The 53,834-nt window shown below is 58.8% G+C and carries 71 protein-coding genes and 2 tRNA genes (2 of these 73 running past the window's edge); 47 read left to right on the top strand and 26 right to left on the bottom strand.

Annotated elements, in window-relative coordinates:
- On the top strand, nucleotides 1–233 hold the 3' portion of the coding sequence (locus LYZ69_04330) for a threonine/serine dehydratase (protein ID MDV3277677.1). The gene continues 754 nt to the left of window position 1, outside the view; the window shows 233 of its 987 coding nt (coding positions 755–987); its start codon lies off the left edge, out of view; it ends in the stop codon at nucleotides 231–233.
- Here the strand turns inward: LYZ69_04330 and LYZ69_04325 are convergent.
- Nucleotides 205–816 carry an MBL fold metallo-hydrolase gene (locus tag LYZ69_04325; protein MDV3277676.1) on the bottom strand — a complete coding sequence of 204 codons (612 nt, stop codon included), beginning with the start codon at nucleotides 814–816 and terminating at the stop codon, nucleotides 205–207. The two genes, LYZ69_04330 and LYZ69_04325, sit on opposite strands and share 29 nt — an antisense overlap.
- 56 nt (nucleotides 817–872) lie before the next feature.
- On the opposite strand from LYZ69_04325, the gene LYZ69_04320 reads away from it, so the two are divergent.
- Both LYZ69_04320 and LYZ69_04315 read left to right on the top strand, forming a co-directional pair.
- Nucleotides 873–1,361 (top strand): acyl-CoA thioesterase, encoded by a 489-nt coding sequence (locus LYZ69_04320; GenBank protein MDV3277675.1) that lies wholly within the window; start codon nucleotides 873–875, stop codon nucleotides 1,359–1,361.
- Nucleotides 1,362–1,447: 86 nt separating this feature from the next.
- A complete protein-coding gene (locus tag LYZ69_04315) occupies nucleotides 1,448–1,807 on the top strand; it encodes a hypothetical protein (protein MDV3277674.1) in 360 nt (119 codons plus the stop codon).
- Between the two features lie 9 nt (nucleotides 1,808–1,816).
- On the opposite strand, the gene LYZ69_04310 is transcribed toward LYZ69_04315, so the two are convergent.
- The 4 genes from LYZ69_04310 to LYZ69_04295 form a co-directional block, all read right to left on the bottom strand.
- Nucleotides 1,817–1,963 (bottom strand): hypothetical protein, encoded by a 147-nt coding sequence (locus LYZ69_04310; GenBank protein ID MDV3277673.1) that lies wholly within the window; start codon nucleotides 1,961–1,963, stop codon nucleotides 1,817–1,819.
- Nucleotides 1,960–2,220 (bottom strand): hypothetical protein, encoded by a 261-nt coding sequence (locus tag LYZ69_04305; GenBank protein MDV3277672.1) that lies wholly within the window; start codon nucleotides 2,218–2,220, stop codon nucleotides 1,960–1,962. The genes LYZ69_04310 and LYZ69_04305 overlap by 4 nt, the downstream gene beginning before the upstream one ends.
- Nucleotides 2,221–2,260: 40 nt before the next feature.
- Nucleotides 2,261–2,746: a hypothetical protein gene (locus tag LYZ69_04300; protein ID MDV3277671.1), complete on the bottom strand. Its 486-nt coding sequence runs from the start codon at nucleotides 2,744–2,746 to the stop codon at nucleotides 2,261–2,263.
- A gap of 217 nt (nucleotides 2,747–2,963) precedes the next feature.
- The gene (locus LYZ69_04295; protein ID MDV3277670.1) at nucleotides 2,964–3,875 is read right to left on the bottom strand and encodes a DMT family transporter; all 912 of its coding nucleotides are present in this window, start codon (nucleotides 3,873–3,875) and stop codon (nucleotides 2,964–2,966) included.
- 57 nt (nucleotides 3,876–3,932) lie between these two features.
- Here LYZ69_04295 and LYZ69_04290 point away from each other — a divergent pair, with 57 nt between their 5' ends.
- Nucleotides 3,933–4,586 (top strand): RNA-binding protein, encoded by a 654-nt coding sequence (locus LYZ69_04290; protein MDV3277669.1) that lies wholly within the window; start codon nucleotides 3,933–3,935, stop codon nucleotides 4,584–4,586.
- On the opposite strand, the gene LYZ69_04285 is transcribed toward LYZ69_04290, so the two are convergent.
- Nucleotides 4,583–5,185, bottom strand: a complete 603-nt coding sequence (locus LYZ69_04285) for an FAD synthase (protein MDV3277668.1) — start codon at nucleotides 5,183–5,185, stop codon at nucleotides 4,583–4,585. The genes LYZ69_04290 and LYZ69_04285 overlap by 4 nt on opposite strands.
- Nucleotides 5,186–5,188: 3 nt before the next feature.
- The gene (dph5, locus tag LYZ69_04280; GenBank protein MDV3277667.1) at nucleotides 5,189–6,229 is read right to left on the bottom strand and encodes a diphthine synthase; all 1,041 of its coding nucleotides are present in this window, start codon (nucleotides 6,227–6,229) and stop codon (nucleotides 5,189–5,191) included.
- Between the two features lie 87 nt (nucleotides 6,230–6,316).
- Here dph5 and LYZ69_04275 point away from each other — a divergent pair.
- Nucleotides 6,317–6,421 (top strand) — tRNA-Lys (locus LYZ69_04275).
- Between the two features lie 14 nt (nucleotides 6,422–6,435).
- Here LYZ69_04275 and LYZ69_04270 read toward each other — a convergent pair.
- A complete protein-coding gene (locus LYZ69_04270; protein ID MDV3277666.1) occupies nucleotides 6,436–7,383 on the bottom strand; it encodes a hypothetical protein in 948 nt (315 codons plus the stop codon).
- A 285-nt stretch (nucleotides 7,384–7,668) separates the two neighbouring features.
- Here LYZ69_04270 and LYZ69_04265 point away from each other — a divergent pair.
- The 8 genes from LYZ69_04265 to LYZ69_04230 all read left to right on the top strand — a co-directional run bounded on the left by LYZ69_04265 (nucleotide 7,669) and on the right by LYZ69_04230 (nucleotide 13,514).
- Nucleotides 7,669–7,770, top strand: a tRNA-Lys gene (locus tag LYZ69_04265).
- A 499-nt stretch (nucleotides 7,771–8,269) separates the two neighbouring features.
- Nucleotides 8,270–8,425 carry a hypothetical protein gene (locus LYZ69_04260; protein ID MDV3277665.1) on the top strand — a complete coding sequence of 52 codons (156 nt, stop codon included), beginning with the start codon at nucleotides 8,270–8,272 and terminating at the stop codon, nucleotides 8,423–8,425.
- Nucleotides 8,403–8,771: a hypothetical protein gene (locus tag LYZ69_04255; GenBank protein MDV3277664.1), complete on the top strand. Its 369-nt coding sequence runs from the start codon at nucleotides 8,403–8,405 to the stop codon at nucleotides 8,769–8,771. Before LYZ69_04260 ends, LYZ69_04255 begins: the two co-directional genes overlap by 23 nt.
- A 383-nt stretch (nucleotides 8,772–9,154) precedes the next feature.
- The gene (locus LYZ69_04250; protein MDV3277663.1) at nucleotides 9,155–9,553 is read left to right on the top strand and encodes a nuclear transport factor 2 family protein; all 399 of its coding nucleotides are present in this window, start codon (nucleotides 9,155–9,157) and stop codon (nucleotides 9,551–9,553) included.
- Nucleotides 9,554–9,624: 71 nt separating this feature from the next.
- Nucleotides 9,625–10,284 (top strand): hypothetical protein, encoded by a 660-nt coding sequence (locus LYZ69_04245; protein MDV3277662.1) that lies wholly within the window; start codon nucleotides 9,625–9,627, stop codon nucleotides 10,282–10,284.
- Nucleotides 10,285–10,434: 150 nt separating this feature from the next.
- On the top strand, nucleotides 10,435–11,808 hold the full coding sequence (locus LYZ69_04240) for a cystathionine beta-synthase (protein ID MDV3277661.1): 1,374 nt from the start codon (nucleotides 10,435–10,437) through the stop codon (nucleotides 11,806–11,808).
- Nucleotides 11,795–12,958, top strand: coding sequence for a PLP-dependent aspartate aminotransferase family protein (locus LYZ69_04235; protein MDV3277660.1), 1,164 nt, complete (start codon nucleotides 11,795–11,797; stop codon nucleotides 12,956–12,958). Before LYZ69_04240 ends, LYZ69_04235 begins: the two co-directional genes overlap by 14 nt.
- Before the next feature lie 46 nt (nucleotides 12,959–13,004).
- Complete coding sequence (locus LYZ69_04230; GenBank protein ID MDV3277659.1) at nucleotides 13,005–13,514, top strand: HEAT repeat domain-containing protein; 510 nt, start codon at nucleotides 13,005–13,007, stop codon at nucleotides 13,512–13,514.
- A gap of 2 nt (nucleotides 13,515–13,516) precedes the next feature.
- Here LYZ69_04230 and LYZ69_04225 read toward each other — a convergent pair whose 3' ends face one another.
- Nucleotides 13,517–14,095 carry a class I SAM-dependent methyltransferase gene (locus tag LYZ69_04225; protein MDV3277658.1) on the bottom strand — a complete coding sequence of 193 codons (579 nt, stop codon included), beginning with the start codon at nucleotides 14,093–14,095 and terminating at the stop codon, nucleotides 13,517–13,519.
- A gap of 43 nt (nucleotides 14,096–14,138) precedes the next feature.
- On the opposite strand from LYZ69_04225, the gene LYZ69_04220 reads away from it, so the two are divergent.
- Nucleotides 14,139–14,888 carry a 3-oxoacyl-ACP reductase FabG gene (locus LYZ69_04220; GenBank protein ID MDV3277657.1) on the top strand — a complete coding sequence of 250 codons (750 nt, stop codon included), beginning with the start codon at nucleotides 14,139–14,141 and terminating at the stop codon, nucleotides 14,886–14,888.
- Here the strand turns inward: LYZ69_04220 and LYZ69_04215 are convergent.
- From LYZ69_04215 to LYZ69_04200, 4 genes are read right to left on the bottom strand one after another with little or no spacing between them, the layout of a single operon-like run.
- Entirely contained in the window at nucleotides 14,885–15,100 is a 216-nt protein-coding gene (locus tag LYZ69_04215) for a hypothetical protein (GenBank protein ID MDV3277656.1), read from the bottom strand. The genes LYZ69_04220 and LYZ69_04215 overlap by 4 nt on opposite strands.
- A gap of 42 nt (nucleotides 15,101–15,142) precedes the next feature.
- Entirely contained in the window at nucleotides 15,143–16,087 is a 945-nt protein-coding gene (locus LYZ69_04210; GenBank protein MDV3277655.1) for a hypothetical protein, read from the bottom strand.
- Nucleotide 16,088: 1 nt separating this feature from the next.
- A complete protein-coding gene (locus LYZ69_04205; protein MDV3277654.1) occupies nucleotides 16,089–16,577 on the bottom strand; it encodes a DUF371 domain-containing protein in 489 nt (162 codons plus the stop codon).
- Nucleotides 16,549–16,821 carry a hypothetical protein gene (locus tag LYZ69_04200; GenBank protein MDV3277653.1) on the bottom strand — a complete coding sequence of 91 codons (273 nt, stop codon included), beginning with the start codon at nucleotides 16,819–16,821 and terminating at the stop codon, nucleotides 16,549–16,551. The genes LYZ69_04205 and LYZ69_04200 overlap by 29 nt, the downstream gene beginning before the upstream one ends.
- 64 nt (nucleotides 16,822–16,885) lie before the next feature.
- Here LYZ69_04200 and LYZ69_04195 point away from each other — a divergent pair, with 64 nt between their 5' ends.
- Nucleotides 16,886–17,128 (top strand): hypothetical protein, encoded by a 243-nt coding sequence (locus tag LYZ69_04195; protein MDV3277652.1) that lies wholly within the window; start codon nucleotides 16,886–16,888, stop codon nucleotides 17,126–17,128.
- 5 nt (nucleotides 17,129–17,133) lie between these two features.
- The gene (locus tag LYZ69_04190; GenBank protein MDV3277651.1) at nucleotides 17,134–18,087 is read left to right on the top strand and encodes an ornithine cyclodeaminase family protein; all 954 of its coding nucleotides are present in this window, start codon (nucleotides 17,134–17,136) and stop codon (nucleotides 18,085–18,087) included.
- An 11-nt stretch (nucleotides 18,088–18,098) separates the two neighbouring features.
- Here the strand turns inward: LYZ69_04190 and LYZ69_04185 are convergent, their stop codons facing one another.
- Both LYZ69_04185 and LYZ69_04180 read right to left on the bottom strand, forming a co-directional pair.
- Nucleotides 18,099–19,745, bottom strand: a complete 1,647-nt coding sequence (locus LYZ69_04185) for a TCP-1/cpn60 chaperonin family protein (protein MDV3277650.1) — start codon at nucleotides 19,743–19,745, stop codon at nucleotides 18,099–18,101.
- 49 nt (nucleotides 19,746–19,794) lie between these two features.
- Nucleotides 19,795–20,262, bottom strand: coding sequence for a hypothetical protein (locus tag LYZ69_04180; GenBank protein ID MDV3277649.1), 468 nt, complete (start codon nucleotides 20,260–20,262; stop codon nucleotides 19,795–19,797).
- Nucleotides 20,263–20,372: 110 nt separating this feature from the next.
- Here LYZ69_04180 and LYZ69_04175 point away from each other — a divergent pair, with 110 nt between their 5' ends.
- From LYZ69_04175 to LYZ69_04140, 8 genes are all read left to right on the top strand, one after another.
- On the top strand, nucleotides 20,373–21,080 hold the full coding sequence (locus LYZ69_04175; protein ID MDV3277648.1) for an aquaporin: 708 nt from the start codon (nucleotides 20,373–20,375) through the stop codon (nucleotides 21,078–21,080).
- 33 nt (nucleotides 21,081–21,113) lie between these two features.
- Nucleotides 21,114–21,596 carry a GAF domain-containing protein gene (locus LYZ69_04170; protein MDV3277647.1) on the top strand — a complete coding sequence of 161 codons (483 nt, stop codon included), beginning with the start codon at nucleotides 21,114–21,116 and terminating at the stop codon, nucleotides 21,594–21,596.
- Between the two features lie 61 nt (nucleotides 21,597–21,657).
- Nucleotides 21,658–22,437, top strand: a complete 780-nt coding sequence (gene sufC / locus LYZ69_04165) for a Fe-S cluster assembly ATPase SufC (GenBank protein MDV3277646.1) — start codon at nucleotides 21,658–21,660, stop codon at nucleotides 22,435–22,437.
- A gap of 45 nt (nucleotides 22,438–22,482) precedes the next feature.
- Nucleotides 22,483–24,969 carry a SufD family Fe-S cluster assembly protein gene (locus LYZ69_04160; protein ID MDV3277645.1) on the top strand — a complete coding sequence of 829 codons (2,487 nt, stop codon included), beginning with the start codon at nucleotides 22,483–22,485 and terminating at the stop codon, nucleotides 24,967–24,969.
- Between the two features lie 30 nt (nucleotides 24,970–24,999).
- Nucleotides 25,000–26,412 carry a Fe-S cluster assembly protein SufD gene (sufD, locus tag LYZ69_04155; protein MDV3277644.1) on the top strand — a complete coding sequence of 471 codons (1,413 nt, stop codon included), beginning with the start codon at nucleotides 25,000–25,002 and terminating at the stop codon, nucleotides 26,410–26,412.
- Between the two features lie 4 nt (nucleotides 26,413–26,416).
- Nucleotides 26,417–26,725, top strand: coding sequence for a non-heme iron oxygenase ferredoxin subunit (locus LYZ69_04150; protein MDV3277643.1), 309 nt, complete (start codon nucleotides 26,417–26,419; stop codon nucleotides 26,723–26,725).
- Between the two features lie 18 nt (nucleotides 26,726–26,743).
- On the top strand, nucleotides 26,744–29,431 hold the full coding sequence (locus tag LYZ69_04145) for an aminotransferase class V-fold PLP-dependent enzyme (protein MDV3277642.1): 2,688 nt from the start codon (nucleotides 26,744–26,746) through the stop codon (nucleotides 29,429–29,431).
- Complete coding sequence (locus tag LYZ69_04140; protein ID MDV3277641.1) at nucleotides 29,428–29,835, top strand: SUF system NifU family Fe-S cluster assembly protein; 408 nt, start codon at nucleotides 29,428–29,430, stop codon at nucleotides 29,833–29,835. Before LYZ69_04145 ends, LYZ69_04140 begins: the two co-directional genes overlap by 4 nt.
- Here the strand turns inward: LYZ69_04140 and sdhB are convergent, their stop codons facing one another.
- Genes sdhB through LYZ69_04120 form a run of 4 tightly spaced genes read right to left on the bottom strand, consistent with a single transcriptional unit; the run spans nucleotide 29,836 to nucleotide 33,179 of the window.
- Nucleotides 29,836–30,588, bottom strand: coding sequence for a succinate dehydrogenase iron-sulfur subunit (gene sdhB, locus LYZ69_04135; protein ID MDV3277640.1), 753 nt, complete (start codon nucleotides 30,586–30,588; stop codon nucleotides 29,836–29,838).
- 25 nt (nucleotides 30,589–30,613) lie between these two features.
- Nucleotides 30,614–30,973, bottom strand: a complete 360-nt coding sequence (locus LYZ69_04130; protein ID MDV3277639.1) for a hypothetical protein — start codon at nucleotides 30,971–30,973, stop codon at nucleotides 30,614–30,616.
- Nucleotides 30,970–31,428 (bottom strand): succinate dehydrogenase, encoded by a 459-nt coding sequence (locus tag LYZ69_04125; protein MDV3277638.1) that lies wholly within the window; start codon nucleotides 31,426–31,428, stop codon nucleotides 30,970–30,972. Before LYZ69_04125 ends, LYZ69_04130 begins: the two co-directional genes overlap by 4 nt.
- Before the next feature lie 35 nt (nucleotides 31,429–31,463).
- Nucleotides 31,464–33,179, bottom strand: a complete 1,716-nt coding sequence (locus tag LYZ69_04120; GenBank protein ID MDV3277637.1) for a succinate dehydrogenase/fumarate reductase flavoprotein subunit — start codon at nucleotides 33,177–33,179, stop codon at nucleotides 31,464–31,466.
- A 170-nt stretch (nucleotides 33,180–33,349) separates the two neighbouring features.
- On the opposite strand from LYZ69_04120, the gene LYZ69_04115 reads away from it, so the two are divergent.
- From LYZ69_04115 to LYZ69_04005, 23 genes are read left to right on the top strand one after another with little or no spacing between them, the layout of a single operon-like run.
- Nucleotides 33,350–33,811, top strand: coding sequence for a 50S ribosomal protein L22 (locus LYZ69_04115; protein ID MDV3277636.1), 462 nt, complete (start codon nucleotides 33,350–33,352; stop codon nucleotides 33,809–33,811).
- Nucleotides 33,812–33,813: 2 nt separating this feature from the next.
- Nucleotides 33,814–34,482 (top strand): 30S ribosomal protein S3, encoded by a 669-nt coding sequence (locus LYZ69_04110; GenBank protein ID MDV3277635.1) that lies wholly within the window; start codon nucleotides 33,814–33,816, stop codon nucleotides 34,480–34,482.
- A complete protein-coding gene (rpmC, locus tag LYZ69_04105; GenBank protein ID MDV3277634.1) occupies nucleotides 34,439–34,645 on the top strand; it encodes a 50S ribosomal protein L29 in 207 nt (68 codons plus the stop codon). The genes LYZ69_04110 and rpmC overlap by 44 nt, the downstream gene beginning before the upstream one ends.
- Nucleotides 34,642–34,878 carry a ribonuclease P protein subunit gene (locus LYZ69_04100; protein ID MDV3277633.1) on the top strand — a complete coding sequence of 79 codons (237 nt, stop codon included), beginning with the start codon at nucleotides 34,642–34,644 and terminating at the stop codon, nucleotides 34,876–34,878. Before rpmC ends, LYZ69_04100 begins: the two co-directional genes overlap by 4 nt.
- On the top strand, nucleotides 34,875–35,201 hold the full coding sequence (locus tag LYZ69_04095) for a 30S ribosomal protein S17 (GenBank protein MDV3277632.1): 327 nt from the start codon (nucleotides 34,875–34,877) through the stop codon (nucleotides 35,199–35,201). The genes LYZ69_04100 and LYZ69_04095 overlap by 4 nt, the downstream gene beginning before the upstream one ends.
- The gene (locus LYZ69_04090; protein ID MDV3277631.1) at nucleotides 35,201–35,635 is read left to right on the top strand and encodes a 50S ribosomal protein L14; all 435 of its coding nucleotides are present in this window, start codon (nucleotides 35,201–35,203) and stop codon (nucleotides 35,633–35,635) included. The genes LYZ69_04095 and LYZ69_04090 overlap by 1 nt, the downstream gene beginning before the upstream one ends.
- Nucleotides 35,636–35,645: 10 nt before the next feature.
- On the top strand, nucleotides 35,646–35,936 hold the full coding sequence (rplX, locus tag LYZ69_04085; protein MDV3277630.1) for a 50S ribosomal protein L24: 291 nt from the start codon (nucleotides 35,646–35,648) through the stop codon (nucleotides 35,934–35,936).
- The gene (locus tag LYZ69_04080) at nucleotides 35,936–36,661 is read left to right on the top strand and encodes a 30S ribosomal protein S4e (GenBank protein ID MDV3277629.1); all 726 of its coding nucleotides are present in this window, start codon (nucleotides 35,936–35,938) and stop codon (nucleotides 36,659–36,661) included. The genes rplX and LYZ69_04080 overlap by 1 nt, the downstream gene beginning before the upstream one ends.
- The gene (locus LYZ69_04075) at nucleotides 36,658–37,185 is read left to right on the top strand and encodes a 50S ribosomal protein L5 (GenBank protein MDV3277628.1); all 528 of its coding nucleotides are present in this window, start codon (nucleotides 36,658–36,660) and stop codon (nucleotides 37,183–37,185) included. Before LYZ69_04080 ends, LYZ69_04075 begins: the two co-directional genes overlap by 4 nt.
- Complete coding sequence (locus LYZ69_04070) at nucleotides 37,182–37,343, top strand: 30S ribosomal protein S14 (GenBank protein MDV3277627.1); 162 nt, start codon at nucleotides 37,182–37,184, stop codon at nucleotides 37,341–37,343. Before LYZ69_04075 ends, LYZ69_04070 begins: the two co-directional genes overlap by 4 nt.
- 12 nt (nucleotides 37,344–37,355) lie before the next feature.
- A complete protein-coding gene (locus tag LYZ69_04065; protein ID MDV3277626.1) occupies nucleotides 37,356–37,748 on the top strand; it encodes a 30S ribosomal protein S8 in 393 nt (130 codons plus the stop codon).
- Nucleotides 37,738–38,283: a 50S ribosomal protein L6 gene (locus LYZ69_04060; protein ID MDV3277625.1), complete on the top strand. Its 546-nt coding sequence runs from the start codon at nucleotides 37,738–37,740 to the stop codon at nucleotides 38,281–38,283. Before LYZ69_04065 ends, LYZ69_04060 begins: the two co-directional genes overlap by 11 nt.
- A 3-nt stretch (nucleotides 38,284–38,286) precedes the next feature.
- Entirely contained in the window at nucleotides 38,287–38,715 is a 429-nt protein-coding gene (locus LYZ69_04055; protein MDV3277624.1) for a 50S ribosomal protein L32e, read from the top strand.
- Entirely contained in the window at nucleotides 38,699–39,133 is a 435-nt protein-coding gene (locus tag LYZ69_04050) for a 50S ribosomal protein L19e (GenBank protein ID MDV3277623.1), read from the top strand. Before LYZ69_04055 ends, LYZ69_04050 begins: the two co-directional genes overlap by 17 nt.
- On the top strand, nucleotides 39,134–39,718 hold the full coding sequence (locus LYZ69_04045) for a 50S ribosomal protein L18 (GenBank protein MDV3277622.1): 585 nt from the start codon (nucleotides 39,134–39,136) through the stop codon (nucleotides 39,716–39,718).
- A 2-nt stretch (nucleotides 39,719–39,720) separates the two neighbouring features.
- Entirely contained in the window at nucleotides 39,721–40,344 is a 624-nt protein-coding gene (locus LYZ69_04040) for a 30S ribosomal protein S5 (GenBank protein ID MDV3277621.1), read from the top strand.
- 20 nt (nucleotides 40,345–40,364) lie between these two features.
- Nucleotides 40,365–40,823 (top strand): hypothetical protein, encoded by a 459-nt coding sequence (locus tag LYZ69_04035; protein ID MDV3277620.1) that lies wholly within the window; start codon nucleotides 40,365–40,367, stop codon nucleotides 40,821–40,823.
- A complete protein-coding gene (locus tag LYZ69_04030; GenBank protein MDV3277619.1) occupies nucleotides 40,824–41,228 on the top strand; it encodes a 50S ribosomal protein L15 in 405 nt (134 codons plus the stop codon).
- A gap of 10 nt (nucleotides 41,229–41,238) precedes the next feature.
- A complete protein-coding gene (gene secY / locus LYZ69_04025) occupies nucleotides 41,239–42,675 on the top strand; it encodes a preprotein translocase subunit SecY (protein ID MDV3277618.1) in 1,437 nt (478 codons plus the stop codon).
- A 2-nt stretch (nucleotides 42,676–42,677) separates the two neighbouring features.
- Nucleotides 42,678–43,250 carry an adenylate kinase gene (locus LYZ69_04020; protein ID MDV3277617.1) on the top strand — a complete coding sequence of 191 codons (573 nt, stop codon included), beginning with the start codon at nucleotides 42,678–42,680 and terminating at the stop codon, nucleotides 43,248–43,250.
- On the top strand, nucleotides 43,247–43,744 hold the full coding sequence (locus tag LYZ69_04015; protein MDV3277616.1) for an EMC3/TMCO1 family protein: 498 nt from the start codon (nucleotides 43,247–43,249) through the stop codon (nucleotides 43,742–43,744). Before LYZ69_04020 ends, LYZ69_04015 begins: the two co-directional genes overlap by 4 nt.
- Nucleotides 43,745–43,754: 10 nt before the next feature.
- Complete coding sequence (locus LYZ69_04010; GenBank protein MDV3277615.1) at nucleotides 43,755–44,312, top strand: AAA family ATPase; 558 nt, start codon at nucleotides 43,755–43,757, stop codon at nucleotides 44,310–44,312.
- Nucleotides 44,313–45,305 carry an RNA-guided pseudouridylation complex pseudouridine synthase subunit Cbf5 gene (locus LYZ69_04005; protein MDV3277614.1) on the top strand — a complete coding sequence of 331 codons (993 nt, stop codon included), beginning with the start codon at nucleotides 44,313–44,315 and terminating at the stop codon, nucleotides 45,303–45,305.
- A 25-nt stretch (nucleotides 45,306–45,330) separates the two neighbouring features.
- Here LYZ69_04005 and LYZ69_04000 read toward each other — a convergent pair whose 3' ends face one another.
- From LYZ69_04000 to LYZ69_03970, 7 genes are all read right to left on the bottom strand, one after another.
- A complete protein-coding gene (locus LYZ69_04000; protein ID MDV3277613.1) occupies nucleotides 45,331–47,997 on the bottom strand; it encodes a thermopsin in 2,667 nt (888 codons plus the stop codon).
- Nucleotides 47,998–48,238: 241 nt separating this feature from the next.
- Nucleotides 48,239–49,531: an MFS transporter gene (locus LYZ69_03995; protein MDV3277612.1), complete on the bottom strand. Its 1,293-nt coding sequence runs from the start codon at nucleotides 49,529–49,531 to the stop codon at nucleotides 48,239–48,241.
- 57 nt (nucleotides 49,532–49,588) lie between these two features.
- Nucleotides 49,589–50,305, bottom strand: coding sequence for an ABC transporter ATP-binding protein (locus LYZ69_03990; protein ID MDV3277611.1), 717 nt, complete (start codon nucleotides 50,303–50,305; stop codon nucleotides 49,589–49,591).
- On the bottom strand, nucleotides 50,302–51,030 hold the full coding sequence (locus tag LYZ69_03985; protein MDV3277610.1) for an ABC transporter ATP-binding protein: 729 nt from the start codon (nucleotides 51,028–51,030) through the stop codon (nucleotides 50,302–50,304). Before LYZ69_03985 ends, LYZ69_03990 begins: the two co-directional genes overlap by 4 nt.
- Complete coding sequence (locus LYZ69_03980; protein MDV3277609.1) at nucleotides 51,023–51,985, bottom strand: branched-chain amino acid ABC transporter permease; 963 nt, start codon at nucleotides 51,983–51,985, stop codon at nucleotides 51,023–51,025. Before LYZ69_03980 ends, LYZ69_03985 begins: the two co-directional genes overlap by 8 nt.
- A 5-nt stretch (nucleotides 51,986–51,990) precedes the next feature.
- A complete protein-coding gene (locus LYZ69_03975) occupies nucleotides 51,991–52,848 on the bottom strand; it encodes a branched-chain amino acid ABC transporter permease (GenBank protein MDV3277608.1) in 858 nt (285 codons plus the stop codon).
- A 52-nt stretch (nucleotides 52,849–52,900) separates the two neighbouring features.
- Nucleotides 52,901–53,834, bottom strand: the 3' portion of a protein-coding gene (locus LYZ69_03970) for an amino acid ABC transporter substrate-binding protein (protein MDV3277607.1). The gene runs 305 nt beyond the window's last position; only the last 934 of its 1,239 coding nucleotides appear in the window; its start codon lies beyond the right edge, outside the window — the gene reads right to left on this strand; the stop codon is at nucleotides 52,901–52,903.

Here is a 53,834-nt window from a genome sequence, read left to right as displayed (position 1 = left end):
ACGTCAACAGGATTGGCCTAGTCGACGACAGGCAGATAGAAAATGCGGTCTACGACATGCTGACAAGAGCACGCGTCCTCGCCGAGCCGGCAGGGGCGTCGCCTCTAGCGGCGCTCAGAGGTCCGCTCAAGGACGAGAAGGGCGAGAAGACGGTGCTCGTTGTTAGCGGCGGCAACATCTCGGTCTCCCTTTTAGAGCGCATCATCAGTCGGAGACTGAGAGGAAGCTCCTGACGTCCTTCGACCTGAGGAATGGGTTCCTCAGTCTCTCTTCACCGAGACTCCTGCTTGAGACCTCCCCGTAGTCGTGGCCGGGGTAGACCACCGTCGCCTCGGGCAGCTTCAGAATGACGTTGTAGAGGCTGTTGTACATGGCCCCCGCGCTTTTCGCATCGAACCTCCCTATCGTCCCGACGAAGAGCGTGTCGCCTGTGAACACCTCTGTGCCGTCGTAAAGGCAGATGCTGTCTTGAGTGTGGCCGGGAGTGTGGAGCACCTTTACCCTCCTGCCCCCGAGCATGAGCTCCTCGCCGTCTTCAACCGAGACGTCGTGGTCCACAGGCGAGGCAGAGTGCGCGACCACCTTGGCACCGATCTCCGTTGCGAGCTCGCGAAGAGTCGAAGTGTGGTCGAAGTGCTCGTGCGTCGCGACGGCGTACTTCACGCGCGCCCGTTCTGCCTTGACTGCCTGGACGATCGGGCGCGTCTCCCATCCCGAGTCGACGACGAGCGCCTCCCTGCTCTCCTCGTCCACGAGAAGATAGACGAAGTTCGCCATCGTCCCGACCCTCAGCTGAAGCGGTTTCAGTCCGCCCATGCGTCGACCGACGGGGTATCATGTTTATGAACCTCTGACTTCACGTCTGATTCAAGATGGCGAAGCCGAAAGCCAAGAAGGTTTCCGAGTCAGCCCTGACAACCGTGAGGCTCATGATGCCGACGGACGCGAACGTGCTCGGAAACGTGTTCGGAGGCGCGATTATGCGGTACATGGATGAAGTCGCAGCCATAGTTGCTTGGAGACACGCCGGAACCAACTGCGTCACTGCGTCGATTGACAGGATGAACTTCTACGCCCCGGTCTACGTCGGGAACGTCCTCGTACTGAAGGCCTCGGTCAACTACGTCGGCCACACCTCGATGGAGATTGGCGTCAGGATAGAGACCCAGGATCCTGTGACGGGCAGGACCGCGCACACAGGGTCGTGCTACCTCACCTACGTGGCCATCGACGCCAAGGGGAGGCCGACGACGATACCGAAGCTCGTCCCCGTCACGCCAGACGAGAAGAAGCGCTTCAAGCGAGCGGTCGCAAGAAAGAAACTGAGGGAGGCCGAGATCGCTGCACTCAAAGAGGAATAGGCGGTTTCGCGGTTTCATGGTTTCATCACGAGCTCAAGAAGTGTAGAGTCTCCCGTTCTTACGGCGCAGCCGGTTCTAACCTGCGATTGGCCAGCTTTTCAGACAGGTTCAAGTTGGATAAGATGAGGAGCGGGAACCCGGCTGTCTACTTGCTCAAGGAACAGTTCGAGAGGTTCTTGACTTCTCCCCACAGAGTCGACGCGTGCGAATGGGTCGCTAGCTGCCTCTACCAGCTCGAGCAGTATGGCGACGCGGGTGACTGGTACGAGGTCGCCGGGCGGCTGATAATGGCCGAACCCGGCTCACCTCCCGAAATTCGGGCTCTCTCCGCGCTTGATGACTACCAAAAGGCGCTCGAGTGCTACCGGAAGGACGAGAACGACGAGGCCTTCGAGGAGATCTCTGGCATGATCCGCCAGCTCAGAAGAACCTGCGCTTCCGCATGACTCTAGCTACTACCCCTTCTCTTCTTCCTCGGCCTTCTGCCGGTTCATCGTCTTGGCCTGACACTCTTCGCAAACAGGTTCGTCCTTTGGGCCAACCCTGAACGTGTGGACCACAGTGATTAGCTCAGTGTCGCAGAAGTAGCATTTCGCCTTCATTTAGTGGTCACCTTCGCAGCGTAGACCCTCCTGCGCTCGAACTTCCCCCCGTCCCTGAAGTGCCACACTTCGGCATCGCCGCTCGACTGTCTCCCCCACTCCACGAGCGCCTCCAGCTCCTCCTTCTTCACCCTCGCCTTGCCGCTCTTCACCTGAATCAGCAGCATCTTGCCGTCCTTTGCAGCAAAAACATCGACCGCGCCGTGCGACGCGGCGCTTCGAGAAACCAACCAGCCGTCCTTCCTGAGTATCTCCATGCTCCGATACTCTTTCGCGCGGCCCCTAGTGTAACGACGGTTAACCAACTGGAATCAATTCCTTGGGTGAACACGTGGGGCCAGGGTGGCGCATGCCTAGCTTAAGAGCATAGGCAGCCAAGTCAGGCTTGATGAATAGGATGTAAAGTCTCATCCTTAGAGCATCGGCCAGGGACAAAGCAGATCGGTGGTATTGATTGCTCTTCGATATCGCCGTTGTCACATCAATCAAGACCCTTTCCCCTTCGTATGTTGCGGCGAAGTCGAATGGGATGAATCTCCTGACTCGGGTCGCATCATAGATCTCTGCAAATCCAATCTTCGGCAAGACTGTATTAAAAGCAAGAACCTCCGCTTTTCTCGCTTTCTCCGGGCTCGAAGCGCCCCACAGGCGGAGCCTCCGCGATTTCTCGTACTCCCTCATGTGCTCTCTGTTGGCTTCAGTATATTTTCTGTGCCGTTCTGTCGCCTTCTTCCTCCGACAAGAATCGGAGCAGAACCTTTCTCTGTAATCGAGCTTTCTCAAGAAGAACTTACCACACGCAGAGCACTTGATCTCTAGCGTCCTCCAGCCAGATCGGGGTCGCGTCATTAGCTGACGTCACTGTCTTCGTGATTCTCAGCCATGCAGGGGTACGCCTTCACTTGTTTCATGAGGGGATAAACTATCGACTGACCTTCAAGTGGTTGAGCAGGGAGGAGATTGAAATTGAATTGCCCCCGAGAGCATTGTAAGTTGACCGTTACCTACGTTGATAGACCGATAGGCTCTTTCCGCTGATTTCGAACCCCGAAACCAGCAGCACTGAAACTAAGACAAGGACAGCGCCAGTCCAGGAGGCCACACCCAGCACCTCGCCGAGAAAGAGAGTTGAGATTGCGACAGCCGTGACAATCTCGAGCATCAGCACAATCGCCGACGAAGTTGCTGTCAGGTACCTGAGGCCCGCTTGATACAGAGCGAACGGGATAGCGGTGTTGAAAACAGCTGTGTAGAGTACAGCCTCCCATGACGCGGTAGAGAGTGCGAAGCTCAGCCCAGCGGTCAACGCCACAGGGAAGACGAGGAAGGCGGTGACCGCCACGATGCAGGCGGACACAGCGAGAGGGTCCCAGTCTTTCTCGTCCGTCTTCTTCTTCGCATACACTATGTATCCCGCCCAAGCGACGGCTGCGAGCAGGTAAAGCGCGTCACCGAGCAACTGCCCGCCAGTCAAACCAGAGAGGTCCCCGTTGGTGGTAAGAAGGGCGGTCCCGGCGAAGGCGAACGCAACACCCGACGCTCTTACCGTGGTCATCTTCTCGCGCAGGAACAGCATGCTCCCGAGCGCAGCCAGGACGACGGACAGGTTGACCAGCAGGGCCGCCACGGACGCAGTCGTGAGGGCCTGGCCGAGGAACTGGCAAACGAATCCGGTCGCGTTGAAAAGCCCAATCACCCAGACTGCCCTCGAACGAAGGAGCCTCCTCGTCCCCTTGCCGTAGAGTCCGGCGACTGCCAGCATCACTGGCGCGGCTATAGCAAACCTCAGGAAGACGAACGTCCTCGGGTCGAGTCCAGAGCTTATCGCCACGGAAATGACAGGGAAGGAGGTGCCCCAGAGCACTGCGGTGACCGTCGTCTGGGCAAGTGCTACAGTCCTGTCCCTTCGCACTCTCTCCGGCAGCCCAACCTTCCTCTGATAAGCGTTTGAGGGGTGAAGGGTAAGCTTATGACAGCATGGGCAGCGGAGCAGTACGACATGGAAGGACTCCGTGAATCGATGAGGGAGGTCGAGAAGCACTTGCTCGACCAGTCAGGCCGAAGGGACAGGCTGCTGAAGGAGAGCCGCGACGTGATATCCTCTTGCTCAAGGGCAATCGTCAACGTCCACAACGGTAAGCTGGCGGAAGCGGAGAAGGAACTGGGCAGAGCCCGCTCCCTCCTCAAAGCGCTGAAGAAGGCGGGGTCGGGGCAACTCGCTCGGTACCTCGTATCACCGGAGGCGGAGTTCGTCGAGGCCTCTTCCGTCTGTGCGCTGGCTAGGGGAAAACGTCTGCCGTCTAGGAGCTCCCTTGACTCTTCGCACGAGGCATACGTCCTGGGACTCCTAGACACAGTGGGCGAGCTGAAGCGGCTCGTCCTCGACTCGATCATGGACGGGAAGATCGTGAAGGCGAAGGAGTATTTCGGCCACATGGAGACGCTCTACTCCACATGCTCTCCTTTGGCTGTCTACGACCACGTCCTTGGTGGCAGCAGAAGGAAGATTGACGTCGCGAGGATGCTCGTCGAAGACACGAGGGGTCTCCTTACTGAAGAGGCGAGAAGGGAGACGCTCATCTCCTCAATGGACAGGGTCTACAAGAAGCTCAGAAGGCGCTAGCTCAGCGCTTCGATGATTTTGGACGTCTTGATTATTGTCGTCGCGGGCCGAAGCCTGAATACCCTCAGCCGCATCCCCCTCCTCGCCGCCTCCTTCGCTATCTCCTCTTCGGCATGGTACTGGTCGTAGCCGAGCGCTACCACGTCTGGCTTCACCTTCTCGAGAGTCACGTAGATGTCCCCCTCGACGCCGAGCATCGCGGCGTCGACGGCCCGCAGGGAGGAGAGGAGGTTCAGCCTTTCGTTCTCGGTGGTGATGGGCTCCCTGTGCTTCCTCCTCCTGATTGTAGTGTCCCTAGCCACTACAGCAACCAGAACGTCTCCAAGATTCTTCGCCTGCAGGATCGTGTGAAGATGGCCGGGATGAATCAACTCGAAGCTGCCCCCGATGAAGACAACCTTGACCTTGGCCCTCCCCTTGTCGGTCAGTCTCAGGCCTCTGGGGCTCCCTTCAACCAGCCGCCGAGCGCGCAGGGCTGAGACAGCCTTCTCTACCTGGCCTGCGTCCTCGCCCAGCCTGGCGCAGAGCGCCTTCTGCGTTGCCCTTCCGTCCGCCACCTTGAGCGCAAAGATTTCCCCCAGGATTCGCTTCTCGTTCAATTTCTACCAGTCTATCTTGACTACGCCAGCGAAGTTCAGCGAGTCTAAAAGTCCTTCTGCGTAGCCAACACTGAGCATCGCAAGTTCGTCGTCTCCCTTTAACAGGAAGCTCTCCGCGTCCTTGATGTAGAGTTCTGCGTTCTCCACGACCGAGTCGTATTCTGGTCCGAGCTTGCTCCTGACGGATGCCAGCGCCTTCTTCGTCTTCTCGACGTATCGCGGGACGAGCGTCTCAGCCGTGCGCTTGACTGATTCAGAATTCCCGTGTATCTTCGCAGCGTCCAAGGAGAAGATTGCGGCTATCGATTCGACCTCCGTGAAGTGCAGCTTCCCTGGGATTATCACTGAGTGGGGAGGCTGAAGATAGTCGAAACCTTCCAACTCCGCAAGGGTCCCTGCCCTGGACGAGGCATCGACCCTCCCCACCCGGCTAAGCACGAGCGCGAAGCAGCTGGTGCTGACAACAGCTCGCTTGAAGTCCGCCTCGGCAGCGAGGAGCCCCCGAATCGCCTCGTTCGGTGTGACTCCTTCGCCCCTCTCCACATCGAACTCCAGGAGGAGCAGGGTGTGCGCCCCCTCGAGAAGGTTCTCGTGCAGAATCTGATATGCCTGAGAGAGCCTCTTGACCGATTCTCGCGTGATGGTCACAGTCCTCGAGAACTTGTAAGAATGGAGCCCCGATGCGCTCGCCGCTGCCGAGGCGATGGTGACGCCGTGCACGACCCTCGCTTCTATGCCCGCCCTGATTGCCCTGACCCTCAGCTCGGCGTGCGTCGTGGCTATCATCGGATCGCCAGGGACAGCGAGCACGACCTTCCTTGACTTCGCAGCCGCCAGCAGCGACCTCCCGTCCTCCACGAACGCCCTGTCGACGATTGTGAGGTGCCTGCCGCTCTGCCTTTCGAGCTCACCCACGAGCGCAGGGTCGTGGGGCGTGGTGTAATACTCCAGAAACACCTCGTCGGCCGTCCTCAGCTCCACAAGACCTTCCAGGCTCACGCCTTTGGGGCCCAGGCCGAGGCCGACAAATGTCAGAGAGCCCATTGGTTCTCGAAGGTCTCCTCATCTCTATTAAATGCATGAATCTGTCGAGAAAGTAAATATCTACCTTACCGGGTGCTCTGAAGCTGCGGGCCTGTGGCTCAGAGCGATGCGCGAGAAGCCAGGTTAGAGGAAATCGACCAAAGCGGCTGGCTCTTAACCAGCATGTCGTGGGTTCGAATCCCACCAGGCCCGTGCGCTTCAACCTTCTAGTTTGGACCGAATCTGCTCCGTTTAATCACAATTGATTTGAGGTCTCGATTCGAATCCACGTAGGAAAGGATTGCATATCCCTCGGCCATGCTTGCGTTGTAGGCGAAGTCCTGGGAAAGCTTTCGGAGAAGTAGACCAGTCTGGGTGGATAAGGCCTCTTTCATACTGAGCGGACGAAATTGCGTGAAGTCAAAGATGAGCCTGGCTTGCATGGCTATGCGCGAATCAATCGTGTAGAGGTCTTTGCCGCCGATGGACGGTTCTGCGATAATGACTTCCTCCAGCTTAAGCAATCGTCTTGCTATGGTGTACGCTATCTCCGCTCCCAATCTGCCATGATCGTAGGCAGTACCGCCGACAAGCATTTTGTGCTCGAGTTTGCGGCTCAGTTTTACGTCAACGGCGAACGCAGTACTCTCCTTTCTCAGATGAGGGATGAAGGAAGAACCGATGTTAACGGAATAGAGTTGAGAGGAATCTCCGGTGTAGATAGTAGACCTATTGAACTCTCTGAATTTCTTGTAGACAACTCTTAGCCTTATCCCATCGTGGAAAATCAGTTTGACCTTCCTGAATTCTCTCCCGTCCTTGATACCAAGAAGGGGGGGACTTGCGCCGTCGTGATATACCGCGAACTCTCTCGCTTGATTGAACCTGTCTGTAAGTCTGAACGCTAGCCTGGGTTTGCCGTTGTATACTGCGAAATCTTCGGATAACAGGCCCCTAATTCCAAATTGGCTCGTTCCCTCAACGGCGGGCTGCTGGAGAACTCTAGCTCGAAATTCTCCGTTATCGGCAATAAAATCATTCATTTCCGCCGACAGGGGCGCGAGTCTCGCTCCCACTTCATTGTTGAAACGAAGCTTTGTTAGATTTCTGACGAATTCTCGGGGAACAAGCTCCGAGATACCCACCTTGACAAGCTCTCCAGGCTCTCCAATCAACTGAGGGACTGAAGGTCTCCAGTGGACGGCTCCTTTGCAAAGCCTGTATACAGTTTGAGAATTGGCGTCACTCCGGATCGATAGGAATCTAGAAGAGTTAGAAGCTCTGACCTTTGCGTCGGTCCCAATATGCGACAACGTGTTCGTTGGTATGCGTAGCCTTCCTTCATGGTTGATTCGAAGAAGCATTAAGCATCCGCCGATGGCACCTCGCGCCGCGCTTCCCTGGATCATCCCCCACCACGCCAAGACTAAGATGTCGACGACGGATATAATCACCTTGCTGGGAGCTCAGCCAGGTTAGAGCGCAAGCGGCCTAAGCGGCTGGCTCTTAGCTAGCTTCTGGGAGTGACCAGCATGTCGTGGGTTCGAATCCCACCGGGCCCGCTGAAGAGCGAGCCTGATTCGGACCCTCTTATCAAAGGAGGCCCAGATTCAGACGATTACTGGGTTTCACCTCGCACAACTGGACCACCATGGTCGTTGGAAGGCTTTAGTGCCTCGTGTTCTCATACGGTGGAGCCAGGCGCATTTGTTAGATACTCGTCGGTCTTGGAGATGCCGCGACTTTCTCAGCAACTCCATCGTGCCACCGCCAGTGATCATCAGCGAGAAAGACTTCTTGATTTCAATCGGGACGCTTTTGGCGGCAAGAGGCGTACCATGTGCGATCATCAATGGTGGAAAAGGCAAGTTCGAATCGATTTATGGTTATCAGTTAGTGAATCTCATTTTGGAATCGAAACTGGAGGAATTGTACAGTCAGCTTTGGATACAAGTAGGGCGAGCGGCAAGACTTAGCCCACCGTCACCGCTTCCTACGATTCGGTTCGATGACGAATGCACGAAGGCCCTCAGTCTCATAGTCGCCAACAGGTTTGGGAACTTGCTGTTCCTGGACGACAAGAACAAGCCCGTGGGCCTGCTTTCTCTCCTCGACATGATCAAGTCCCTTGCAGGAAAGACGAAGTCAATTGGAATCAGCCTGAAGGAAGTCTCATCGAAGCTGAAGCAAGTGAATGGAGGAGAACCTCCTGATTGAAGTGTTCAGGTTCATGATGCGACACAGAGTGAGGAGGCTAGTAATCCAGAGAAGGAAGAGGTTCTACTGCTGCACTGAAAGAGAAATCATGCGTGCCCTCTTCTCACCAGATGGTTTTCAATTGCTCAGAGACGATCCTAATGCGTTGCTAGAAATGCCTATTGAGCATTTCGTCTCTCCTTTCCTGAGCCCCGTCACGAATCTGAGTGGCGACCATGATGTGGCAGAGGGATGGGTTCACGCAGCAAACAGCCCTAGCTGTACCGTAATTGTGGATGAAGAAAGGATAGCGTCCCCTTGGGATCTAGTCATAAGACCATTTCTTGCTGGAAAGTTGCCATTTTAGGAAACAAAGAATGAGTTGTAATGGTTCACTTCGCCCTCGGCGGGACGCCCCTGGAGGCGTCATTGGATTCTCACGGACTTTACCTCGGTCCAACGATGATGTCGGGGCTGTGCTGGGCAAGTAGTCTCGGAATCCATTTTCTGGACCTGTTTGGGGGCGGACCCCACCGGGCCAGCTATCACTTGGGGGCGATAGTCGGTAGAAGCTAGGCCGTCTTGAGCAAGTCAATACGTCTGGACAACTGCAGATCTAGGATACAAGACGGGTGCGACAATGGCAACTAAGGGAAGAACAGAGCAAGACGACGCGGAACTGCTTAGGGCTAAATACGGTTCCATTCGGAAGAACATGACGAGAGCGACGAGCGAGGAAGTAGAATCGAAGTGAGCGAGACAGCTCTGCGGAAGTTCATCCGACTTATCAATGATCACAATGTGGACGGAATGGTTGATCTCATGACAGAGAATCACAAGTTCACGGACGCCGTCGGTGGGGTCGTCTCGGGCAGAGAACCCATGAGAAGTGGGTGGATTGGATACTTCAAGTGGTTTCCAGACTACAAGATCGAAATCAAAGAAACATACAGTCTTGGAAACACTTTCGTAGTCCTAGGCTTTGCGAGCGGAACATACGCTGGCCGTAAACCAAGAAGCCACTGGCGGATCCCGGCTGCATGGAGAGCAGTGACGCACCGGGGTCGGATAAAGGAATGGAGCGTGTACTGCGATACAAGAATACCTCAGGAGATCATGGAGAAAAATGAATCCAGGGTCGGGGCTTGACAGGCAGCTCGCTCGATCCACTTTCGGACCCATTCTAGGGTGAGTCTCACAAGGCCCGCTTTTCACAAAGAGTGGGGGTCTTTAGGCTCGCACTCGTGCAGAGGTTCACGCCAAGCCCTTATCCTTCGGTCACGCAGGCATGGATTGCCGTGAATGCAGGTCCGAAGGAAGGCCAACTCGTCTTCGTCGTTCAGAAGCACAAAGCAACGTCGCTCCACTACGATTTCCGGCTCGAGATAGGAGGCGTGATGCCATCATGGTCCATACCCAAAGGTCCGACACTCGACAGCGGCGTGAAGAGGCTAGCGATGCCGACCGGCGACCACGCACTGGAGTACAGTCGCTTCGAAGGAGTCATCTCGAAAGGTGGGTACGGGGCAGGGCCTGTCATGATCTGGGACGAGGGGACCTACAACCCTGAAGTTGAGCTGGGCAAAGGCGTGAGGAAAGAAATCACAGACCGGAAAGAAGCGGACAGGGTCGCCCGCAAGAGCATGGAAGAGGGGAACATGAAATTCCGTCTCTACGGGAAGAAGCTGCAAGGGTCCTTCGCGTTGATCCGTACGAAGGGATTTGGAGGAAATAAGGAGACTTGGCTGTTGATCAAACACAGCGATGAGTATTCCAAGGGGGGATACAATGCGAATGATTACGATTTCTCCGCGGTGACCAACCGTTCGCTTGCCCAGATTGCTGTTCAGAGCGAGTCCGACATGACTATGCTCGGATGAGAGACCGATTCTGACATTCAGTTCGCGGAAGTCTCCTCGGTCCATTCAGACACCTCCCTCGCATCCGACACTTCACCACCGTATCCCACGAAGTCACCGATTGACCACCCAGTTTATCTCTCACTGCACCTGGAGGTTGCACGGTTTAGCTTGAGGTCTGGTGTGGCGGACGACGTTGTCCAACTCATCGGCGACACTCCCCTCGTGAAGCTCAACAGGGTGACGAAGGGAATCAAGGCGAAGGTGTACGCCAAGCTCGAGTTCTTCAACCCTGGAGGCAGCGTGAAGGACCGGATCGGGATTGCGATGATCCGCGAGGCGGAGGCGGACGGCGTTATCAGACCTGGGTACACGATTGTGGAGCCCACTTCTGGCAACACAGGGATGGGCCTCGCGCTCGCAGCGATCTTGAGGGGTTACAAGATCGTTTTCACTGTGCCCGACAAGATGAGCCGGGACAAGATTGACCTCCTTAGGGCTCTTGGAGCGAAGGTCAGGGTGACTCCTTCGAACGTCCCCTTCGACCACCCTGCCAGCCACGTCAAGGTGGCTGAGAGGCTCGCGAAGGAGATTCCACATGCTTTCATGCCGAACCAGTACGAGAACATGGCCAACCCGAAGGCCCACTACGCGACGACAGGTCCCGAGATCTGGCAGCAGACTGGTGGCAGCGTTGACGTCCTAGTCGCCGGGGTTGGAACAGGAGGAACAATCACCGGGACGGGCAGGTTCCTGAAAGAGAAGAAGCCGGGACTGAAGGTCGTGGCGGCCGACCCGGAGGGCTCCCTCATCGCTGCCCGATTCTACGGCAGAGAGGCCGCCCCGCGTCGCTACAAGACCGAAGGGATAGGCGAGGACTTCATCCCTTCGACTCTCGACATGAGCGTGATCGACGAGGTCGTGACGGTCTCCGACAAGGAGGCGTTCCTGACCGCCAGGCGCCTGGCCCGCGAGGAGGGCATCCTAGCCGGCGGGTCCTCGGGGGCCGCGGTCTACGCCGCGCTGAAGGTCGCGAGGGGCCTCGACGAGTCGAAGACGGTTGTCGTCATCCTCCCAGATACAGGGAGGAGCTACCTGAACAAGCTCTACAACGACGACTGGATGAAGGAGCACGGATACCTGAGGGCAAGAGAGAGCAGGGTCCCCGTTGACGCTGTGCTCAGGTCGAAGCCGGTGAAACTCCGCGGCGTCGTGGGAGTGGGACCTCGCGACAGCCTGATGACGGCGATAGGGCTGATGACCAGGCACGACATCTCGCAGCTACCCGTCTTGGTGAACGGCGTCCAAGTGGGGAGCATTTCTGGGGCATCCGTAGTGGGGAAGGCCGCGTCCAAGCGAGCTCTGGGGAGTGTGCGAGTCGAGGAGATAATGGACGAACCTCTCCCGACAGTGGAGAAAGGAGGGACCATGCTCAACCTTGGCAGCCTGCTCAAGGATAAGAATGCGGTTGCAGTCATCGACGGCCCGAAGGTCGTAGGCATAATAACGACCATAGACGTGATAAACTATCTTGCCAAGAGATAGGCCGTTGAGGTTCGGTACGAGGACTGTCCACGATGGCGAGGAGCCTGACTTTGGAGCTGCGGGCGATGTTGTTGCGCCGATTCACCTCTCGTCCACTTTCGCTAGGAGATCGATTGGCAAACCCCCTAAGGGTCTGGAGTACTCGAGAACAGGAAACCCGACGAGACACGCCCTCGAGAGGAGGCTCGCCTCACTCGAGAACGCGAGGTACGCCTTGGCTTTCTCCTCTGGGATGGCTGCAGAATCCACCATCCTGCTCTCGCTCCTGAAGAAGGGGGACCACGTGGTCGCCTGCGACGACCTCTACGGTGGAACGAGGAGAATCTTCAACAAGACGTTCGCGAAGTTCGGCGTCGAGTTCTCGTACGTCGACGCAAGGTCGCCCAGGAGGGTCGGGGCAGCGCTGCGGCCCAACACGAGGCTTGTCTGGCTCGAGAGCCCGACGAACCCTCTGATGAGAATCTGCGACATACGAGTGATTTCAAGGTTGGCGAGGAAGCGACATGCCTATGCGGTCGTGGACAACACTTTCGCCAGTCCTTACCTCCAGAACCCGCTCGACCTCGGCGCGACCATCGTCGTCCACAGCACTACGAAGTACATAGGCGGGCACAGCGACGTAGTCGGCGGAGCAGTGATGCTGTCCGACAGGAGAATCTTCGAGGAGATCAAGTTCAACCAGAACGCAGTAGGAGCGGTCCCCTCGCCCTTCGACTGCTTCCTCACCCTCAGGGGTTCAAAGACACTCCACCTCCGCATGGAGAGGCACAGTTCGAACGCGGAGCGCGTGGCTCGATTCCTGGAGGGGCACAGGAGGGTCGCCCGAGTCTACTACCCGGGCCTGGGCAGCCACCCCCAGCACGCTCTCGCCGCAAGGCAGATGAGGTCGGGAGGAGGCATGCTGTCCTTCGAGCTGCGCGGCGGCCTGCCGAGCGTCAGGAGGTTCTCGCGAAGGCTGAAGGTCTTTTCACTCGCAGAAAGCCTAGGCGGCGTCGAGTCACTCGTCGACCACCCGGCGCTGATGACGCACGCAAGCGTCCCTCTAGAGGAGCGGAGAAGGCTCGGCATCGGAGACGGCCTGTTGAGGCTTTCTGTGGGCGTGGAAGACCCAGAGGACCTGGTGGCGGACCTCCGGAATGCCCTGGCCTAGCCGGCAGCCGTGCTGTTTATAGACAGAAGCGCCATGGCCGTTCCGAATGTACACGCGCACAATAGTAGACGATGAGGCGCACTGCATGGCAGTCATGCGAGGGATGGAGGATGCTTTTTCGCACAAGGACGAGTCGTACTTCGTCAAGGTCCTGAGGGAGGAGCCGAGCCTTGTGCTGCGCGTGCACGCCGTCTGCATCCTTGCGGACGTCGGGTCCGAGAAGTCGATACCCACACTTTCAGACGTACTATTCCACGACCCTGACCCGCTCGTGAGGCACGAGGCAGCCTTCTCGCTCGGTCAGATGGGACTCTCCGCTGCAATCGAGGCGCTCGAGAAGGCAACGCTGACCGACAGCAATCCGATAGTGAGGCATGAGGCCGCCGCAGCCCTTGGCTCGATAGGGAACGCCTCGGCGGAGAAGGCCCTCCGGAAGGCGCTCTCGGACAAGGAGGCAATCGTCAGCAACTCGGCTCGTGCGTCATTGTTCAACATCGAGTTCCTGAAGAAGTACTCCGTGGGTGCCTCAGCGAAGGACAGGGCTCCCAGGCCCTGAGACTACTTCGTGAACGTTATCTCTACTTTCCTTGCAGTCAGGTTGACCTTGACGTTGGTGAACACGCCCGCAGCAATAGATCCTACATCTTCTTTTCGAGTCCCGTGCCTGAACCACATGTTCCAAACCATGTCCCTGACGTAGAGCCTCCCGTCTTTCTTGAGAATCCTCTTTGCCTCCGAGAGCGCAGCGTCCCTGTCCTCGAAGTGGTGAAGCGCGTTGAGCGAGAAGGCGAAGTCGACGCCCGAGTCGGGGATTCCAGACATGTCCTCCGCGCGTGTCTTCAAGACAGTGATGTTAGCGAACCCCCCGCCCGCTGCCCTCCTACCAATCAGCGCGGACCTGGCGGTATCAGGTTCGACCGCGTAGACCCAGCCCACGCCACCGACGAGCTCTGCGGCCACAAGCGTGTACAGACCCTTTCCCGCTCCTAAATCCGCCACGCGCATCCCCTTCGCAATCCCAATCCTGCCCAGCAGGGCGTACGGGTCCTCCCGAGCTGTCCTCAACCTCTCTACGAAGGAGAGTTTCACGTCCGTGCCTAGACAGTCCCAGCCTAATACCTTCCCGACGTGACTCATCACTTCAAAAACTTAAGACTGGCCCAGCAGTCTGCCAGACCTCTTGAGGCTTTCAGGAAGGCGCGCTCTGGTCACAGGCTCGTCTAGGGGCATTGGCGCGGAGATCGCGAAGCTCTTCGCGAGGGAGGGCGCCACCGTCGTCGTCAACTACAGGTCGTCGAAGTTGGACGCAGAGAAGGTCGTGAAGTCCGTCCGGAAGGCCGGAGGGAAGGCTGTTGCAATCGGGGCGGATGTCTCAGACCCGGCGAGCGTCAGACGGATGTTCGAGGAGATTCGGGGTCGGTTCGGCGGGCTGGACATCCTCGTCAACAACGCGGGTCTCGCCGACCCATCCGTGTGGAACCCCAAGCTTGAGAACACGACCCTGAAGATGTGGGAACGCGTCTTCGCGGTCGACGCGTTCGGAACATTCCTGTGCACGAAGGCTGCAGTCAGGCTGATGAAGAAGGGCGGCTCCGTCGTCAACATCGCATCGACGCCGGCGCTGGTCGGTGACATAGAGGGGCTTGTGTACGCATCTGCCAAGGGGGCGGTCGTCTCGATGACGAAGATGCTCTCCAAGATGCTCGCTCCAAGGATTAGGGTCAACTGCATGCTCTTCGGGTCCTTCGAGACTACTTGGGTTGACTGGCTCAGCAAGAAGCAGAAGGAGTACTACTTGTCTGGCATACCTCTCAAGAGGTTCGGCAGGCCCCGCGACGCTGCGAACCTGGCTCTCTTCTTGGCGAGCGACGAGTCTTCGTACATCAGTGGGCAGTCAATCGTCATAGACGGCGGCGAAGTCGCGCACTAGTCCTCAGCTGCCTTGTACAGGCCGCCACTCTCCTCGATCTTCGAAAGCGCCCTTTCGATCTCGTCGGCCGGTAGGACTATCCCCTTGGCAATGGCGCGCTTCCAGAGGTCCAGATAGATTTCGAGGGCTTCCTTCACCTGCTCTGGCTTCTCCTTCTTTGTCTTTTCGAGTTCGTGCAAGTAATCTGCCAGGCTCCTGACCCTCGCAGGCATCGCACGCGAAAGGCTGCCGCGGGCGTATTAACCGTTCCCGGATTAGAGAAGCCTTGCCTCGCCGCCAACCTTCGACAGGTACGCCTTGTAACCGAGCTTCGTCACTGCCGAGAACACCTTCCTCTCGTCCCTCTCCGAGGTGTTGACGAAGACCGACGGTCCGGTCTGAAGCGAGAAGTACGCCTGCACTCCGTCGTTCCTCAGCTGCCTCACCCTCCGTATGATGCGAAGCGAATCCTCTGTCATGATTATCATCCTGTTCTCTCCGGTCATTGTGAGGCTGTGCAGCTCAAGGGTGTCCCTCTCTGCGAGAACTCCCAAGGCATCGAGGTCGTTCCCAAGGATTGACTTCTCCATGTCGTCGCACCTCTTCTGGGCGGAGGCAATCCTCGCTTCGAAGAACGGCGATGTCAGCACCTCCGTATGGGCGTCCTCCGTCCTGACGCTAGAGGGCAGAGGGACGATTACCATCCTCAGGTCCATGTCCCTCGCATCGGCGAACCTTTCTGCATACGTGTCATCGTCTCCCTTGCCCGCGTAGAGCCTCGAGAAACCTCCGACCAAGGACCTGGACGCCGAGGCGGCGAAGAGCCTAGCCGCCCTCGACATCTCCCTCATATCAGGTTCGCCGCCCACAAGCAACCTCTGGCACAGGACCGTGAGCGCCGCTCCGGCGGACGAAGAGTAGCCGATTCCCTTCGCTCTGCCCACAGGCAGGTTCCTGCTGTCCACCCTGAATTCCTTCACGTGCCTGCCGGGCGCTAGCCTCTGGACCACAGCCTCCAGACGCACGTTGGCCGATTCGTTCTGCACGCCTCCGAGGTACACGCCGCCTCTCTTCTCATCTGTGATCGTCGCCTCTGTCTTCATGCACGTTGTGTTCGCCGATATGCTATCATGGTAAGGAAGTCTGAGCTTCCAGTCCTTCAGCCCGTGGTATTTCACCAGCGCCTGCATCGTGAATGCCTCGGCACGGTATCTCGTCAACTCAGACCACACCGATTTCGAGATACCCGGTCGTCCCTTCTCCCCTGAGCGCCTCCACCATCCTGCGCGGCATATCCTTTGCGGCTGCGCTCGCCCTCACGGCCAGAGTCCTGTCGCTGATGAAGTCGCTCTTTCGTATCACCATGTCGTGCGGGTGCGTGAACGTCAGCCTGCTGTCGCCCTCCGCATTGACGACGAATGACTCTCCAGCCACCACGAACCTGAGTACGACCCTTGCGCCGTCCCTCCTGAGCGCCTCCTTGGTCCCTTCGCTCAGGCCCGCGCACCCTGCGTCCGAGCCAACTCCTACGATGCAGTCCCCCTTCCTAGTCAGGTGCGATTCAGTCGTGACCTCGATTGTCGTCGGGTGGAGCGCAAGCACCATCGGGTGACCGCGGAATCCTATCCTCTCCGCCAGCTTTGGTGTCTGCCCTGCCTCCCTTCTGCGGCTCGACTTCATGTCACCGTCCCCCTCTTGGCTGGAGACCATTGCAGCGGGGACACCTGTCGGAGGCGAGGGGGACTGGCGTCGAGCAGAATGCGCAGAACCTGTAGCCCTCTGGAGGCTCGATTGGGCCAGCCCGCTCGGGGAGGAAGGGGCTGGCTGCTGCCATCAGACCTCCGCCTACCAGGAAGGGCAGGCTCCAGAAGTATACGAGCGGTACCTCGAGCAGATAGAAAGCAGCACCCATCAACGCGACCATGATACCGGCCACGAGCAACTGGGAGCGCATGCCACCCCGCTCTCTTGGAATCCTTTTTTAGCTTAGGCCGAACGACCGTGGCGAGGTTACGGGAATGACGACCGAGTACGAACAGCTTCTCTCGGGCATGGTCGAGGAGAAGAAGGCCAAGGCCGCAGAGTTGAGGGGGAAGAGGGGGAAGGAAAAGGAGCTGGCCGGCGTCATGTCCGACATCAGGTTTCTCGAGGTAGAGCTCCAGCGGTACCAGCAGGGCATGTCCCTGTTCAGGAGCAAGGGCCTTCCGAAGGTGGGCCGGTGGGGCAAGCCCGAGACTGAAGGGCACAAGGAAGAGCACTAGACCAGTTGACGCTGATTCTGTCCGAGAAGGACGTCCAGGACCACATCGGGATGAAGGACGTCGTCCCGGCTGTTGAGGAGTGCTTCAGGCAGCAGGCGGGCGTTCGGGCAGTAAACTCGCCCCGGACTCGGTCGGTTGCCCAGGGGGCCGTCCTGAACGTTATGCACGCTTCGCTGCCTTATCTCGGAAGGGCAGGTGTGAAGAGCTACCTAAGCTCTAGGAAGGGCGTGAGGTTCCTCTTCATCCTCTTCTCGCTGGACGACGGGCAGCCCTTGGCCGTGATGGGTGCCGACATCCTAGGTAGATACAGGACGGGTGCTGCCTCGGCAGTAGCGACCAAGTTCCTCTTCGGCTCGAAGCGTTTCCGGCTCGCTGTCTTCGGCTCCGGTAAGCAGGCGCTGACCCAGGTCCTCGCGATGGCTGAGGTCGCCTCCCTGGAGGCCGTAAGAGTCTGGAGCCCGACGCGCGAGCACAGGGAGTCCTTCGCCCGTGACCTCGGCAGGCTCGGCTTTCGGGCGACCTCAGCGGATGCGGTCGAAGGAGCGGCCAGCTCCTCGGATGTCGCCACGGCGATTACAACGTCGGGCGGGCCATTCCTCACGAGAAAGGTCGTCCGCGATCTGGCTCATGTTAACTTGTGCGGTTCGAATACGTCAGGAAGAGCCGAGGCTGCACCCGACGCGGTGTCTTGGTTCAAGACAGTGGCCGTCGACGACCTTGCCCAGTCGAGGGTCGAAGCCGGCGACTTGATCCTCGCAGAACAGAGCGGTCTCCTCACTTGGGACAGGGTCGTGGAGCTGAAGGACATTGTGGCAGGAGGAGTAAGACAGGAGAGACCCACCCTCTTCAAGTCGAACGGTGTCGCCATCGAGGACGTGGCGGTCGCGAGTCTCATCTACGACAAGGCTGTCAAAGCGGGTCTAGGCCCAGACCACAAGTTCGAGTTCGGAAGCGTATAGGTCGCGACGCTCTAGCCCATCGGCGGCATTCCGCCCATGCCACCCATCCCGCCTCCGCCTGGAGGCATTGGCGGTGCCCTCGTCTTGCCAGCCGCTATCACGTCGTCGATTCTGAGGAGCATCGACGCGGCTTCAGTTGCGGCGCGCAGAATCTGGAGCTTGACTGCCAGAGGCTCGACAACCGACTTCGCGTACATGTCAGCGACCCTGCCGCTGAGCGCGTCAACCCCGAACCACTTGCCCTCCTTGGCATGCCTGGCTCTCAGGTCAACCTGCGTGTCAATGGGGTCCATCCCCGCGTTCTCGGCGAGTGTCATTGGTATCGACTCCATCGCGTCGGCGAACTTCAGGGCAGCGAGCTGCTCCCTACCAGAGAGCTTCTGGGCCCACGTCCGTATCTGGCACGCCACCTCCTCCTCGGGGGCTCCACCGCCTGCAACTATGGCTGGGTTCTCAACAACGTCCTTCGTGACCATCAGGGCATCGTGGAGCGCCCTCTCGGCCTCGTCGACTATGCGCTGTGTGCCTCCCCTTACGAGGATTGTCACCGCCTTCGGGTTCTTGCATCCCTCGATGAAGACCCACTTGTCCTCCTCGAGCTTCCGCTCCTCGACGAGTTTTGCATAACCGAGGTCCCTGGACGTAAGGTCTTCGAGGTTGGTCACCATCCTGGCCCCGGTCGCCTTCGCCAGCTTGCCCATGTCGCTCTCCTTCACGCGTCTGACCGCGAGGACACCGGCCTTCGCCAGGAAGTGCTGAGCCAGGTCGTCGATGCCCTTCTGGCAGATGAGCACGTTCGCGCCTGCCGAGATGACCCTTTCAGCCATGCCCTTCAGCATGCTGGTCTCTTCGTCCATGAACTTTTGCATCTGTTCCGGGTCGTTGATCCTGATCTCCGCAGAGAACTCTGTCTTCTCTATCTCAAGTGGCGAGTTGACCAGGGCAATCTTCGCCTCCTCGACCTTCTTCGGCATTCCCGAATGGACGACCTCCTTGTCCATCACCATTCCCTTTATCAGCTGCGAGTCGGTGATTGATCCACCGGCCTTCTTCTCGACCTTGACGTTGTCTATGTCTGCCCTGAAGCCCTTGCCGGCTTCCTCCAAGATCATCAGGATTGAGTCCACGACAACACCTGCGAGGTGAGGCGCGTCCTCGTTCACTAGCTTGGTCATCATGCTCGTCGTGGCTATCTTGAGCAGGTCCTGTCTGCTCTTCGGGTCGACCCTCTCGGCGATCTTCTCGAGTATCTCCAGGGCCTTCTCCACAGCCCTCGAGTAGCCTTCCACGATCACCACTGGGTGGACCTCCTTGTCTATCAGCTCCTCTGCCTTCTCGAGCAGGGCTCCGGCCACGACAACTGCGGAGGTCGTGCCGTCTCCCACCTCGTTGTCCGTCGATTTGCTGATCTCGACCATCATCTTGGCGGCCGGGTGCTGCACGTCTATCTCCTTCAGCATCGTCGCCCCGTCGTTCGTTATCGTCACGTCGCCCATCGAGTCGACGAGCATCTTGTCCATCCCCCTCGGTCCCAGGGATGTCCTCACGAGCTCGGCGATGAGCTTCGCTGCGGCAATGTTGTTCCTCTGTGCCTCTCTTCCTCGAGTCTCGCCCGCGCCCTCCTTCAGTATGATTACTTGCTGTCCTGTTGCTGACATCTAGATTACTGAGGGTCTACAACCCTGCGTTGTATATAAGAATTGTTCGCTATCCCGTTGCCACTACGACCGACTGCCAGTATTCACCCGAGACGGCGCCCGTGGCGGCGTTGACGTAGATTCCCTCCACCACCACCTCGTATCTCTGGCCAGGGTTTAGGACAATAGTGGTGGGCACCGCTACGCCGACGACCTTGGCGACCCCGGGCTCGAACGGGCCGGCGACACTGCCGAGCGACACGTTTGCGATGAACACCTTGATTCTGTCCATCGAGGTATTCCCTGTCGCCTTGATTCCAAGGGTCAGCTCCTGGCTGTTCACGTCGGCCTCCGTGATGGTCTTCACAGAGAGACTTGCTGAGGTGATCTCGTACCCGGGGCAGGCTCCAGACCCGGCAGAGCAGGTGGTCGCGGCCGTGAACGTCGTCGTTAGGGGGTTTGGATTGAATCTGCTCTGCGCGAGGTAAGAGTACGAAGCCAAGGCAGCGATGAAGGCGACCGAGAGGACGACGGCCAAAACTCTGCTCCCGTGCAAGATTCAGCATTGCTCGGCGCGGTTGGGAAAAGCCTTTCGAGGAGCGGCCACACGCAAGTTTAAAGAGACTTCCAGGACGCTCGGAATCGGCAATGTCCGGAGCAGGGCTTCGAACGAAAGTTGCAGCCGAGTTCCTCGGCACCTTCGTGTTCGTGCTGGTGGGCGTGGGTTCGGCCGTCGCAACTAGTGCCCTCGGGATAACCGATTCAGCGGCGTCCCTCCTTATCGCTGCGCTCGCAAACGGCCTCGGTCTCGCGATGGCCGTCTCCGCCACAATGGCTGTTTCGGGCGGCTCGCTCAACCCCGCGGTGACGCTGTGCCTTTTCGTCGCAAGAAAGCTGCAAGCAAGAGAAGTCCTTCCATATGTCATCGCGGAGCTGGCCGGCGCCATCCTGGCCGGGCTGGCCCTGACGGCCTCGTTTCCCGCGGCCTTTGGGAACGCTGCCCACTGGGGCGCGCCGACGCTCGCGGGGTCGGTCACGGTTGCTCAGGGAACTCTCATTGAACTGATAATGACTTTCGTCCTCGTCTTCGCAATCTTCGGCACAGCTGTCGATTCGCGTGCTCCCAAGATTGGCGGTCTCGGAATCGGCTTGGCCGTCCTGGTAGACGTTCTGACAGGAGGCCCGTTCACTGGGGCAGCAATGAACCCGGCAAGAGCGATGGGGCCCATGATCGCTGGTTTGTTCCTGCCAGGCTACTGGTACATCTACTGGGTTGGGCCGATCGCCGGTGCCATCTTAGCCGCCCTCGCATACAGATACGCTGTTGAGGGCAAAGGCTGGACCTCGGCAGCGTAGATAAATACGACTGGGGTAGGGCGCAAAGATTCGATGAAGGCGACCACCATGAAACTGGGCAGGGAGCAGGCCAAGGAGGTTCTGGCCCGTCTGGACTCGAATCTGGGTTCCAGCAATGGTCGAACGGTGCGCGACCAGATCGTCAAGCTGCTCAACAGCGCAGTTCCCGCATACTCCTGGGTGGGCATCTACCTCGTCGATGGTCAGGACTTGGTCTTGGACGCTTGGTCCGGTCCGGCCGCGACAGAACATGTGCGGATACCAATTGGCAAGGGCGTCTGCGGCTATGCCGCGAAGGCGGGGCACACTGAGATCGTCTCCGACGTCAGCAAGGATGCGAGGTACCTCAAGTGCTTCCTCTCGACGAAGGCGGAGATCGTCGTCCCCATCTTCAATTCTGGCAAGGTTATCGGGGAGATTGACATCGACAGCGAGTATCTCGACGCGTTCTCCAGCATTGACAGAGAGTTCCTCGAGGCAGTCGCGAAGAAGATCAGCGAACGCGCCCTCGGTTGACCCTTCTTCCATAACCTATGTTATAAATTTAAATACACTGGGGCGGTGTTCGAGCTAGCCAATGAAACTGGAGATCAAGGACCTCCACGCGTCCGTGGAGGGCAAGGAGATTCTGAAGGGAGTCGACCTGACCGTTCAGCAGGGCGAGACCCACGCACTCATGGGGCCGAACGGCTCCGGCAAGAGCACGCTCGCGTACACACTACTCGGCCACCCGAAGTACCACGTGACGTCGGGCCAAGTCCTGATTGACGGCGAAAACGTTCTGGCCCTCAGCACGGACAAGAGGGTCAAGAGGGGGCTCTTCCTTGCGTTCCAGTACCCCGTCTCCGTCCAAGGCGTAAGCATGTTCTCTTTCCTGAGGGCGGCCTTCAACGCCTCTCACACAACAAACCCGAAGGAGCCGCCCACCATCTTCGACTTCAGGGAAGCAGTGGCGGAGAAGCTGAAGATGCTCGACATGGACAATTCGTTCCTCACTAGGTATCTGAACGAAGGTTTCTCAGGAGGCGAGAAGAAGAGGGCGGAAATCCTCCAGATGGCCCTGATGCAGCCGAAGTTCGCGGTCCTCGACGAGACAGATTCGGGCCTAGACATCGACGCGCTCAGGATCGTCGCCGAAGGAATCAACAAGGTCGCGGGCCCGGAAACCGGAATCCTGCTGATTACGCACTACCAGAGGATCCTGAAGTACGTGAAGCCCCAGTTCGTTCACGTCATGTACCAGGGGAGGATAATCCAGTCAGGGAGCGAAGACCTGTCAAGGCTTCTGGAGGAGAGGGGATACAACTGGATCACTGGGTACAAGGAAGAGGAGGAGGTACAGCATCCAATCCCATAACGCTTTTATCATGCTAATAACCTATGTTATATCGACAGTGAGAGCATGGCATCTACCAAAGTCAATCTAGCCACAGAAGATTACAAGGAGAAGTACGGCTTCAGCGACCCGGTTGACGCCTACGCCGTGAAGGGCGTCAAGGGCCTGAGCGAGAGGGTTGTGCAGGAGATCTCAAGGCTGCACGACGAGCCTGCCTGGATGGAACAGATCAGGCTGAAGGCGCTCAAGTACTTCCTTGACATGAAGGTGCCTGCTTGGGCTCCAGAGCTCGGCGACATCGACTATCAGAACTTCTACTACTACGCCAGCCCGACGAAGAGCGCAGCGGCTTCTTGGGACCAGCTGCCAGACTACATCAGGAACACGTACGACAAGCTGGGTATCCCGGAAGCGGAGAAGAAGTTCCTCGCCGGCGTCGGAGCGATCTACGAGAGCGAGGCCGTCTACCACAGCATCCAGGGCGAGCTTTCCAAGCAGGGAGTGGTCTTCACAGACACAGTCACGGCGCTGAAGGAGTATCCGGAGATCATGAAGAAGTACTTCGGGACTGTGGTTCCGTACCAGGACAACTACATCGCTGCGCTGCAGACCGCAGTCTGGAGCGCCGGCAGCTTCGTCCACGTGCCCGAGGGCGTGAAGGTCAACATGCCGCTCCAAGCGTACTTCAGGATCAACGAGAAGAACATGGGCCAGTTCGAGAGGACCCTGATAATCGGGGAGCCATACAGCGAGGTTAACTACATCGAGGGATGCCTGCCGGCCGACGAACTCGTGAGCAAGGGCTACACCCTCGAGCCCATTCTTGCAGTGGAGACCAACGAGAGTGTCGTCGCGGAGTCGGGACGAATGGCCACAGTGACCAAGAAATTCATTCATCCTCACGAGGGCGTCATGCTGACAATCGTGCCCCTGTCACGCGGAAATGAGTTCAGGTTGACACCCGAACACCCTGTGCTCGCTGTGAAGGAGAGCGAGGTCGCGACCAGAAGGGGGAGGAACGGATGGCTGCCTGAGGCTTCTACGGAGAAACTGACCAAGGCATCGCCAAAGTACATCGAGGCCGGGCAACTTGAAGCCGGCGACTTCATAGTGTACGTTGCCCCAACCGAGGCAAAGGACGACCCCACGTTTACAGACACACATCTCAAGATTCTGGGACTCTATCTCGCTGAGGGTTCAGTGTCGTTCAATAGCGCGCTCAATCTCGACGTTGCGCAATTCAGCTTCGGCAAGTCCGAATCCGAGAAGAATCTCGCAACCGAGTTGGTAGCTCTCATCAGGTCTCTCGGGGAGAAGGCCAGCATGCACAAGGCCAGAGGCCAGTACTTCTGTGTCATCACATACTCAAAGATGCTGATTGACTTGTTCAATGCCCATTGCGGCACCGGTGCTGCGAACAAGGTGCTCTCCGAAGCAATCATGCGATTGCCGAACGAGAGACAGAAGCTCCTCCTGAACTACTACCTCAAGGGTGACGGTAACAGGTACAAGAAGAAGCACGACTCGCTCATGGTTAGAGCGTCGACCGCGAGTCGGACTCTTGCGTTCCAGCTCCAGGAGCTCCTCGCTAGGGATGGGCTGTTCGCGAACATCGCAGTCCGCAAGGGTTCGAAGGACAAGATTGGTGGCAGGGACATCGAGAGGCGCGACCAGTATGTCGTCCAGTACACCGAGAACACCAAGTGGAGTGAAGTGCGCAGGGTGGGTAATCGTTTCTTCGTGCCGATAAAGCGGGTACTCAAGGAGCCCTACAGAGACCTGGTATACAACTTGGAAGTGGAACGGGAAAACTCGTACCTGGTCAAAGGGTTCGCAGTGCACAACTGCACAGCGCCCGTATACTCGTCGCAGTCCCTCCATTCGGCCATAGTCGAGATAGTGGCGAAGAAGGGTTCGCTGGTCAAGTATGCGACGCTGCAGAACTGGTCAAGGGACGTGCTCAACCTTGTCACCAAGAGAGCGCACGCCTACGAAGATGCGACGGTCTCTTGGGTCGACTTCAACGGAGGCTCGAGGCTGACGAGGAAGTACCCTTCGATCTACCTTCTTGGCCCGAGGGCCAAGGCAGACATAATCTCCGTGGCCTACGCAGGCGCCGGCCAGGTCCAGGACACCGGAGGAAAGGCAATCCATCTCGCGAGGGACACGACGTCGAAGATAATCTCGAGGTCGGTATCAAAGGACGGCGGCCACACGGCTTACAGGGGCCTGCTGCACATAGCGAAGGGCGCGACGAACGTGAAGTCGAGCGTAAGGTGCGACGCCCTACTCATCGACGAGAAGAGTACGACAGCAACGTATCCTTACATGGAGATAAATGAGGACGACGCAACCGTCACGCACGAGGCGAGCGTTGGGAAGGTCGGGGAGGAACAGCTCTTCTACCTGATGAGCAGAGGAATTTCCGACAACGACGCCCTCAGCATGGTCGTCAACGGGTTCCTCGAGCCGTTCACGAAGGAGCTTCCGATGGCCTACGCGGTGGAATTCAACAGGCTGATGCAGCTCGAAATGACGAACACAGTGGGTTAATCAAAGGTAGGACGCGGGGGGAGAACGCAGATGGCTCAGCAACTGATGGGCGAATTCAACGAGGAAGCCGTGAGGGCGCTGTCCGCCTACCTCAAGGAGCCGTCTTGGCTGACGGAGTTCAGGCTAAAGTCGTTCCAATCGTTCGCCTCCCTGCCCCCGGAGAAGAACCCGCTCTACACGAAGTACGCCAACATCTCCAGCTTCGACGGTTCCGGGTTCGGGGCAAAACCGCAAAAGTCGGAGGTCGACCTCAGGACGTTCTTCAAGGACTATCTCACTGGCAAGGAGAACAACATCCTGCTCCAGGGCAACGAGACGGAGGTACACGCAGAACTGGCGGAGTCCCTCTCGGCCACGGGCGTCAAGCTCCTCCCCCTCCACGAAGCTCTTGTGCTTGACGAGGCCTTGGTGAGGCGCGTCTTTTCGCTCAAGATGGTGAAGTCAGAGGATGATAGGTTCGCGGCCCTGGTCAACGCGTTCTTCAACTCCGGAACCTTTGTCTATGTCCCGAAAGGCGTCGAGGTCTCGCACCCGCTGAGAAAGATGCTCGTCACCAACGACCCTTCGACGAGCGTACTCGAGCAGACGATCATCTACGCGGAGGAGGGATCCAAGGTTGGATTCCTCGAGGAGCTCTACTCGGCCCACGCGTCGGGGCCGTCGCTCGTCGCCTCCACTGTGGAGGTCCACGCCGGGCCTGGCGCACACGTGGACTTCAGCTCCATCCAGCTACTTGACGACCAAGCCGTCCACCTGTCGAACAGGGCGATAGAGGTGATGAACGATGCGAAGGCCACGGTCAGCGCACTCTCGCTCGGGTCTGCGGTGGTCCGGTCGAGGATGAACTTCTTCCTCGACGGCAGGGGGTCGCAAGCCGAGGGATTCGAGATATTCTTCACTGACGGGAAACAGCGGTACGACTTCGAGTCCAACCTGGTCCACAACTCCCCGGACTCAAGCGGCTCGACGCAGGCGAGGGGCGTCCTGAAGGGCGAGTCGCAGTCGATATTCAAGGGAATGATAAGGATCGGGCCTTCGGCGAAGAACTCCCGCGCGTACTTGGCCCACCACGCGATGATACTCGAAAGGACGGCGAGGTCCGACGCAGTGCCGGGGTTGGAGATACTCACGAACGAGGTGAAGGCGACCCACTCCGCGTCCGTGGCGCAGGTTGACGAGGAGCAGCTCTTCTACCTGATGGCGCGGGGTCTTCCTCTCGACGAGGCTAGGAGGATGGTGGTCCTCGGCTTCTTCGAGCCCGTCCTGTCCCGCGTCCCAGTCGAGCAGACTCGGGAGGGGGCGAGGTTCATGATAGAAGGAAAGTGGAACGGTGAGAAGAAGAGGCTGGTGGACAGGGAGACGCTGATAGCTCTCACGGGCGAGGCCATCCCTGAGGTAAAGCAGTCAGAGGACATCTTCGAGCGCCACTACAAATACCGGTGATCGTTTGGCGGAGTTCGTCCCAGCGATGAGGTTCGACGACCTGTCCGAAGGTTCCATGGCAACGGTGGACGTGAACGGGACCCACGTCCTGCTCTCGAAGATAGGCGGAGAGGTGCACGCACTCAGCGGAACCTGCACGCACGAGGAGGCAGACCTCGGCCTGGGAATGATGCTTGAAGGCAGCGTCGTCTGCCCGCTGCACTTGTCGCAGTTCGACCTGAGGTCTGGCCAGGTCATGAACCCTCCCGCGACCGTCCCCCTTCAGGTCTTCAATGTTAAAATACAGGACGGGACGATTTTCCTCGAGGTCTAGTCAGGCGGCTTCATAATCTTGCTCGAATCAGGCACACTTGAACTGGAGAAAGTCCGTTCCGATTTCCCGATCCTGAAGCGGAAGGTCCACGGGAAGCGCCTCGTCTACCTCGACAACGCAGCCACAACCCAGAAGCCGAAGCAGGTGATCGACGCACTCGTCGATTACTACTCCCGATACAACTCGAACGTCCACCGCTCGGTTCACACGCTAGGAGAGGAGGCCACAGAGGCGTACGAGGGGGCGCGAGGGAAGACAGCAGCGTTCGTCGGATGCAAGCCAGCAGAGGTCGTCTTCACGCGCGGCACCACAGAGTCGATCAATCTCGTCAGGTTCGCGTGGGGGGAGAGTGGCGTGGGGCGCGGCGACACAATAGTCACAACACTCATGGAGCACCACAGTAACATCGTTCCTTGGCAGCTCCTAGCTAAGAAGAAGGGAGCCAACCTGAAGTTCGTCGGCCTGAACTCAGACGGCACGTTGAACATCGAGGAGTTCGAGAAGCTGATGGGGTCCTCACCAGCGGTAGTCGCGCTGACGCAGTGTTCGAACGTCCTGGGAACGATAAACGACGTTGCCGCGCTCTGCTCCAAGGCGAGGAAGGCGGGCGCAGTCACGGTCGTCGACGCTGCGCAGTCCGTCCCCCACATGCCTGTCGACGTCTCGGTGCTTGGTTGCGACTTCCTAGCTTTCTCGGTTACTGGAGACACCCCTGTACTAATCGAGTCCGCCGGAAAAATTCAACTAGTTCCCATCGAAGAAGCAGTCGAACTCTACAATCGCGGCAAAGACTTGTCCATTCTGACCCTGGGCACCGATGCGAAGGCGAAATTTGAGCGCGTCAACGGCGCACTGACTCATCTTGATCGTATCTACGAGGTAAGCTACGAGAACAGTGCCTTGCCGGTTCGTGCTACCGGGTATCATTCGGTCTACGTGTGGCGCGACGGTGACATCGTGGACGAGCAGGTCTCCAAGCTGCGGAAGGGGGACTTTCTGGTTACGCTCAACAGACAAAGCAGAACCGGACTCGGAGATTCCCGAGAATTTCCACTGGAGTTCACACATCATGGCAACTTGACAAGAGAAAATGTGGAGATTACAGGAGAACTGATGCGGCTCGTCGGTTATTATCTTGCGGAGGGTTCGGTCGACCCCAGAGACAACAGGGTCTCTCTCACCTTCGGCGAGGACGAAACCACATTCGTAAACGATGCGCGCGTGTTGATAGAAAGTCTAGAACCAATCCATTACTACTCGAACGCATTCGAAAAAGTGAAGGTCGCGCACGGTGCTTCGATGATGCAAATTGCCACGACCGCCGGAATCAGTCGCAAGACTGCTACGAAGTACTCTGGCCGGACCCAACCAGTGGGTGTCGCAGGTTCCGAGAAGATAGCTTCTCACCTCTGGTACAACCACAACAATCACACTACCAACATTTCATTCAACAACAAGAAATGGTTCGAATTCTTCAAATCATCATGTGGAACGAGCATCAACAAGCACCTCCCTGACTTCGTGTGGAGGGTTCGTGCTGAACTTGTGGCCGAACTCCTGAAAGGATATCTCAGAGGTGATGGTTCTAAGAACGAGGACTACAGGATAGTAGCAAAATCCGTGTCAAAGAGGCTCATCAGCGAGCTGTCCTGGCTTCTTAAGCTGCACGGAATCTCCAATACTCTAGGATTCGCAAAATCACGTCGTCGAACATGGAATAGTCAGTACTCGCTGGTGATTCAGAGAAGCGAATTGGTGCAACTTCGGGAATTCTATCGACCCCTCCTGAAGCGAGATGCGTCCCGGGACAAGTCGCTCTGCGTCGATGCTCTGAAGGAGGCATACAGGCTAACGAAGCCAAGGCACAACTCGGAGGTTTCATCGACCCTGCGGAGTGTCCGCAAGCGCGCCTCGCGAAAGGCAATACTTGAAGTCGTGCGATGGATTGAATCTACCCACAAGGGACTGATCGAAGACCGAGCGCAGACCATACTAGCGAGATACAAACAGTTCGCCAACGGAGACTTCGGCGTCGTCAAGGTGCGCGATGTAAGGGCCGTGGGAGAACACACTGTTTACGACGTCTCTGTTCCTGGCAGCGAGCGATTCTTCGGAGGCTTCTATCCGATTCTACTTCATAACTCAGGCCACAAGATGCTCGGCCCGACTGGCATAGGAGTGCTCTTCGGCAGAAAGGAGTTGCTCCAGGCGATGGAGCCGTTCCACGGAGGCGGGGAGATGATTAGAGAAGTGTTCCTGGACCACGCCACCTGGAACGACGTCCCGTACAAGTTCGAGGCCGGGACAGTCAACATCGCTGACGCGATCGGACTGGGCGCAGCGATCGACTACCTCTCGTCCATAGGGATGAAGAACGTGAGGGAGCACGAGGTCAAGCTTCTGAAGTACGCTCTGGATGTGCTGGGGAAGGTCAAGGGGTTCGAACCGTACGGACCGAGTGATGTCAGGCAGAGAGGCGGCGTAGTCTCGTTCAACCTTGCGGACGTCCACCCTCACGACCTGGCGACCATCTTGGACGAAGAGGGCATTGCAATCAGGTCGGGGCACCACTGCGCCCAGCCGCTGATGCGTTGGCTCAATGTCGCAGCCACGAGCAGGGCGAGCTTCTACATCTACAATTCGTACGACGACGTGGACTCCCTCAGGGACGGGCTGGAGAAGGCGAGGAAGGTCTTCAAGCTTTGAGCAGCGCCGACATCTACAAGGAGATCATCCTGGACTACTACAGGAATCCCAGGAACTTCGGCAGCCTCGAGCCGCACGACATCGAGGCGCACGACACCAACCCGCTCTGCGGAGACGAGGTGACGATGCAGATCAAGGTCGGTGAGGGGAACAAGATAGAACAGATCAGGTTCACTGGCAAGGGGTGCGCAATCAGCCTGGCCTCGTCCTCGATGCTGACAGAACTCGCGAAGGGCAAGCCTCTGGAATGGGTCAAGCAGCTCTCGAAGGAAAACGTACTCGAGATGCTCGGGAACCCGGAGCTGGGCCCGTCGAGGATAAAATGCGCGCTCCTGGGAATGAAGGTGCTGAAAACAGGGGCCTACGGCTACCTCGGCGCGAAGTTCGAAGACGCTAGTGAATAGTTACTGGGGCCTTGCCTCTGGTTTGGTCGCGAGCTTCGCCCCCTCCCCCTTCCTCCGCGGGGGCTTGGCTGCCATCACGTGCCTCTTGAGCAGCTGGATTCCGAGCGCAGGGTCCACCCCTTTCGGGCAGACTGCAGAGCACGACCCGGCGTAGTGACACCTGAAGACGCCGTGTTCAGAGTCGAGCATCTTCAGCCTCTCCTCCCCTCCCTCGTCCCTGACGTCCATCAGGTACCTGTAGGCCTGCGCGAGCGCCTGAGGGCCAGGGTAGAGTGTGTCCGTGGCGACCGTGGGGCAGGACGAAGTGCAGAGACCGCACTTTATGCAGTAAGTGAACTGCAGAATCGAATCCAGTTCTTTCGGGGTCATCACGTAGTCCGACGTGGCGTTGTCGAGCTCCTGCACGTCCCCCCTCACTATGTGGGGGATCACCTCGCGGTGCTTCTGGAAGAAGCCGGTGAGGTCCGTGGCCAAGTCCTTGATTATGGGGAAGTTGTCCATCGGCTGCACAGTTACAGCTTTGGTCCTCAGCTCACTGATCGGTGTGTAGCAGGCCAGCCTTGGGACACCGTTGATCTTCATCCCACAGGAGCCGCACGAGGCCATCCTGCACGAGAACCTCACTCCGATCGAGTGGTCTTCGTAGTCCCTGGCGTGGAGGATTGCGTCCAGCACGGTCATTCCGTCCCTCTTCGGGACAAGGAATTCCTCGAAGCGCGGTTTCGAGTCCACGAAAGGGTTGAACCTCTGCACCCTCAGCCTCAGCTCTGGCGACGTCTCAGCTCACTCCCCCTACCACAGCCAGTATCACCGTCCTCGTTCCGTACGCCATGACCAGAAGGGCTGCCACCAGTGTTCCTCTGTTCACCCACCTGGTCCAACCCCTCGTCTGCTTCCACTCCACGAGGACGACCCTCATGCCGTTGAAGCCGTGGGCAAGGACGACGATGAGTAGTATCTCCAGGAGGCTCCCGTTTATCCAGTCCCTGTAGAGCGAGAGAACCCTCTGGAAGGAGAGAGCAGTGCCGTACGGGACCAGCACTCCCTGCATCAAGAGGTGGAGCCCGACAAGGAAGAGGGCCACGACGGCTGTCGCGTACTGGAGCTGCATCAGTCTTGATTCCCTCGTGCAAATCACCCGAACAGGATCGTCCCCGACCACAGACCTGCGACAATCGCTAGCACGATTGCAAGCCAGATGAGATGCTTCTGCATTGTCCTCAACCCCTTGGGCTTGTAGGGGTACTCGATCGGCGACGGCTTCTGGAATATTATGCCGTACTCGGCCAAGATGAGCCTGATCCCGTTGAGACCGTGGAAGACGACTACGGTCGCTGTCGCAGCGAGAATGAAGTGCCCGACCACGTTCTCAGTGACAGAGAGGTCGAGGGCCCAGGTCGACTGGTTTGGCCCCGCCCCCAATGGGCCGCCGACGAAGAAGCTCGTGTCTCCGATATGGCCGATGACGTACAGGAAGATCACTATGCCAGTGAGGCGCTGGAAGACGTAGGCCCACCTCTCCAGGTTGTAGTGATACGGGTTGAGCCAGCCTACCAGCCCGCGCCTGTTGGTAGCGCGCCCCTCTCCCCTCAACTCTCTACCACCAATCCCACCACGTTAATACAGATTCAGTAGTGCCTCTCCGCAGGCTGGTACTTCGTTATTGTAACAGGGGAGTATTCGAGCCTGGGGCCGTCAGGGGTCCAAGAGGCGAGCGTGTGCTTCAGCCAGTTCTCGTCGTCTCTCTTGGGATAGTCCCTCCGGGCGTGCGCCCCCCTCGACTCAGTCCGTGCGAGCGCTCCAGCGAGGACCACCTCAGCGACTTCTAGCATCGACTCAACCTCCAAGACATCGCTCAGGTTTGTGTTGTACACTCTGCTCTTGTCGTCGCAGTGTCTAAAGTCCGTCTTCTTCAGCTCTCTTATCGCCCTCAGCGCCTCCGAGAGCCCCTCGCCGGTCCTGTAGACGAAGGCCCCTTTGTCCATCGCCTTCTGGACTTTGTCCCTTATCTCGTACGGGTTGGCGCCTCCTTTCCCGTGGAAGATGTCGTCAAAGACCCTCCGCTCCTCGAGCATCACCTGTTCGCCCGGTGAGCTCCGGCTCTGAACCCGCGCTGCGTAGCTAGCAGCCTCGGCGCCCGTTATCTTTCCCCACACGAGGCACTCCGCTGTCGAGTTTGCGCCCAACCTGTTGGCGCCGTTGATGCTGACGCACGCAGCCTCTCCGGCCGACCACAGACCCTTCACCTTGGTCGCTCCGTTCACGTCCGTGTCTATCCCACCCATCACGTAGTGGCAGACGGGGCTGATTGGTGCAGGGGTGTCGACGATGTCTATACCCCTGAACTTTATCGCAATCTCCCTGATTCCTGACAGCCTCTGCTTTACCTTCTCGGCCCCCAGATGCGTCACGTCAAGGTGAACGTAGTCAAGCCCGCTCGCCTCGTCCTTGAATCCCCTGCCTTCCTCCACCTCCGTGATGATTGCCCTCGAGACGACGTCCCTCGATGCCAGTTCGACCTTCTCTGGCGCATACTTCTTCATGAACCGCTCGCCGTCCTTGTTTAGGAGTATGCCCCCTTCCCCCCTGGCCGCTTCGGTAAGCAGTATGCCAGAAGGTACGAGCCCGGTCGGATGGAACTGTATGAACTCCATGTCCTTGAGCGGCACTCCGCCCCTAAGTGCGATGTACATCCCGTCTGGTGTCGAGCTGTAGCCGTAGGTCGCGAAGCTGTACAGCCTCCCGGAACCTCCGGTGGCGATTATCCCAGCCTTGCCCAGTATGGCCGCGAAGTCGCCCGTCTTCTTCTCGATCGCTGTGAAACCCCTGAACTCGCCGTTCTCAGCGATGAGGGATGTGGCGAACCATTCCTGGTAGAACGTGATGTTGTCGTACTTGGTCGCGGTGTCGTAGAGGGTCTGCATCTCGAAGAAGCCGACCTTGTCTTCTGCGAAGGTCGCCCTTGGGTAGCTGTACCCACCGAACCACCTCTGAGCTATCCTGCCGTCCTCCCTCCTCGACCAAGGCATACCCCAGTGTTCGAGCTGGTAGATTTCATGCGGCATCTCGTCGACGAACCTCTCGACTGCGTCCTGGTCGGCCAGGTAGTCGGAGCCCTTCACGGTGTCGAAGGCGTGCGACTCGAGGGAATCTCCTAGCTCAGGGTAGAGCACTGCTGCAGTCCCGCCCTCGGCGCTCACGGAGTGGGAACGCATGGCCTGGACCTTCGTGACCACGGCGACGTCCAGCTTCCCTCCCCCGGTCCGTGCCGCCTCTATCGCAGCTCGAAGGCCGGCGATCCCGGAGCCAACGATTACGACGTCGTGCTTGAGGCTCTCGACCATCGTTCTCGCGCTTCATTCGGTCTCCTTCATGCTCTCTTAGGCTTTGCCTTCGCGAAATGAAAAAGAGAGCCGTCCGAATGAAAACGAGAATTTTCGCGCGTCTTGTCCGTTTAGTATGGATAACCTTTTAACCGCATCACTAAGCGCCAAAGGCTCACGAGAGGTATTAGTTGCCCCAGTACGGCTACAGTTTCGAGGGCTTCGACCCAGCGGTACATGTAAGGGCTAGCGGAAGAGAGGTAAACGTATCACCGAAAGCTGCAAGGGAGATTGCACTTACGATCAAGGGGATGACTGTTACAAAGGCGATAGACCATCTGGAGCTTGTCAGGGAGAAGAAGATGGCTGTGGCCTTCAGACGGCACAAGCTCAAGGTAGGCCACAGAAGCGAGCTCCAAGGCTTCCCGACTGGCTCCTACCCGGTGAAGGCGGCGGGCGCCTTTGTCGACGTATTGAAGAATCTCCAGAGTAATTCAGAGTTCAAGGGTTACGACCCGGAACACGTCCAGATAATCCACGCAGCTGCTTACGCCGGAAGGACTGTGAAGGATTTCGTCCCCAGGGCCTTCGGGCGCAGCTCGCCTAACTTCCACCAGCTCGTCCACATCGAGTTAGTCGGGAAGGAGGTCTAGGGTTGTCGGTCCAGCAGCGAAGTTCTGCAAAGTCGATTCTCCTCCAGAGCAGGGCCTTCGCAGAGCTGGACGAGTTCTTCGAGAAGGAGCTGCGCGACGCCGGCTACGGTGGCCTCGAGGTCCAAAAGTCGCCTGTCGGGACGACGCTCAAGGTGTACGTCGCCAGGCCGGGCCTCGCCATCGGAAGGAGGGGCACGGGGATCAAGGAGCTGACAGACAGGGTGGCCGCACAGTTCGGTCTCCCCAACCCGCAGATAGCGGTCTCGGAGGTGGCCAACCCCGAGCTCAACGCAAGGATCATGGCCGGCAGGATAGCTCAGATCGTCTCGAGGGGGACAGCCTTCAGGAGGGCTGCGATGTGGACTGTAAACAACATAATGAGCGCTGGGGCTGCAGGCGTCGAAGTCTCCATCGCGGGGAAGCTCAGGAGCGACAGGTCCCACGGTGAGAAGTACAGGGCCGGGGTCGTCCCAAAGAGCGGGGACACGGCCGCAAGGTCAGTCAACCAGGCGACTACGGACGTGCTTCTGAAGCTCGGACTCTACGGCATCCAGGTGAAGATTGCTCTGAAGGACGCGCTGCCTCCCGACTTCATGTTCAGGGAGGACATCAAGGAGGAAAAAGAGGATGGCAAAGCTCAAACCGAAGGACCTGAGGCAGCAGGAAGCTGAGAAGCTTAGGCAGACGCTCTTCGACTTGCGGTCGGAGCTCTCCAAGCTCAAGGGGAACGCAGAAAGGGGTCTCGGCCAGAAGCAGGCAGGGAAGGTCAGGAGAATCAGGAGGGACGTGGCGAGGGTCCTGACAGTGATGAGGGAGAAGGGAGTATCCGAATGAGCGTCGTGGGGCAGGAGGTCACAGTCATGGATTCGTCCGACAATTCGATGAGGGGCAGAAGGGGCGAGGTGGTGCTGGAGACAGCGAACACGCTTCTCTTGCGGTCGTCTGGCAAGACAGTCAAGTTGGCGAAGGCAGGCTCAGTCCTCCTCCTCGAGAAGACCGGGCAGCTGGTCACAGGCGACGACTTGGCGGGGAGACTGGAGGACAGGCTGAGGGTGGGGAAGAGATGAGCGCGGCGGGTCTTGAGGTGGTCGCTCCGAGGAAGAAGTGCGAGGACGACAGGTGTCCTTTCCACGGTGGCCTCAAGGTCAGGGGCAAGTTGCTCTCCGGGAAGGTGGTCTCGACCGCAGGCAAGAGCTTCGTGGTCGTCGAGATGGAGTACCTCAACAAGGTCGCAAAGTACAACAGGGGAGAGAGAAGGAGGAGCAGGCTCAGCGCGCACCTCCCTCCTTGCCTCGACCTAAAGGAGGGGGACGTCGTCACCATCGGCGAGTGCAGGCCTCTCTCGAAGACAATCTCTTTCGTCGTCGTTGAGTCCAGGAGGCAAGCGTAGTGTCAACGAAATCTCGTGCGGTCTCTGCGAAGGGAGTCGAGGAGTTCAAGACCTACATCACAAGGTCGATACCTCTCAACGCAGTCATCATTTGCGCAGACAACACGGGGGCCAAGACCCTGAGGGTCGTCCAAGTCACGAAGGCGAAGACGAGACTGAGCAGGCTGCCTGCGGCCTCAGTCGGCGACAGCATCGTTTGCGTCGTGAAGCGAGGGCCGCCTGAACTGAGGAAGCAGGTCTTCGGCGCAGTCATCATCAGGCAGAAGTACCCTGTCAGGAGGGTCAGCGGGCAGAGGATAGCCTTCGAGGACAACGCCGCAGTCATAGTAACTCCGGAGGGCGACCTGAAGGGCACGGACATCAAGGGTCCCGTCGCCAGCGAGGCTGCCGAGAAGTGGCCGAGGATTGCCAACCTCGCGTCAATCATCATTTGAGGAGATTGGTATGAAATTCGCCTCCAACCTGTCAACCGAACTCCGCGAGAGATACAAGCGCCGCTCCCTGAGGCCGAGAGTCGGGGACTCCGTCAAGATAGTCCGGGGAGAATACAAGAACATAGAGGGCAAGATCACGAAGGTCATCGCAAAGGACGGGAGAATCAACGTGGAAGGGGTGGCGAAGGAGAAGCTCGCGGGCGGGAACGCACCGGTGCCTGTGCACGCGTCTAATGTCGTAATCACTTCGTTGAACCTTGGCGACAAACTGAGGAAGAACAAGCTGGAGGTGTCAGGCTAGTGGGCAAGAAGGGCGGAAGGAACAAGCTGAAACGACTCGCAGCGCCCCGCTCTTGGGACATCTCCCGCAAGGGGAAGAGGTTCGTCTTCAAACCCCTCGCCGCCTCTCACCCGATCTCCTCCTCGTATCCGCTCGGCGTCGTTATCCGGGACCTCGCATCCATGGCCACCACCTTCAGGGAGGTGAAGTCCGCGACCAAGACGGGCAAGGTCTTGGTTGACGGGAGGAGCAGACAGTCGCCCAGCTTCCCTGTCGGACTCTTCGACGTGGTAAGCGTGCCTGCGGAGGGGGCCATGTTCAGGCTTGTCCCGACACCCAAGGGCCTAGCACTTTCGAAGGTCGGCGAACAGGAAGCTGGCAGGAAGCTCTGCAGCATCAGGTCGAAGGTCAAATCGAAGGGAGGCCACATGCAGTTCGGCCTTCACGACGGCAGGTCGTTGCTCAGCGACAGCTTGAAGCTCTCCCCAGGGGACGCTGTCCTGCTCGAGGTGCCATCGCAGAAGGTCATCGACCAGGTCAAGCTGGCGAAAGGTTCGCTCGGCTTGATCCTCTCGGGCGACAGGGCCGGGCAGGTCGGCAAGATACTTGATGTGAAGAACGGAACGATAACAAGGGAGAGAATGGTTAAGATGTCCCTGCAAGGCGGGGACGCAGAACTCCCGTCAAGGCTTGTCTTCCCTGTGGGGACGGACAGGCCCGTGATTACCGTGGGTGTCGCAGCTTGAGTCAGAAGACAGTGCAGGAGAACCCGATGAGGGGAATAAGGGTCGGCAAGGTAGTGGTAAACATAGGCCTCGGAAAGTCGGGCGAGGCGATTGAGAGGGGCAAGAAGGTCTTGGAGCAGGTCACCGGCCAGAAGCCGAGCCAGAGGCGGGCGAAGAAGTCAGTCAGGGACTTTGGGATCCACGAGGGGGAGCCGATTGGAGTGCTAGTCACTGCGAGGGGCGCGAAGACTACGGAGCTGATCACAAAGCTGCTCGCGGCCAGGGACAAGAAGCTCCCCGGGTCGTGCTTCGACGCGAGAGGGTCGGTCTCGTTCGGAATCAAGGAGCACATAGAGATACCAGGCATCAGGTACGACCCTGCCATAGGCATCCTTGGGATGAACGTCTCTATTCTCCTCGAAAGGCCGGGCTACAGGGTGGCAAGGAGACGCAGGAGGACGTCGAGCGTCGGCAAGAACCACTTCGTGTCGAAAGAGGAAGCGATGGAGTACTTCAGGAAGAACTTCGGGGTAACGGTAGAATGAAAGAGAGGCATCCAAAGAAGAGAGGCTACGGTAAGTCTACCCGTTACTGCCGAAGATGCGGGCAGTACGGCGCCGTGATAAGGTCGTATGACCTAGTCCTCTGCAGGCAGTGCTTCAGGGAAGTCGCCGAGAAGCTTGGCTTCAGGAAGTACGACTAGGGGGAGAATGGGTTGCCAGCAACGAGCGTACTCGCAAACCTATTCGCGAGCCTCCAGAACGCGGAGATGAGGAACAAGAAGGAGTGCATGGTAATCCCCGCATCCAGCCTGGCGAGCGAGGTACTGAAGGTGCTCCAGAAGAGGCGCTACGTTGGAGAGTTCGAGTTCATCGACGACGGCGTCGGCGGCAAGCTGAGGGTCCAGCTCCTCGGCCGGATCAACAAGTGCGGCGTCATCTCGCCAAGATTCCCCGTGAAGTCTGCGAGGCTCGTTGACTGGGAGCACAGGTACCTGCCCGCAGTCGGTGTCGGGACGCTGATTCTGTCGACGTCGAAGGGAGTAATGTCGCATTCGGAGGCCCAGGAGAAGGGTCTGGGCGGGAGGCTCGTTGGCTATGTCTACTAAGCAGCTCCAGCAACAGACGATCCAGATGCCAGAGGGTGTGACAGCGTCTCTTCAAGGAAGGAGGCTTACCGTGAAGGGAAAGCTCGGCGAGGCCAAGAAGGACTTCGACAAGGTCAGCGTGAACCTGTCGGCGGAAGGGAACAAGGTCACGATATCTCCATTCTCAGAGAAGAAGAAGGACAACGTGGTGATCAACACCGTCCTGAGCCTAGTCAACAACATGGTGACGGGCGTCACCAAGGGCTACACCTACAGGCTGAAGATAGTCTACGCCCACTTCCCAATTTCAGTGAAGACGAAGGGAGACCAAATCCTCGTGGAGAACTTCGTCGGCGAGAGGTCGCCCAGAGTTGCGAAGATTGTCGGCAACTGCAAGGTCACGGTCGAGGGAGACGACATCATTGTCAAAGGAGTCTCAGTGGAAGAGGTAGGGCAGACTGCGGCCAACGTAGAGCTGGCAACCAAGATCAAGAGGAAGGATCAGAGAATCTTCTTGGACGGCGTGTACATCTATCAGAAGGAGGAGGGCTGGTGAAATTTGGCGAAGCCAAAAGTCTCAGAGGAGAACAGGTTGAAGGCCCTCGTGGAGAAGAGGGCGGAGGTGGCGAAGCGGAGGCCGAGTTTCGTCCGCCAGGAGAGCTGGAGGTACGTCAGGATCAAGCCGATGTGGCGGAAGCCGAAGGGCGTCGACAGCAAGATGAGGAGGCAGGACAAGGGCTGGCCTGCTCTGGTCCGGGTGGGCTACAGGGGCCCTTCAGCCGCCAGAGGCCTCCACCCGAGCGGGCACTTCGAGAGGCTGGTCCACAGGCCGGGGGACCTCGAGGGGATGGTCCCGGGAAGGGACGTCGCGAGGATGGGCTCGACCGTCGGGGCGAAGAAGAGGGCGCTGATCATAACACGGGCGAGCGAGCTGGGCATCAGGGTGGTCAATCCCACAGGGTTGAGGATAATTGAATCTAAGAAGTAAGAGAAGGCTGGCTGCCTCTGTCATGAAGGTCGGGGTGGACAGGGTCATCTTCGACGACGAGTACTCCGACCTCATACAGGACGCGATCACGAGGAGCACGATCAGGGGCCTGATCGGTTTCGGGGCGATCAGGGCGGCGCCCGAGAAGGGGGTCTCGAGGGGCCGGTTCAGAGAGCGAGCACGCAGGTTGAAGCGCGGTCGGGGTCCGGGTTCCACTGAAGGCACCAAGCACGCAAGGAACCCGCGGAAGGACATGTGGATCACGAAGGTGCGCGCCCTCCGATGGAGGCTGAAGGTGGCGAAGGACAGGAAGGAGATCAGCAAAGAGGCCTACAAGAAGCTCTACAAGCAGGTGAAGGGAGGCCAAGTGAGGGGTGTCAAGCACCTCCTAGACCTGATGAAGGAGGCGAAGAAGTAGGTGTCTCACTACGTCAGGCTTCAAAGGAGGAGACGCGAAGGGGTCACGGACTTTCGGGCAAGGAAGAAGGCGATTATCTCGCGGTCCACTCTACTCGTCGTCAGGGTCTCCGACAAGAACGTCTCTGCCCAATTCGTGAAGCCGAAGGTGGAGGGAGACACAGTCCTCTCCTCAGCTCACTCAAGGCAGCTCCGGAAGCTTGGCTGGCAGGGGTCGCTGAAATCGACGCCAGCGTGTTACCTGCTAGGCATGCTCGCAGGGAAGAAGGCACTCCAAAGCGGAGTCAAAGAGGCAGTGCTGTACAACGGGATGGTCCCGTTCATCAAGGGCTCGAGGGTTGCAGCATTCGTCAAGGGCGTGCTCGATTCGGGGATCTCGATCCCATTCGGTGAGGGTGTGGCTCCCTCCGAGGAGAGGCTGACGGGCAAGACGATAGCCGACTACGCCTCGAAGCTTGCGAAAGAGGACAAAAAGCTCTACCAGAGCAGGTTCTCGGCGCTCCTGAAGAGGGGCTTCAGGCCTGAGGAATACCCGTCTCAGTTCGAGAAGGCGAAGGCAGCGATAAGGGGAGGTGGACCCAAGTGAGCATGATGGGAAGGCACGACAGGCGAGAGGAGGAAGAGGTCTGGGTGCCACGGACGAAGCTTGGAAAGCTGGTGAACGAGGGCAAGGTGACCTCTCTCGAGGAACTCTTCAAGACCGGCCAGAGGGTGCGCGAGGCTGAGATAGTCAAGAAGCTGCTCCCTGAGCTGCGGAACGAGGTCGTGGGCGTGAGCGTCGTCCAGAAGCAGACCGACGCAGGCGAACTGACGCGCTTCGCAGCCGTTGTGGCCGTGGGGAATGGGGCGGGCTGGTTCGGCGTCGGCAGGGGAAAGGCGATGCAGACGAGGGAGGCGATAGACAAAGCGACCAACAACGCTCTTCTGAACATCATCCCTGTGAAGCTCGGCTGCGGCAGCTGGGAATGCAGGTGCGGAAGGCCCCACTCCGTGCCTTACAAGATCAAGGGCAAGGCCGGAAGCGTCACGATTGAGATCATACCTGGTCCGAGAGCCTTGGGGCTCGTGGCTGGGCCTGCCCTCAAGAACCTGCTACAGCTCGCGGGTGTGAAGGACGCCTGGATCAGGACCTTTGGCTCGACCAGCACCATGTCATCGCTCGCGAACGCGGCTTACGACGCGTTCAGGATGTCGCACGGACTCAACGTATGAGGGATGGTGGGGAAACCAGCGTGTTTGTCGTCGTGAACGTTCACGGGAAGATCAACTCGTCCGATCCTGTGAGAAAGGCGCTGGGCGAGTTGAAGGTGGAGAGGAAGTTCACCGCCTCTGTCGTGCCAGACGACGCCGCGACTGTGGGCACGCTCAAGCTCTGCAAGGAGTTCGTGGCCTGGGCACCTCTCGACTCTGACCTCCTCACCACTCTGCTCGAGAAGAGGGGGATGGTCAGCGAGAGCAGGAGGCTCGACAGCGCGGCACTCTCGAAACTCGGCTTCAAGAAGTACAAAGACCTGGCAGAGAAGATCCTGAAGGAGAACAAGAGGCTCTCGGCCATCGGAGGCATAAGGCCGTTCTTCAGACTCAGCCCGCCGAAGGGAGGCTTCAAGTCATCGCTGCGGAGGCAGTACACGGACCGGGGGACCCTCGGCAGCAACCCGAAGCTCCCGGACATCGTCAGGAGGATGCTCTAGGTGCCGACGAGGACGAGGAAGGCGAGGAGGTATAGAGGAATGAGGACGCACGGCTACGGTCAGATAGGGCAGCACAGGCACTCGGGTAAGCAAGGTGGCCACGGCCAGGCGGGCCTGCACAAGCACAAGTGGTCTTGGATGGTCAAGTACGACCCAGACCACTTCGGGCGGGACCCGTTTAGGCCGCCCGGATACTACGCGAAGCCTTCCAAGTGGGCGAACGTCGGCGACCTGGACTCGCTCGCGGCCGGCAGCCCAAGGGTCGACCTGTCCTCGATGGGGGTGCAGAAGCTCCTAGGCTCGGGTGACGTGAAGGGTGCCTACCAAGTCAGGGTCGGGTCTTTCACAAAGAAGGCTCAGGCTAAAATAGAGGCGGCCGGGGGAAAGGTCGTAGCCCCGGAGTAGGACCAGCCCCATGGCCTCAATGCGTGATTTCATCAAGAGCGTAGCGACCGTCCTCCCAGAGATTCCGAAGCCAGAGAAGAAGCCGACCCTCAACGAGCGCTTCATCTGGACAGCCTTCGCACTCATCGCCTACCTGATCATGGCTGTCACGCCGCTCTACGGCTTCGGCGGCTCGGCCAGCCAGGCGGACCAGCTTGCATTCCTCAGGGTCGTCTTCGCCTCGACGCAGGGGACACTCATGGAGCTGGGCATCGGTCCGATAGTCACTGCGGGGCTGATACTCCAGCTGCTCGTGGGTAGCGACATCATCAAGCTGGACATGAGCAACCCAGAGGACAGGTCGATCTTCGGGTCGGCGACCAAGATGTTGACTATGATAGTGATTGTAGGCGAGTCCGTGGCCTACATAGTGGGAGGTGCGCTCGGCCAGCTGTCGCCCAACCAGTCGATCGTCGTGTTCGTACAGCTCTTCATAGCGAGCATCATAGTCCTCCTGCTCGACGAGATGATCCAGAAGGGCTGGGGCATCGGCAGCGGAGTCAGCCTCTTCATCTTGGCGGGCGTCTGCCAGACCGTGATGTGGTACACCTTCTCGCCATTCTCACTGAGGGCCTCGGCCAACTCCCCCCAGACGATAATCTTCGGCTTCGTGCCGGCGCTGATCAGCTCGTTCTTCACCAACACCCTCCCGAGCATCTTCGTCAGGGAGTTCAAGTATCCGAGCCTTCTCACATTCATGCTGACGCTGGTGATGATCCTCGTCCTGATCTACGTTGAGGGAATCAGGGTGGAGCTCCCTATCACCTCGACGAAGTACAGGGGCTTCCAGGGCGTCTACCCAATCAAGCTGCTCTACGTCTCCAACATCCCCGTCATCTTGGTCTCCGCACTCGCGGCGAACGTCACATTCTTCACGAAGGTGCTGTACAACTACGCAGGTTCGACCCCAAGCAGCTGGATCCACTACCTCGGCGTCTGGCCCACGGGGGCGAACGCGACCTCCTATCCATCCGGCGGACTCGTTTACTACATGACGGCCCCGCAGGGACTCAACCAGACGCTCGCCGACCCAATCCACTCGGCGATCTACCTAGTCTACCTCGTTGGAATGGCAGTCCTCTTCGCGAAGCTCTGGGTGGAGATAGGCGGCCTCAACCCCAAGGCCGTGGCGAAGAACCTGATGGACGCAGACGTCCAGGTCCCGGGCTTCAGGCGAAGCGGGCTCTCCATCGAGCAGGTGCTGAACAGGTACATCCCGACACTCACGGTCATAGGCGGCGTACTGATCGGGCTGATCGCCGGCGTCTCAGACCTTTTCGGCGTCTTCGGCTCCGGGATCGGCATACTCCTGATGGTCGACATCATACTCCAGTACTACCAGATGCTGCTGAAGGAACAGGTCGAGGAGTTCTCTCCGGCTCTCGCGGGCGTCTTGGGGGCAACGTAGCGATGAACCTCAGGGTCGTCGTCGTGGGCATAGCTGGGGTGGGCAAGACGACAGTCGTGGACAAGCTAAGGTCGACCCTGACGGGGTCGGAGCTTGTCACCTTCGGCACAGTGATGCTCGAGGAGGGCAAGAGGCTCCGCTGGATCAAGCACAGGGACGAGCTAAGGAAGCTGTCCGTCGCAAAGCAGAGGCGGCTCCAGACCATGGCAGCGACGAAGATCTCAAGGGCAAGGGGGAAGATCCTATTCATCGACACGCACCTGTTCATCAGGACGAAGGAAGGCTTCTGGCCCGGCCTCCCATTCGATGTGGTGAGGGCGCTCAAGCCCACCCATCTCGTCCTCGTCGAGGCGAGCCCAGACGAGATACTGGTCAGGAGAGGCTCGGACAGGACGAGGTACAGGGACGATGTGACGCACGAGGAGCTCGACACTGAACTCTCCCTCGCCCGCAGCTTCCTCACAGTGTCGTCCACGCTGACCGGGGCGCCGATGCTGATTGCTGTCAACAGTCAAGGCAAGTCGGACGAGGTCGCGGCGAACATCGCCAAGGTGCTCACGGAGGCGTCGGCATGAGCCTCCTGATCCCCGACTCCACCCTCGTCCTGACGCTCACCGCAGTCGGCTTCGGGCTGATCTCAAACCTGCTCACGCGCAGGTTCGTCAACCTCGAGGCGGAAAGGAGGATCAAGGCGGAGATAAACGACTTCACGAAGGCGATGAAGGCGGCCGTGAAATCCGGCAACAAGCAGGAGCAGGAGAAGCTCAAGAAGAAGGAGCCGTCGATAAACAAGATGAGGATGAAGATGTCGAGCGCAAGGAGCAGGGTCGCGCTCTACACCATAGTCCCATTCTTCGCAATCTACTATCTCGTGCTCTTCCTGGTCGGGAACGTCCCCGTCGCGTACATGCCCTTCGGAATCCCCTACATCTGTTGGACGCCCCCGGGCGGAAGCGCGTGCCAGGTCCTCGCAAACGGCGCCACAGCGCTGAACTCCTTCGGCTGGTATCTGATCTCGTCCTTCTCATTCAGCGGGATGCTGACAAAGCTGCTGAAGACCCAGACCTAGCGTGGGATTGATGCAGGCCATCATTGTCTCCGGGATGCCAGCCGTCGGCAAGACGACCGTCTCCAGGATTGTGGCCGAAAGCCTCGGGCTCAAGCTGGTCGGCGGAGGCGACGTTCTCAAGGAGATGGCCGTGGAGGAGGGCTACACTCCTGGCGGGGAGGACTGGTGGGACACGAAGGAAGGGATGAAGTTCCTGGAGGAAAGGAAGCACGCGCCCGGCTTCGACAAGGAGGTTGACGCAAGGCTCTTGGAGAAGGCGAAGAAGGGCGACGTGGTGATAACGAGCTACCCCGTCCCCTGGCTCACGAAGCACGGGCTGAAGGTCTGGCTTTCAGGCAGCGTCGAGACAAGGGCGAAGAGGATGGCCAAGAGAGACCACATAGACGAGAAGAAGTGCATGGAGGTGCTGGCTGTAAGGGACGTGGAGAACTACGGAATCTACAAAAGACTCTACCAGATCGAGTTCGGAAAGGACCTCAGCCCCTTCGACCTGGTCGTGGACACAGACTCGATAGAAGAGTCCAGGGTCGCTGAGATAGTCCTCCACTACGTCAGGAACAGAAGCTAGTTGCGCTCAGAGAAGATGGTTGTCCTCGACGAAGAGGAGACTGACCCGGCCCACGGCTCAGCGCCCACAGAGAGACCGGTCGGAGAACTCCTTGAGTACGGGCTGATAGCACTTGACAAACCGAGGGGGCCGACGAGCCACGAGGTCGTGGCCTGGGTACGCAAGATGGTCGGCGTCGAAAGGGCCGGCCACAGTGGAACACTCGACCCGCCGGTCTCAGGCCTGCTTCCCATCGGAATCGGCAGCGCCACGAAAGCACTCAGCCTGCTCCTCCTGTTCCCGAAGGAGTACTGGGCAGTCATGAGGCTGCACTCTTCAGTCTCCAGGGAGAGGCTTGACGGCGTTGTCCGCGAGTTCACTGGCGATATCTTCCAGAGGCCCCCCCAGCGCTCGTCAGTGAAAAGGGAGGTCAGGAGCAGGACCATCCACGAGATGGAGCTCACAGAGTCGCAGGGGAACCTGTTCCTGATGAGGTGCCTCTGCCAGTCTGGCACATACATGCGGAAACTGGTCTACGACATGGGGGAGGTGCTCGGGGTCGGGGCGACGATGGTCGAGCTCAGGAGGACGAAGGTCGGGCCCCTCAGGGAGGAAGAGGGCTTCGTCACCCTCCACCAGCTGACTGATGCGATGTACAAGCTCAAGGCAGGCGACGAGTCTGTGTTGAGGAAGATCGTGAGGCCGGTCGAGGACTGCCTCGGCTCGATCCAGAGGGTCGTGATCCGCGACTCCGCAGTGGACGCAATCTGCCACGGGGCAAGGCTCGCAGTGCCAGGCATTCTCTCAGTGTCGGAGGGTGTCTCAAAGAACGAGACGGTTGCTATTGTCTCCGGGAAGGGTGAGCTTGTGGCCATCGGAAAGGCGCTAGTGTCAGCCCAAGAAACGAAGTCGATGAGTAAAGGGCTCGCCTCCACAGTTGAGAGAGTGATAATGAAGCAGGGCACCTACCCGAAGATGTGGAAGCACAAGACGAGCGCTGAAAAAACGGCGTAGGCAGTCTCGCGAGCGCTGAAAGGGATTAACTCCTCGCGCCCCGCCTCCGTAGGAGCAGAGCAGCGACAGCCACGACGACGAGCCCGACACCGCCCAAGAGGCCCACTTCGCCGTAGTTCAGCCCGAAGGAAGCGACGACCTGCGAGGGCGACCGGAGGACGAGAGTGACGCTGCCTTCAGAGCTGCTGACCGAGCCGGACCAGCCCGTCAGTGACTGCAGAATGGATGGCTGGGCGGTCAGCACCAGCTGGGTCCCAACAGGCGCGTAGACAACCGCTGACGAGCCGGGTTCCACCGTACCTGTCGTGGATCCAAGAAGGTACGATACTGCCCCGCCCTGACCCGCCTCCAGCCTGACGCCAGGGTCGAAAACCGCAGTCTCGTTGGCTGGTCCGCTCAGTACGAGCGAGCTGTTGCCGGCGCCTCCGGTGTACGAGCCAGGGCCGTTCCCCGTCCAGCCTGCGAACCTCCAGAGTGCGGTAACGCTACTGCCTATCGGAACCGTGGCTCCTGAGTCGAACCAACCGCTCTGAGGATACACTGAGGTCCCACTGGGTGCCGAAGACTGGACGCCCAGGTAGTACTGGTGTTGGTAGACCAACTGCACTGTGAGAGGGGCTGACGCAAACCCGCTCAAGGTCGAGTTCGAGACCCACCTCTCGGAATTCGTCGAGCTCGTCGTCAGCGGGCCCGCAGCGATTGTCGTTCCAGAGTCAACCCAGACGGCAGCACCCGGCTGGTCGATACCGACACTCGTTTTGAAGCCGAACGATGTAGCGTTGAGCTCAATGCCGCCCGCGGAACCTCCGCCTACCACCTCGTAATTCACAGTGACTAGGTATTGCTCTACGTAGACGGGCTTGATACTCGACCCAGCCGCCACCGTTCCCGACGCGCCTCCTGTCGCCTCCCACCTGTGCGACGAGGAAGACCCTCCGAGGAGGGTTGGCGCCGACCAGCCCGACCCGCTGTCCAGCCAGTAGGTTGCGTTTTGGGCTCCGAGTGTGACATCAAAGGGAGCGCCGAAGGCAGTGGCGTGCACGGAGGGGGGCTGAGGCTGACCTCCGCCGCTCAGCGAGTACGCGGCGGTAAGAAGGTACTGGTGGTAGAAGGTGACTACGGCTGTCTGGTCGGTCGACGCAGTCCCGTTCGCCCCCGTGGTCGTGGCCCACCTCTCCCCAGTCGACCCGCCGATGACAGATGTAACTGTCCAGCCGGTGCCTCGGTCGACCGTGAATCTGGTTGGCGAGGTCCCCAGAGGAGCGGACAACTTTATGCCGTTTCCGAAGTACGTCAGCACTGGTGGTCCCGCTGGACTGCTGCCGTCAGTGACGCTGTAGCTGAAAGTCAGGAAGACGGGTAGAGGGGGTCCAGTAGCGTAGCTCGCGGAGAAGTCGACGCTTCCAAGGCTGACGTGGAACTTGTTCTGAGTCAGGCTCGTCTGGATGCCGAACGCGCCCTCCGCAGTGTCGCTTCCGAACTCGTAGACCGCCTTGGGAACGGCGACGTCGCCGTTCGTAAGAGTGTATGACATGGAAAGGGTGGAGTCCATGCTCGTGAATGTGGTGATGGCTCCGCAGCATTCCCCGCCGAAGACGAGCTCCGCGTCGAAGAACGTCCCGCTTGGCTGAAGCTCGTAGCCGCTAACCACTATGGCAGCATCCGTGATAGCGCCATGCTCTGCTATTGTGACGTTGTCGAAGTAAATGGTGGGACCCGAGAGGGGCAATCCGCTCGGCGCCTCCTGGTACCCGAACCTGACCAGCACGCCGGTCCCAGAATGGGATACGGAGATTGGGAACTTCGCGGTCAGGGGGGCGACGTAGGGGAAGATGTCGGTCCCTACCACGTAGTAGTTGCGGTTCGCATACGGGTAGACCGAGCCCGAACCGGAGACGAGGGTCGGGTCGAGCGTACCATCCGGAACAGTGGAGTTCCAAATGTTGTCCGCGAAGTATACCGTCTGGTTGTTTGTGAAAAGGGTGAGGACATTCTGCAGCCAGTAGACGCGCTGGCCCGAAGTCGTGTTGACGCGCAGCATCACGTTCAGCTGTAGGCTCGCCCCGTACGGGCTGGCACCTGCCGGCGAGGAGGCGTTGTATGCCGTCACACTGTTGAGAACCGCGGTCGCTGTCACGGAAGAGATCGCCTGTTTGTACGGAATCAGGCTTCCGGAGAAGTTCTCGACGCCGTAATCCGCGATGCCTGTGGGAACTGGAAGGGAGGAGTGCAGGTAGTATATGTCCACCGGGACAGTTGAGTATGAAACGCCCAGGCTGACCGTGGCCCCAGAAATGTCGTTGTTGATCAACAGGTAGTACTGGCCCTTCGAGGGAAGGCCGACCACGTCGCTGAGGATGCTCGCGGTTCTGTGGTACAGGGCAGAGGTGCTAGCATACGTAGTGAAGGCTGAGAATTGGAGCGAGGTCATCACGTAAATGTCCAGAGTGGCCGTCGCCGAGACGCTGAACTTCAGCTGCGTGCCGCCCCCATGCGTGATGACCCGGAAGTCATAGTAGTAGTTCGGCGGAAGCGTGTACTGCGTCTGGGGAGGGGGAGACGCCCTTGGCATCTCCGTGCCGAAGTGGAGAGGCCTGCCGACGTGGCTCACGTCAGCTGCTAGGGCAGGAGCGGGGAGAAGGGGCAGCAGCAGAAGAACAACGATTGTTACGGCGTAGATTTCACGTCGCATTACGTGCGGCCCAAACCAAGAATCCCGCGATATAAGCGAGCGGTAGCCTAGCGAGGACCCCAATCAATGGGCATCGCCGTTGGGACGGTGCTGTCTCGTCCCCCTACGGGCCGGACGCCGAACAGTCCTCGCCTTCCTCATCATGAAATAACTCTCGAACTCGACCAGTTTTTCGCCTCTCTGGTTGTAGCCCCAACTCCGTAGGGTGACTATTCCGCTTCCACGCATGTTCTTCGACTCCCTAACACCCGTCACTTCGCACTCGGCGTAGATCGTGTTCCCTGCAAAGACTGGGCGCAGGAACTTCACGTTGTTGATACCCAGCATGAACCCGTGGGCGCTCGTCTGTTCCGCCAGTATTCCGGCCACGGTTGCCAGGGTAAGGAACCCGTTGACCGCTACCCTTGCCAGCGAACAGGAGGTGGGCTCCGACGGCAATGCTCGCGGCCGCGGCGAGGAGGAAGCCCGGGAGGTACCCTCCGGTCGACGAGACGGCTGTCCCTTCGAATACAGGGCCGATGAATGCGCCCAACCCGAAGCTGGTAAGCAACATCCCGAAGACGGTGCCGTAGTGTTCCACCCCGTAGTACTTTCTCACCATGAGCGCAAACTCGGGGATGTAGGTTCCGTACCCGATCCCGAAGAGGACGGAGAGGACGCCTATCGTCACTGCGTCGTTTGCAATGAACAGTCCAGCGGCGCATGCCCCTTGCAGGACAAAGCCCAGGGCGGCCATCGTCTCCTCGCTGACCCTCTTCACTCCCGTGGTCAGCCTCCCCGCCATGCTTCCTACCCCAATCAGGGAGAGGGCCAATGTGCCGACCACAGTTCCGAGGCCCCTGCTTTCGAAGAGAGGGACCAAGAAGATCGTGACGAGCGTCCTGGAAAATGCGTTTCCAGCTGCGTAGTATGCGTAAAGGAGTCCAAACTTCTTGGTCTTCAGGTTCTTGAACGCCTCTCTCAGGTCGAATCTTGAGGTCACCTTGCTGCTCCTCGAGGTCTGGTACGCGAGGCCTGTGAACAGAAGGACGACCAACCCCACAGTGAGGAACGCGACCGGGAGACCCCCTTCGAAGATCAGATATGTTTCGAGGGGCGGGAAGAAGAGGAGGCCGATTGCTGTGCCCGCGCTGACAAGCCCTGTGACTTGCTTCACTGCTGCCGAGTCGAAGCTATCGAAGACGACATAGGAGGTCGGCATCCACATGGAGCCCGAACCAATGCCGCCAATCACGCCGTAGGTGAGGACGAGGAGTGGGTATGAGTTCGCCACAGACGAAAGTAAGAGGCCAGCGCTCATCAGTCCACCTCCCAGCAGGATGGTCTTTCCAGGGCCTCGGGTGTTCATGTAGAGACCCAGAACAAGAGACGAAATGGAGAATAGCACCGCGAAGACGCCGAAGACCAGCGACGTGGCGGACGCAGGGAGTTTGTACTCGTTCGAGACCTTTGTGAAGAAGACCCCGTAGGAGAGGAAGACGCCGAGGCAAGAATTGTAAAGGAAGAGAGTGAAGGCTCGGTACCTCAAGTTCATGCGCGGTGGTTCCTCCTACGCTGGCTCGGGGCGCGCCTTTGAGTTCAAGTGCCCTACCTACAACCCCAAGTATGCTTCCCTCAGAGATTCATTCGCCCGGAACTGGTCCGGGGTGCCCTCGAAGGCAATCCTCCCGTTGTCAAGCAGATAGCCTCTGTCCGCAATCGCCAGGGAGGCCTCCATGTTCTGCTCCACCAGCAGGATTGTCAGCCCGCTCTCCTTCAGTCCTTCCAGTACCTCGAAGACCTTCGAAACAACGATTGGTGCCAGTCCTAGGGAAGGTTCGTCGAGCATCAGCATCTCTGGGTCAGACATCAATCCCCTCCCAATCGCCAACATCTGCTGCTCTCCCCCGCTCAAAGAGCCCGCCCTCTGCTTCCTTCTCTCCTTCAGTATCGGGAAGAGCTCGTAGGCTGACGAGAAGTTCTCCTTTAACCGCTTCCGGGCGCGCTTGTTGAAGGCTCCCAACTGGAGGTTCTCCTCGACTGTCATCGTGGTGAAGAGTCCCCTCCCTTCCGGGACCAGCGAGAGACCTAGCGCCGTGACCTTGTTTGCTGCAAGCCGCGTGATGTCCTTGGAGCAGAAGGTCACCTTCCCGCTCTTGGGCTTGAGCATGCCTTGGACGCTTCGGAGGGAGGTCGTCTTGCCGGCCCCGTTCGACCCCACCAGGACGACCAGCTCCCCGCGTTTTACCGAGAAGGAGACGTCCCAGAGCGCCTGAGCGGCCCCGTAGCTGACGGTGAGGCCAGAAACCTCAAGTAACGACTCTGTCACGCTGGCTTACCTCCAAAGTACGCGCTAAGCACACGCTCGTTCTTCACGACCTCGGGGGGGCTGCCAGATGCAATCACTTCGCCGGCCTGAAGGACAAGCACTCTCTCAACGGACCTCATCAATATCCTCATGACGTGCTCGGTCCAGACGATTGTCACACCGTAGTCTTTCGAGAGCGTCTTGATCATCCCGGAGGCCCAGCTTGCCTCGGTTAAGGTGAGCCCGGCCACGAACTCGTCGAGCAACAGGAGGCGGGGTGAGCAGGCAAGCGCGCGGGCCACCTCCAACCTCTTCTTCTCGGGTGCGGTGAGCGACCCGGCCGGTTGCTTCAGCCTGCCGCTCAGCCCAGCCATTTCGCAGAGCTTCTCCGCATCCTTCGGAAGCCTGCCATCAGAACGGGGATTGCTGAAGAGCAAGGCTGCTCGCACGTTCTCGAGCACGGTCATCTCAGCGAAGGGCTGCGGAATCTGGAAGGTTCTAGCTATGCCGAGCCTCGAGACTCTGTAAGGGGGAAGCCCAGTGATGTCCTTCGACGCGAAGATGACCCTTCCAGAGTTCGGTTTCAGGCTCCCAGAGATTATGTTGAAGATAGTCGTCTTGCCCGCCCCATTGGGACCTATCAGCCCCACCACCTCGCCCTCTGCGACCTCGAACGATACGCCCTTCAGGACCTCCAGCCCCGAGAACCTTTTCGTCAACTGCGTCAGCCTCAACAACTCACCCATTCCCGCTTCTTCTCCTTCCTCTGACCTTGGCCAGGACCCTTCTCGAACCGCCAAGGATTCCGTCCGGGATGACCAAGACCACTCCAATTATGATAACTCCGAGAATTATGAGGTGGATGAACGGGTAGCTGAGGCCGAGCAAGTCCGTCAGCTCGTAGAGCAGAGCTCCGCCGACGACCGGGCCGATTGCTGTCCCAAGCCCCCCAAGCATGGCCATCGAGATCGAGTTGACTGTGATTGTGATATCGAAGGCCGATGGAGGGTCGATGTAGGTAATCTGCCAGATTGCGAGGGCGCCAGCAAGTCCTGCGAAGAAGCCGCTGAAGACCAGCGTGAGCGACTTGTAGTAGGCCGCGTTTACCCCGATAGAACTGGCTGTGCCTTCCTGCTGCCGGATAGCCTGGAGGGCGATGCCGAACCTCGACTTGGAGATGGCGTACATTGCCGCGACGCAAGCGACGGCGACCACCACCATGACGTAGTACTCGACAACTGGCTGATAGTACGAGATCGGGAGAGTGAATCCTGGTGCCGACCCCACCGCGTCCCAGCTGTCGAACGTCACAAGGAACGCTTCGTTGATGCTCAGCGTCGCGATGGCGAAGTAGGCTCCCCTGAGCCTCGCGGTCGGTAGGCTGATTCCAAGGGCCAGAACGCTGGAGGCCAGCCCTCCGGCGATGACCGCTAGGTATGGTGAGGCGTGGGCGTTCGCCATCAGGAGGGCGCTGACGTACCCTCCGACGCCGTAGAAGACGACGTGGCCGAAGTTGACGTACCCTGTCAGTCCGGTGAACATGTTGAAGCTCTCGGACAGAACGATCCAGTTGAGGATGAAGAAGAGCACCGAGATTCTCGCGAAGAAGGTTGGCGCCAGGAGGAGCAATGCCAGCAAGACCACCGCAACGGCCAGCTCGGCCGACCTTCTGCGGGTCAGCGTGAATCCAGACAACTTCACGGTCGTCAACTGCCCTTCGCACCCATTATGCCGGACGGTCTTACTATCAGGACGATTACGAGTATGATGAATCCGATTGCAGGTGTCGCCGCGGCTGGAAGGTACAGCGATGCGACGTTGTCCACTACTCCAATCACGACTCCACCAATAAGGGCCCCGAATGGACTCCCCAGTCCTCCAAGAACCACGATCACGAACGAGAGGAGCGTGAATTCGCCGCCCCCTGTCGGAGTCACTGCCTGAAGCAGCATCACCACAGAGCCCACCGACGAGGCGATTGCGACACCAATCCCGAAGGATAGCATGCTGACCGTCTCCGGGTTGATTCCCATCAGCAGGGCCGAGCGGCTATCTTCGGTCACTGCCCTGATCGCCTTGCCCCAGTACGTCCTCGTCAGGAAGACTCGAAGGAGGACTGCAACGACCACTGCGTACGCCGCGGCTATCGCTGCATTTCCGGGCAGGATGACCCCGAGCCCGTTGATGCTCGGGAAGGTCACCGAGATGGCGCGTTGGTTCGGCGAGTAGATGTAGAGAAGAAGGCTGCTGATTAGCGTGGATAGGCCAAAGGTGAGGAAGAGGGACATCAGCTCGGGAGCGTGGGCGACCCTCCTGACCAGCCCCAGGTACACAATAATCCCCAGCCCGAAGCCGAAGGGGATTGTGAACAGTATCGAAAGGATCGGGTGGACCCCAGCCAGGACGAAGAGCCAGTAGCTGGAATAGGCGCCAACGATGACAAAGTCGCCGTGGGCGATGTTGACGACCTTCATCACACCCCAAATCAGCGTGAGCCCAAGTGCCAAGACTCCGAATAGGAGTCCGTACGCGAGGCCGAGCACTACCAGTTCGGCGAGTATCAAGTCCTCGGAATCAGCTACTCTGGATTGCGATTAAAGGCTTCGTCCGCCGTTGTCACGGCATCGGGTAGACGAAGGGAGCAGTGGCGACAGGCCTGGGCCAGATGGTCTGCTTGACCCCGTTCTGCCACTGCATTACAACCATCGTGTGTCCGGCTTGGATCCCTGTCGGTCCGATCTGGAAGTTCCCGTAGAACGTCCAGATGTTCTCACTGCTCAGTTGGTTCCTGACTACGGTGGAGTTCAGGGAGCCGCTATCGCTGATCGCCTTCTCCAGGACCAGGCCCGTATTGTAGGCCTCTGCAGCCTCGTAGTTGGGAGGCATGTTGAAAGTCGACTTGAACTGGCTCAGGAACTGTGCGCTCGAGATGTTCCCGTAGTAAGGTGTGAAGTGGCTGAAGTCCAAGTTGGACTCCCACTGCGAGGGCGCGACCACGTTGTTCGCCAAAGACCCCAGGTCCGAAAGGAAGTGCGGGTCGTCAGGCGCCACCAGGAGGGAGACCATGCTGAAGTGCAGCCCGAGAGACTGGATGTTCTTCATTATCGTCTCGCCGTCTGCGAAGTGCGCCCCGCCTATCACTACGTCAGGGTTGGCCGCCGCCACCTGACTCAGCTGGGCGGTGTAACTCGTGGCGGACTCGTCATACAACTGGTTGTAGACCACGCTGAACTTGCCGCTGGTCGCGTTGATGAACGCTGCCGCCCCCTGCCTCACCGAGATCGAGAACGCATCGTTGCCGAAGAAGAAGGCTACCTTCAGGGGTGTGGAGCTGTTCTGGTTCTCCAGCATCTGGAGCACAGGGACCGCGTACTTGCTTCCAGGACTGAGCACCTCGACGACATACTTGTATCCCTTCGACCAGATCGAGTCCGAGGCACCGCCGTGGCTCATCAACAACAGGTGATTAGTCTCCGCAATCGGGGCGGCCGCCAGTGTCAAGCCACTCGAGTACGGGGCAATGAGGAAGTTGACCCCTTGAGTGACAAGC

It is taken from the genome of Nitrososphaerales archaeon (assembly GCA_032906765.1).
Classification (GTDB): Archaea; Thermoproteota; Nitrososphaeria; order Nitrososphaerales; family Gagatemarchaeaceae; genus DASPPF01.
Note: the sequence above shows the minus strand (reverse complement) of the source record. Positions and strands in the feature narration are given on the sequence as shown.

What these genes read in the sequence shown, in the direction of transcription:
- LYZ69_04305 (MDV3277672.1), bottom strand. Translation starts at nt 2,220, where the DNA reads ATGGAGATACTCAGGAAGGACGGCTGGTTGGTTTCTCGAAGCGCCGCG.
- LYZ69_04120 (MDV3277637.1), bottom strand. Translation starts at nt 33,179, where the DNA reads ATGGTCGAGAGCCTCAAGCACGACGTCGTAATCGTTGGCTCCGGGATC.
- sufC (MDV3277646.1), top strand. Translation starts at nt 21,658, where the DNA reads ATGAAACTGGAGATCAAGGACCTCCACGCGTCCGTGGAGGGCAAGGAG.
- dph5 (MDV3277667.1), bottom strand. Translation starts at nt 6,229, where the DNA reads ATGGGCTCTCTGACATTTGTCGGCCTCGGCCTGGGCCCCAAAGGCGTG.
- LYZ69_04215 (MDV3277656.1), bottom strand. Translation starts at nt 15,100, where the DNA reads ATGCCTGCGAGGGTCAGGAGCCTGGCAGATTACTTGCACGAACTCGAA.
- LYZ69_03985 (MDV3277610.1), bottom strand. Translation starts at nt 51,030, where the DNA reads ATGGGTGAGTTGTTGAGGCTGACGCAGTTGACGAAAAGGTTCTCGGGG.
- rpmC (MDV3277634.1), top strand. Translation starts at nt 34,439, where the DNA reads ATGGCAAAGCTCAAACCGAAGGACCTGAGGCAGCAGGAAGCTGAGAAG.
- LYZ69_04060 (MDV3277625.1), top strand. Translation starts at nt 37,738, where the DNA reads ATGTCTACTAAGCAGCTCCAGCAACAGACGATCCAGATGCCAGAGGGT.
- LYZ69_04205 (MDV3277654.1), bottom strand. Translation starts at nt 16,577, where the DNA reads ATGGTCTCCAGCCAAGAGGGGGACGGTGACATGAAGTCGAGCCGCAGA.
- LYZ69_04160 (MDV3277645.1), top strand. Translation starts at nt 22,483, where the DNA reads ATGGCATCTACCAAAGTCAATCTAGCCACAGAAGATTACAAGGAGAAG.
- LYZ69_04225 (MDV3277658.1), bottom strand. Translation starts at nt 14,095, where the DNA reads ATGAGTCACGTCGGGAAGGTATTAGGCTGGGACTGTCTAGGCACGGAC.
- sufD (MDV3277644.1), top strand. Translation starts at nt 25,000, where the DNA reads ATGGCTCAGCAACTGATGGGCGAATTCAACGAGGAAGCCGTGAGGGCG.
- secY (MDV3277618.1), top strand. Translation starts at nt 41,239, where the DNA reads ATGGCCTCAATGCGTGATTTCATCAAGAGCGTAGCGACCGTCCTCCCA.
- LYZ69_04070 (MDV3277627.1), top strand. Translation starts at nt 37,182, where the DNA reads ATGAAAGAGAGGCATCCAAAGAAGAGAGGCTACGGTAAGTCTACCCGT.
- LYZ69_04195 (MDV3277652.1), top strand. Translation starts at nt 16,886, where the DNA reads ATGACGACCGAGTACGAACAGCTTCTCTCGGGCATGGTCGAGGAGAAG.
- LYZ69_04010 (MDV3277615.1), top strand. Translation starts at nt 43,755, where the DNA reads ATGCAGGCCATCATTGTCTCCGGGATGCCAGCCGTCGGCAAGACGACC.
- LYZ69_04170 (MDV3277647.1), top strand. Translation starts at nt 21,114, where the DNA reads ATGAAGGCGACCACCATGAAACTGGGCAGGGAGCAGGCCAAGGAGGTT.
- LYZ69_04320 (MDV3277675.1), top strand. Translation starts at nt 873, where the DNA reads ATGGCGAAGCCGAAAGCCAAGAAGGTTTCCGAGTCAGCCCTGACAACC.
- LYZ69_04310 (MDV3277673.1), bottom strand. Translation starts at nt 1,963, where the DNA reads ATGAAGGCGAAATGCTACTTCTGCGACACTGAGCTAATCACTGTGGTC.
- LYZ69_04100 (MDV3277633.1), top strand. Translation starts at nt 34,642, where the DNA reads ATGAGCGTCGTGGGGCAGGAGGTCACAGTCATGGATTCGTCCGACAAT.
- LYZ69_04095 (MDV3277632.1), top strand. Translation starts at nt 34,875, where the DNA reads ATGAGCGCGGCGGGTCTTGAGGTGGTCGCTCCGAGGAAGAAGTGCGAG.
- LYZ69_04175 (MDV3277648.1), top strand. Translation starts at nt 20,373, where the DNA reads ATGTCCGGAGCAGGGCTTCGAACGAAAGTTGCAGCCGAGTTCCTCGGC.
- rplX (MDV3277630.1), top strand. Translation starts at nt 35,646, where the DNA reads ATGAAATTCGCCTCCAACCTGTCAACCGAACTCCGCGAGAGATACAAG.
- LYZ69_04325 (MDV3277676.1), bottom strand. Translation starts at nt 816, where the DNA reads ATGGGCGGACTGAAACCGCTTCAGCTGAGGGTCGGGACGATGGCGAAC.
- LYZ69_04185 (MDV3277650.1), bottom strand. Translation starts at nt 19,745, where the DNA reads ATGTCAGCAACAGGACAGCAAGTAATCATACTGAAGGAGGGCGCGGGC.
- LYZ69_04040 (MDV3277621.1), top strand. Translation starts at nt 39,721, where the DNA reads ATGATGGGAAGGCACGACAGGCGAGAGGAGGAAGAGGTCTGGGTGCCA.
- LYZ69_04020 (MDV3277617.1), top strand. Translation starts at nt 42,678, where the DNA reads ATGAACCTCAGGGTCGTCGTCGTGGGCATAGCTGGGGTGGGCAAGACG.
- LYZ69_04230 (MDV3277659.1), top strand. Translation starts at nt 13,005, where the DNA reads ATGTACACGCGCACAATAGTAGACGATGAGGCGCACTGCATGGCAGTC.
- LYZ69_04255 (MDV3277664.1), top strand. Translation starts at nt 8,403, where the DNA reads ATGGAGGAGAACCTCCTGATTGAAGTGTTCAGGTTCATGATGCGACAC.
- LYZ69_04000 (MDV3277613.1), bottom strand. Translation starts at nt 47,997, where the DNA reads ATGCGACGTGAAATCTACGCCGTAACAATCGTTGTTCTTCTGCTGCTG.
- LYZ69_03995 (MDV3277612.1), bottom strand. Translation starts at nt 49,531, where the DNA reads ATGAACTTGAGGTACCGAGCCTTCACTCTCTTCCTTTACAATTCTTGC.
- LYZ69_04015 (MDV3277616.1), top strand. Translation starts at nt 43,247, where the DNA reads ATGAGCCTCCTGATCCCCGACTCCACCCTCGTCCTGACGCTCACCGCA.
- LYZ69_04200 (MDV3277653.1), bottom strand. Translation starts at nt 16,821, where the DNA reads ATGCGCTCCCAGTTGCTCGTGGCCGGTATCATGGTCGCGTTGATGGGT.
- LYZ69_04290 (MDV3277669.1), top strand. Translation starts at nt 3,933, where the DNA reads ATGACAGCATGGGCAGCGGAGCAGTACGACATGGAAGGACTCCGTGAA.